The organism is Streptomyces sp. NPDC050658 (assembly GCF_044457025.1).
Taxonomy (GTDB): domain Bacteria; phylum Actinomycetota; class Actinomycetes; order Streptomycetales; family Streptomycetaceae; genus Streptomyces.
This window is the reverse complement of sequence record NZ_JBITGM010000012.1, coordinates 1-57671: the sequence shown is the minus strand read 5'-3', so window position 1 is coordinate 57671 and position 57671 is coordinate 1. Positions and strand designations below refer to the sequence as shown.

The window sequence follows — 57671 nt, the reverse complement described above, 5'->3', positions numbered from 1 at the left end:
TGCGCGAAGGACGCCAACGCGTCCTCCATGGGCGTGGTCGACGACCCTTCGCCCGAGCAAGGGGTGAGTCCAGTGCCCTAACCCGAGCGGCCGCATGTTCATCTAGTGGCCTCCTTGGACGGTTCGATAGCGAGGTGGTCCCTGACCCAACGTCGGGGCAGCATGGAATAATTCAAGCCACGTTGGGGCGCGATCCCGACCCTCTGCGCTTCCGTCGCCTCCGTCGCCGTTGCAGTCTCATCACCGCTGTTCAGGTAAGAAGAACCCTTTCTGCTCCGATCGGGGTGACGGAAGTGGAACAGGCCGCTATCCGCCGCACTGGCGTGATAGGTGCGGCTTGTAATCACTTAACGCTCCTTACGCAAATGGCATAGGGTACAACTGTCGGTGACAGTTGCAGATTGGACAGGTTGTACGTACGTGGGGGAGTGAGATGCCACGGAAGAAGAGACCGCCGGACGGCACCCTCGCTGCCCGCATCCGTAGGCGCGGGAGCCCAGGGCTGAGGGTCGGTCCCCTTGGCCGCCAGACCACAGCGTCGCGACTGACTCAAACTGGACTCCTGCTGTGCTGTGTTGCCCCTCCAGCTCTTGGCGATCAGGGAGTTGCTTGCCTGCATGGCGAGGAGTGGTGACACTAGGTGGGCTGAGGGGCGCCCAGAGCGTCGCACTGAAACGTGAGCGCGCAGACGTCTGTTGAGCAGTGAGGTATCGCTTCTCCCGCAGGGCGAAATGAGGGAAGCCAAGAAGGATCAAGAAGGAAACGGCCGCACCCACGAAGCTCTGCTTGTGCTTGACTCCGCCTTGACCCCGCGGATGTCGAAGCCGAAGTTCCGGTTGCATCTGACTCCGCCCAGCCCCCGCGGGTGTCGAAGTCGAGTTCCGGTTGCGCATCACTCCGCCCAGCCCTCGCGGATGTCGAAGCCCGGGCCGCTAAGCGTGTTCGAATGAGTTACAGGTAAATATTTTCGAATTCTCGCAGTGGCCCGTGAGTGCATTCAGTTTCCCCTCCGATGCCGTTCGTGCTTGAGGGAAGATTTAAGAATGTGTCGTCCAGGAGGATATCCTCAGTAGCCGAGCAATCCGTTTAAATATGGAGAGCGGACGTGGCGAATGAGCTGCTTCAGAGAGTAATTGATGAGGCCGGGTGCACGTATGCGGAGCTGGCGCGGGAAGTGCGCACGGTTGCCGGGGAGATGGGCAATACCCGGTTGCGGACCAACGCATCAGCCGTGGCTCATTGGGTGGCAGGCACCCGCCCGATTCGAGCTACGGCACACTGCCTGGCCGAGGCCCTTTCGCGAAAGGTGGGGCGTCCGCTGACCCTTGAGCATATTGGCCTGGATCAAGAGGGAGAGCCTGCCTTGGAGGCGGGTTCAATCACTGATGTCGTAGGTTCCCTCGTGCGACTGGGAAAGGCCGACATCGATCGTCATCCCTCGGTGACGGCCGCTCCGTACGCCGTTAACGCGGCACTTCCGGTCGGCTGGGGAGAGAGCACTGTCACAGTCGCCGCACAGAACCGTATCCTCTCCATTCCCGAGCCTGGGAACGGGCAACGGGACCACATTGAAGCGATCCGGACCACCACCGAGACGTTCGCCGACCTCGGCAGGCAGTACGATGGTCAGCACGCCCGATCCGCCGTTGTGCAGTACTTGGTTTCCGAGGCGGCTCCCTTATGCCGGGCAGGGCTGCTCGGAGAGCAGCAGAGAGAGCGGGCGCTGACGGCCACAGCCTCCCTGACGGCCCTGGCCGGCGTGAAGGCCTGCGATGGAGGCGAACAGGGTCTGGCCCAGCAGTACTTCCTCCGGGCGCTGGAGCTCACCGAGGCGGCAAACGACGATCGGCACGCAGGGTTTGCCCTCTCGATGCTGGCTCACCATGGCTTGGAGGCCGGTCGGCCGGAACACACCCTGACTTTGACCAGTGCCTCCTTGGAACGTGCCAACGGGGGCCTCGACCCCGCGACCGAATCCATGCTGCGAGCCACTCACGCCCGTGCCCTGGCCATGGCCGGAAGGCATCAGGAGTCCCTTGCCGAGGCAGCAAGGTCAACGGAGTTGGGCGCGGAGGCCGACCAGGACGAGATGCCCTACTGGGCAGCGCTCTGGGGGCCGACGGCTGCCTGCGCAAGCAGCCAGCTGGCCAAGGCCGCGATGCACCGCGGTGACCTGAGGACAGCCGAGCAACTCTTCGCACAGACGGTCGTACAGTGGCGGGACGCCGCATACCCCGCCACGCTGGCGCGCGTGAACGTGGGGTTCATACAATGCCGCCAAGGGAATCTTGAACAGGCGTGTGCCACTTGGCACCAAGTACTGGACTCGGCAGCAACGATACGGTCCCCCCGACTTGTTGGTTACGTGGTGAGCATGCGCAAGGCGCTTGGCCCCTTCAGCAGGCGTGGAGGCCGTGCGGCCCAGGAACTTGATGAACGTGCCGCGATGTGGCTGAAGAGGTGCCACCTTCAACCTGATTGAGGGGAAGGCGCAGGTCGGTGGTAAACAGCAACTTCAGCGCACAACTTTTCTCTTGTTTAGCTGGTGAAAGGGCAATAGTTAAATTCTTGGCGGAAGGCGCGAGACATTCACGTCGAAATGGTGTTCGCTCAACGCTGTTGCAAGCCATAAAACTGGACGGCCCGAACCAGGGAAAGAGCGCCAAGACATCTATCTCGGCCAGTCCCAAGGTCATCGGTCTCGCTCGGATCGTGGCACGATCAACCCCTCCGCGAGGCAGTTGATTCCTCATTTTTGGATTACACATTGTTACAGCCGCTCGTCGTCTGTCGACGAGGAGTTCCCTTGGCAGGCGCCCTCTTGAACGGCGACCAGACTTCATGGGCGGCGGCGGTTACGCACAGTATCCAAACTCCAGCACCTGCTGCCGGTTCGCACGCTCAGAGCGGGAAAGGCCCAGCCCGTACTCAGACCCTTTTCGCTGAGCAGGTTTGAGCCGTCGCCACCAGCACATGGTGGTTGACCGGATAGAGAGCTGGGGCAGGTTGGGCGCCGCGTGCTGTGATGTGTCGCGCACCAACCGAACGCCCCGTAGCCCATTCCGGCAATGGAGGACGATTTTGATGCGCCACAAATTTAAGACCGCAGCCGTGATTGCGGCCATGGTGACGGCGACAGGTTTGATGTCATCTACCGCCGCAGAGGCGGTGTCCGGCACTGGTTCGGCTCCGGCAGAATCACCCATCGTGGGCTCCGCGAAGGCACCCCAGAACGGCGGGTCTTCATACTGCTACGGCGGCTGGAACTACAGCCCCTGGTGGGGTAAGACGGCGGGGAGTTCCTGCTGGAATCCCGCCTACGTCAAGGGCTGGATCGACGACACCTACCGGGACGGGTACTGCGTACAGATGCGCTTCGACTGGTACCGGCACGGCAGCTGGGTCGGCACCAAGTACTCACCCCGCGTCTGCGATCGCCAGCAAGCCAGACACTTCCAGCTCAACTCCCCCGATCCACATGCCGACTGGGTGAACTGGCAGTTCTATCGCGTCTGACCCACGCGGCACAGACAGCTTGGGCTGTGGGCAAACCCCTCTCTCGCCCGCAGTCCAAGCGCTGTTGCTGACGCACCACGGCTGAGGCCGGCGGATTCCTGTCTCATCCTCACGGCAACGCCCGGCGATGCGCGGGCTACAGCGATTCCTCGGCCTCGCGGCTTGCCGCCTGCGCGGAATCATGCGGACACGGCAATGACCATCGGCTTCCCACGGACGGACGATCCCCCCGTCGGGCACCTGGCAGACGCTCAACTACACAGCAGAGAAGGGGAAACCGTTCTCATCGTGCCTGTGTAGAGGCGGACGCGGAATCGGTCCGCTGCGTTGCCACGGCGAACATGTACGGCTGAGAAGCCGGGAGGGCCTCGCTCAAAGCGCGCCCGCATCGTTGTTGCCGGTCACTCTCCGCCCCCTCGCGAGCCCTTACCGACCGGCGCCGCGCCCTGAGGAGCGCCACGGCCGGACGACGGCCGGCGGCATCAGCGTCCATCGGCATGGCGACCGGACCGCGTTCCGGGAACGGATCAGCCGTCGGACCCCGCTGAAGGACCGAGGTCAACGTGCCCCCAGTCCCGAGGGCGGTGATCCTTAAGGGCCGGACAGGCATGCGTTCGTGTGATGCCTTCAATCGCCTGAATACGTGCCACGATCTGACCGAGGAGCTCGACACTCGTCGCCTCAGCCGTGACGATCACGTCGTACGGACCGGTCACGTCATCGGCTCTGACGACTCCCTGAACCGCAGCGATCTCGGCTGCCATCGCGGCGGCCTTTCCGATCTCAGTCTGGACCAGAACATACGTACGCACCATCAGTAGACCCTCCGGCCAAGAGACCTCAACTGTTGATTAATGGCGAGTGTGCATGGGCCGAGAAGTTAAACATGTAGGTTCTTCTCGGCTCCGCGTCTATTTGTGCTGTTTCTTTTGGATGATTTCGATGATGAGGGTGGCAGTATCAGCGTGACTGGCCCGCCCCGACGGAAATGAGGTCGGCCTTCGAAGGCAGCCCGTCGGTGCTATGACCGTGCGCTTCACGGGCCGGACGAGGTCACCGGTGCTGTCGGCATGCCCACCCATCACGGCCTGTGTACACGACTGGAACCCCACCATCCATGCTCCGACACGCCTTCAGGGCCCTCAAGGGTGAAGGTTGGAGTGGGCCCGTCGGCTATCAGTGGAACCCAGAATCGCCGTCCATTATTTTTCCAGGGGAAAAGTTGCCTTTGCAGGGCAGGCTGCCGAGTGTGTCTCCTATGGGAAGGGTAGCCAGTCCTGGGTATTTGGCGGATGGGCTACATATGGCAGCGACTGCGGCCTCTTCAAGCTGAAGTGGGGCTTCCCTGAGGGGCCGGACGATTTTGCCGATTGAACAGAACTTCCCTTTTCGGCCGGTTATATGTGGGACTACTCTTATGACCCTGACACGTGGGAAAATCATGGACCGGAGTGGGCCACGAGCTTTTGGAAGCAGGGTACTCGGGTCTGATCGACGTCCGGCCGGTCGTGCGGCGACATCATGTCGGTCCGGCACGTTCCCACGGCGGCCCGTGCCGGCTCTGCGAGGCCACCACTGGCCGACGAGCCGACCGGCCCCGGTGATGACGTTCGTTCCCGTACAGGTGGCCAGGACCGCATCGGCAGCCGCTGGCTGCGCCGAAAGGGTTGGGACGGTAGTGCAAGTGCCCCGCACCGCAAGCGGCAGAGTGACGCCCACCTGGCCCAGGCAGTGAGGGCGCAGGGAATCAACGAAGCGTGAGCAGCCGAGGTTTGTCCATGTGCGGCCCAGGCGGACGTGTGGGACGTGGCGCTGCGGCAGAGGGGAGCCCGCAGCGCAGTCTCCGAATGCGGAGAAGAGGAGCGCCGCTGCCGTCAGTCACGGTCGATCGTGACGGCCCTTGTGCGTGCGGCGGTGTTCTGGCCCGCAGGTGCACAGAGCAAAGCCCCTGGCATTGCGCCGGGGGCTTCTCGCTTGATCAGTGGGCAGCTTCGAACGCTTCTCGAACGCTTGACGGGACACGGCCACGATCGTTGACCTCGTACCCGTTTTCCTTGGCCCAGCTGCGCATATCAGCAGTGCTGGGTCCACCCGCAGGGGCTGTGCGCGCCTTCCGGGCTCCCTTGACACGACCTGTCTTACGGCCCTTGTCGATGAAAGGACTCAGCGCCTCGTAGAGCTGGTCGTAGCTTTCCGGCGCGAGATCGATTTCGTACCCCACCCCGTCCAGCGTGAACGTGTGAGTATGGGCCTCCGCGGATTCCTTACCCGTGAGGTCGTCAGTGTAGATGGTGATAGTTTTCTGGGCCATGGCCGGATCATACTCCATATTCCGGGGGCGTCCATACCGAGTTCCTGGAACCCGTGCTCGAAAGGTAACAGCGATGCCGCATTTCCGCAATGAGTCATCGCGGTTGATGACCGAAAGGCCGATGCCCGCGAGGGGAGGGAACGATTCGGCCGCGTGTGTCGGCAGGTACCGAGCGTGATCGATTTGCGCACCTCCGAGGGATGGATCGCCTCGCAATTCGGATACAAAGGGATCTTCTTCCCCTCGATGAAATTGGTCGTGTCCACTCGGAACGGCACCGTGTGGCAGTTCGCAGCAACCAGTGCCACCTCAGCAAAACACCGCCAACGAACCCGACCTGTCTTCACAAGCAACGACTGAAACCCGGCAAATCCCGCCCCATCGACAATGCCAACACCCGGCAACGATCTCCCCAGCGGGCGGCGCGCCTGGGCCACCTCCGGCTTCGAGGTCAGCGGGTGTCACTCCAGACGGCACATACCCCATCAGTGACCGCATCATTCGGCGGAGAGTCCACTCAGCTCGGTGATCGCTACTTCAGAACGTCGCTGAGCGGCATCCAGCGGGAGTCGAGCTCGGCGAAGCAAGCGTGTTCTACGCTTTCGGCGCCGTGGCGGATCGAGAGCGGGAACCTGGCGGGGCGAGGCACTCGGTCGGACGGCGCCGACTCGAGTTCCTAAGGGAGCGTGAAAAATGTCAGTGCCGCGGCTCTTCGTACTCCGCATGATGAACGACGGCCTCTTCACGATCGCGAGCCGACACGTCGTTGACTGCTCTAGCTGCGGCCCGTGCATTTACCTCTTGCTGAGTCATCTCGCGGACCGTCTGAAAATACAGCGTCAACGCCGACTCTAATTCCGTCGTCATTATCATTGCCTTTCCGTGTCTTCGGCAACGAATCATTCCGTCCTGGGTGATCAGGTGCTTTACGGAGCGGAAGAGGGGTCCACCGCTTCGCTCACGGATATGCGGGCACCTTGTGAAAATGAAGTAGCCACATGTTGCGCCATGGTTGGGCGCCGGGGGCACTTCCTGCCCGGTCTACACCGTGAATGGTGTCTGTGTGAGGTGATCACGTGACACGTTGGCGTCTACGGGCTTGACGGAACGGGCGGTGCGGGTTTGGGCGGGCCCGTTCGATGGCCCTTCACCGGCTTGGCGTAGGCGTTCGGGTGGGGCGAGCCGCTCGGAAGATCGACGGCATGCCCCGCGGGGAGGGGGACTTTGCCACGCGGCCTGCGTGACGAAGCGGCATGCTGCGGCCAGACCGATTCCCAGGTCGTGCGACTCGCCGCGGTGCTCTCCTTTTCGGATGCCAGCCCGTAGCCCGTTCTAAGTCACTTGAGACACCGCCCCCCTCGCCTGAGGGGGGCGGTGTTCGTCATCGGGGGAGGGGTCGTGGTGCGGCTTCGAACGCCGCAAGGGCCGGCCGACTGTGACCCGCTGTTTCAACCGGTGCATCCGCCTCGCCGTACGAGGTGCGACGCCTCGCCGTACGGGGTGAGAAACGTGATGTCCTGCACGACAAACGGAATTCCTCGAAATTCCTCGGAACGCTTCTTCGCTGTCAATGGGCAATCTTGTTAACGTCAGATCTTTCCGGACGTGATGACGTGCGACGCCTACAACGTTCCGGTGGCTTTCCTCCAAGCCGATCGCGACGAGGGGCGAGATCACTTGCTTGGGGTTCTTTGGGGTCTGTCCCTCGCCGCCGTGGTTGTGTCAGGGGCCGGGAGCAGCCGTGCCCCGCCCGAGAACGGGCGGGGCACAGTTCACAGCTGCTCCAGCAAGCGATTTCCGGGCCGTCGAAGGCCTCACGCTGAGCGCTACGCGGATTGAATGGTCAGTGTGACCGTTCCGCTGTCGCTGGTCAGCCCTTGAGGGCTGTTGCAGGCGTTCTCGAGCACTTGGAGATTGGGCGCGATGCTGATGCGTTGGACGCTGCCACCGAGGTACTTGCCTTCCACCACAGTGCCTGTGGTCGTGGTGACGAGCGTACCCAGAACGTCGGCGGCCGTACTGCTCCATGTGTACCGGCTGGTTTCTCCGGTGTTCCAGGTGACGGTGGTTTCTCCTGTGACGGTGGATCCGAGTAGATCCACACAAGATGCCGAGGGCAACTGCGCATCGGTCAGGCTCGACGTGCCTGATTTCACCGCGCCACCGCCCAAGCACAGTCCGCCGGGCTGGCCGTAGGTGCTGGAAGTGTCGTAGGTGACAGGCTGCGGGTCATAGGTCAGCCCGGGGTCGTATGTGGTCGAGTACGAGCCGGTGCAGTTCAGGAGTGTGACGGCCGCTGCCGGTGAGGCCTGGAGGAGGCAGGCCGAGAGGGCGATACCGATGGTGACGAGAAGGGACCAGGCTTTGCGGCTTCTTCCGTGCCCGCGGAAGGAATCACGTATCTCGCTTCTGCTCTTCATGATCACAACTCCGATCTGTGAATACCTCTGAGTTCCTTGCAGGGGTCGAGTGAAGAGCTCGGCTCTCGTGTGTGTCGTGCGATCTGGATGAATCAGCTTTCTGGTACGCGCTTCGAGGCGATCCGCTGACGCCATCCCATCCGAATGCCGAGTGGCCCTTCAGCGTTTATCGGGATCTTCATGGAAGGTAGGGCGCGCACAAGGGCGCGCGAGTCGTTCAACGGGCGGTTTGCGCTCTGAGGCGACCCTGGTTCACGGCGATTCCCTGGGGCCGCAGGGTTGACACGAGTGTCTGGTATGTGACTTTCGGAAGGTCATCCTCCGGTATGACCGATGAGGTCCAGATACCTCTCAGGGCTGGCTGTGAACGGGACCGTGGTTCGACCTTGGCTGTCTCCGTGGTCGGGACGATTGAAGGGTTCCTCTTTGTGCCCTTTCGATCAGGAGGCCCCGTCTTGTTGCTACATATCCCTTTGTCGGCCGCCGGGTTGCTTGCGCCGTCGAGTTCCGGTGCCGACGTCCTGGGACTTCTCCCCAACTCCGCGCGTGAGCCGGGCCAGACGGTCGTGATGGTCCCCCACGCCCCGGCCGCCGCCCTTGACCGGATGAAGCGATCCGAGTCCACGGGCAGGACCAGCTGACCCGCCCCCCTCGCCAGCCATCGGACCGAAACCCCAGGAGCAACAGCACCATGTTCCGCACCGCCTTGCGCAACGTCCTCGCGCACAAGGCCAGGCTGCTGATGACCGTCCTCGCCGTGATGCTCGGTGTCGCATTCGTCTCCGGCACTCTGGTCTTCACCGACACGATCGGTGAAGCCTTCAAGCGGAGTTCGGCCAAGAGCTTCGACAACGTCTCAGTCGCTGTACGCCCCGATGAATCCGCCGCCGACCACTCCCTTCCCGAGAAGGGGAAGAAGGCGCAGCCGGACCCCGAACTCACCGACGCGTTATTGAAGAAGGTCAAGGCTCTGCCCGGCGCCGAGGCAGCGACCGGGGTGCTCTCCGGCTCCGTCCATCTCGCCGACAAACAGGGCAAGCAGGTCGGCCAGTCGTGGGGCAGCACTGGTGGAAACTACTTCCCCACCACCCAGGGGGGTGCGGATACGCGCTACGACTTCACCGGTGGCCGCGCGCCCAAGACGTCCGGCGAGATCGCCCTCGACAGCAAGACCGCCGAGCGCACCGGCTACAGGACCGGCGACACCGCCCGCGTGGCCACCAATGGCCCGGTGACGAGGCAGAAGATCACCGGCACCTTCGACACCGATGACGGCGAGGTCGCGGCCGGCGGCACGCTCATCCTCTTCGACAACGCCACCGCCCAGAAGGTCCTGGGCACGCCGGGCGAGTACGACGAGATCACCGTCAAGGCAGCGCCCCACACTTCCGACGCCGCGCTCAAGAACGAGGTCGAAAAGATCCTGCCGAAGGGCACCGAGGCCGCCACCGGCAAGGTTCTCGCGGCGGAGCAGGCCGCTCAGATCACCGAAGAGAACGAGGACCTGACTCAGGTGCTGCTCTGCTTCGCGGGCCTCGCACTGTTCGTCGGCACCTTCCTCATCGCCAACACCTTCGCCATGCTGGTCGCCCAGCGCAGCAAGGAGGTCGCGCTGCTGCGCGCCATCGGTGCCTTTCGCGGTCAGGTGACGCGCTCCGTGCTGCTGGAGGCGGTCATCATCGGCCTGGCAGCATCGGTGAGCGGCTTCCTGGTCGGCCTTGGCATCGCGGCCGGAATGCGGGCGGTGATGGGCAGCGCCTCGATCCCCGACGGCCCTCTCGTCGTCGCCCCCAGCACGGGGATCTACGCGCTGCTGGTCGGCGTCGGCGTGACCGTGCTCGCCGCCTGGCTGCCCGGCCGCCGCTCTGCGAAGATCCCACCGGTCACCGCGATGAACAGCGTGCACGCCACGCCGACCACCCGCAGCCTGGTCGTACGCAACAGCATCGGTTCGTTCCTCGTGGCCGGCGGAGCCGCGGGGGTGTTCGCCACGACCGGCATGAAACTCGGTGACGCCATGTACCCGATGGGGCTGAGCACCGCCGTGTTGACCATCGGTGTCTTCATGCTGACCCCGCTGCTGGCCCGTCCGGTCATCGCAGCCGCCGCCCCTCTGCTCGACCGCTTCAGCGTCATCGGAAGGCTGGCCCGTCGCAACGCGCTGCGCAACCCGCGCCGGACGGCCGCCACCGCCTCTGCCCTGATGATCGGTCTTGCCCTCATCACCTCGATGACCGTCGTCGCCAACTCCGTGGAGGGCGCGAGCGAGGACAGGTCGGTTGCCGCGCTCAAGTCCGACTACGTCATCAGCATGGCCAACGGAAGCAAGCTCTCCCCAGATGTGCGCATGAAGCTGGACGAGCTGCCGGAGGTGACGGCCTCAAGTCCGCGGCGCCTGACGGATGTCAGTGTCAACGACACACGCACACCCGCACTGCTCTCCGGGTTCGACATGAAGAGCATCGGCGAACTACTCAACGTGCACTTGAAGACCGGCTCTATGAGCAACCTGACGACCACAGACGCCCTGGTTGACTCGGATACCGCCGCCAGGGCCGGCCTCAAGACCGGGGACACCTTCGCGGTGAATTTCCAGGACGGTAAAGCTGAGAAGCTGACCGTCGCCGGAGTGTATGAAGGCAATCCTGGCAACAAGATGCTCATCGACGGCGGCATTCGCGTCTCAACCTCCGTGGTGGACAAGCACCTTGACGCGGTGAAAGACGATCTGGTGCTGGTGAAGACAGCGGGGGGCCCGAGCAGCAAGGCCGCCGATGCCATCGTCAAAGCCATCGGCGGGAACCCGGGCATCGAGGTCCTCGACAAGGCGGCCGTCAGTGACAAGTACAGTCTGGAGCTCAACATGCTGCTGAACGTGCTGTACGGGCTGCTGGCGATGGCCCTGCTGATCGCGGTGCTCGGCGTGGTGAACACCCTGGCCATGTCGGTCTTCGAACGCAGGCATGAGATCGGAATGCTGCGGGCGATCGGTCTCACCCGGGCCAAGACCAAGGAGATGGTGCGTCTTGAGTCGATCGTCATATCCCTCTTCGGAGCGGTGCTCGGCATCGGTCTCGGCATCTGCCTCGCCTGGGCGATCGGAACGTGCATCGCCAACAGCCTGACGGACTACGTCATGACGATCCCGTACGCCCGCATCGCTCTCTTCTTGCTGTCCGCCGGAGTGATCGGCGTGCTGGCGGCTGTGTGGCCCGCACGCCATGCCGGCAAGCTCAACGCCTTGGAAGCCATCAAGACGGAATAGGGACGGAATAGGTGGGACACCGTCCACCTGACGGGGTCCGGTCGGCAGCCCATGCTGCCGACCGGACCCGTGGCGTGTCAGCCCGCCGGGAGCCAACCTCTGTATTGCGCCCGGCGTTTCACATAGGCACAAACATGCAGCGTGTTCCACGCAATCGCCCCTGCTCACTGCTTCCGTTGGTCGCGTGATGGCGATTAGCTACTTCGGACGAGGTGTAGGACCTGTGAGCACAGGGTGCAGGGCAGGCAAATCGGTTGCTCTTGCTTTCTTCCGAGCTGCCCTGTGGGGAATGGGCAAAGATTTGGCGCTGGCCCTGCCGACGGACTGCCGATACTACGCCTGAGTTTTTCAGGGAGCGCCCGCGTACATCCGGTCCCTCCTCTGATCCAACGTCACCAGTCCCGTCATCAAGACAGGCTGCCTTCTCCAGGAGTCCGAAGTGTCATTGCGCAACGGAGTCAACGAGTACGAGCGATATGTACGGATCCCCGAACTGCTGGATCTGCAGCACCCCCGGAGCAGCGCGCTCGAGGAAGAGGTCCGCGCGTCCGAGCTGTTTTTCATCGTGGTGCATCAGTCGGCTGAAGTTCTGCTGCGGCAGGTCATCGACGATCTCAGGGCCGTGGCCAAGACGCCTGGAGAGTGGGGTGCCGTGGAGGCCAGATTGCTCCGCGCCGTCGCCTTGGTGGGCCTCCTGCGCAAACACCTCGACGTGCTGGATCATCTGCCACGCGAGCATTTCCTGGCGTTCAGGGAGCAGTTGGGCACGGCCAGCGCCAGCGGGTCGTCGCAGTTCGCGGAGGTGTTCGCCCTGCTTGGGGTCGACGGCCGGCCATGCGTGCTGCGGCAGGCCTTGAACGGAGCGGGCACCGCGATCCCGGAACACGTCACGAAGGCGCTTGACGCCCTGGTGCTGGAGGCGGGGGGCTGGCAGGCAGACCATGTGGCTCTTGTGAAGCGGATGATCGGGGAGTTGTTGCCGGGCACGGCCGGGACCGAGGGAGTTGCGTGGCTGCGTTCACGCATTTTGCCGCCTCCGGACGAAGCAGTACCGGCGCAGGGGCTCTGCGTACACGCGAGGACCGCATGAGCACCGTCCGACGGTCGGTGGCGGACGTGACCGCCGCGGTCGCGGCCGGGCGCTCCACCGTCGAACAACAGGTCCGGCAGGCTGTCCGGGCGCATTCCTCGCTGGATTTGCGTGCCTTCACCCAGGTGGATGTCCCCACGGCGCTGGCCACAGCGGAGCAGGCGGACCGGCGGGCCGCAGATGGAGAGCTGCCGCTGCGGGGCGTGGTGCTGGCGGTGAAGGACAACATCGACGTCCGCGGGTTCGACACGACAGCGGGAACCCCGGCCCTGCGGACGAACCGGCCCACGGCCGATGCCCCGGCCGTACGGGCCCTGCGAGAGGCGGGGGCGACCATCCTGGCCAAGAGCAACATGCACGAACTCGCCTACGGTGCGACCAGCGACAACGCCGTATACGGGCGAGTGCGCCATCCGCTGCGGCCAGGACTGATCGTAGGCGGGAGCAGCGGGGGATCGGCGGCCGCGGTCGCCGCGGGCATGGCCACGGCCGCGCTGGGTACGGAGACGGGCTGCTCCGTGCGGGTGCCGGCCGCGCTGTGCGGGCTGGTGGGGTTCCGGCCGACTGTGGGCGCCTACCCGGCCGGAGGCGTCGTGCCCGTCTCCTGGACGCGGGACACCATCGGTGTGCTGGCCCACAGTGTCGACGACGTCCGAGTCCTGGACGCCGTCATCCGCTCCGCCCCTCCGCCGCCGGACCCAGAGCCCACGGCACTGAGCGGCCTGCGGCTCGGCTCTCCTCGTCGTCCCTTCCGGCAGGGCATGACGGCCAAGCTGCTGGCCATGTTCGAGGGTCGGCTCGCCACGCTGGAGGAGGCCGGGGCCCAGATCGTGGAAAGCGACCTGCCCGAGGGCGTGGACGAGGCGGTGGCCGCGAGCGGACTGCCGATCGCCCTGTACGAAACCCCCCACGGAGTGGACCGCTACCTGGAAACCCACGGTCTTCCCCTGCGGTTCGATGAGGTCGCCGCGCAGGTGGCCAGCCCCGACGTCGCACGTCTGCTGCGTCCACTGGCCAACGGCGGCGTGACGCGGGCGCAGTACGAAGCCGCGCTCGGACAGCGCGCACGACTCGACCGGCTGATGCGCGACTTCCTCGCGGCCCATCAGCTCGACGGTCTCATCGTGCCCACTGCCCCGGTGACCGCACCTCGGCTGCTGGCAGACGGTCACGTCGACATCGACGGCACTCCCACCCCTGCCTTCCCGCTCCTGGTCCGCAACGCCGACGCCTCCAGCATCGTGGGCTGGCCCGCGATCAGCCTCCCCGCCGGTGCGGACGACCAGGGGCTGCCCTTCGGCATCGACCTCCAGTTCCCGTCGAGTGCCGACCGAGCCCTCCTGGACGCCGCCCACGCCGTTGAGCAGGTGTGGCGCGGACGGCGAGGGCGGTAACGAGCCCAATACAGCCCGCAGGGGTCCTGACCTCGGCGGGGGAGAAGGACACGCAGCCATGCACAGCCTGACAGACATCATCGGAGAGCCGATCCTGCCGAACCCCTACGACGACGCCACCCTCCTGCGGCGGCATGCGGCCGCGGGGCACGACCCAACTGACGTGATCTACCTCAGTCTCGGCGAAACCTGGAGCCAGGCGGCACCCGGCCTGCGCGACATCCTCGCCTCGGGCCTGCCCGCGCACAGCCACGGCTACATCCTCAGTCCCTACGGCCTGCCGTCACTCCACCGCGAACTGCGCACGTACATCACGGCGGACCACCACCTCGCCCCCGTCGCCGAGTTGGGCGTCGACTACGAAGTGGCGGTCTCCCAGAACAGCACCCGCAACGCCATGTTCCACTTCGGCCGACTGCTGAACGAGACAGAACGCGCCGCCCGCGGCGACGGAGGCATCGTCGTCTGCTCGACCCCTGGCTGGGACTACTCAGGTGTCTACACCGCCCTCGGCTACACCATGCGCCACTTCAGCCTCCTGCCCGAACAGCACTACCAGCCCAATCCCTACGAGGTTGACAAAGTCCTGCACCAAGCCCGACGGGAGACGACCGGGCCCGTCCTGCTGGCCGTCAACGCCCAGCACAACCCCACCGGCGCCAACTGGGATCCGCACACCGTACGTTCCATGATCCGCTCGGCCCTCGGCACAGGAGCCGACCTCCTCATCGACGACGCCTATTACGCGGTGCACGACCCCGATGTCCGCCCCACGAACAGTCTGCGCGTCCTGCTGGAAGAGCTCCGCCCCATGCCGCCCGGCCGGCGCCCCCATTGGCTGGCGGTCCGTTCGCTGGGGAAACAGTTCCACTGCAACGGGTGGGGCATCGGCGCCCTGACCGCGGCCCCCGGCACCGTGACACAGCTCCTGGGCAACCTGCTGCCGCAGTACACCTATGTGTCGGCCGTACCGCTCCAGGAAGCGATGGCACGCTGGCTCCAGTCGCCTTCCAGCGACCTCTATCTCGCCGGGCAGCGCGCCGAGTACGCCGCGAAACGCGCGGAGATGGCCCACCGGCTCACCCACGACTTCGGCTACCCGGACACGGCGTTCTTCCCCGGGCAGTGCGGCCCCTATCTCCTGATGCGAACCCCGCCCTGGTACGACGCCGCAGTGTCCGGCGCCACGGCGTCCGGCGGCACGGTGGACTACCGGCAGCACTGTCTGGCGCAGGCCGGAGTCCTCGTCGGCGAGGCCCACATGACCACCCCTGGTCATGCCCTCAACGACTCCCAGGGCTACCTCCGCCTCTACCTCGGCCCGCCCCAACAGTCCCTTACCGAGGCCCTCGACAGGATGCAGGGCGCAGGACTGACCTGGCACCCGTCTCCCGCCCGCGCACCCCGCATCGCCTGACGGGTGTGCCAACTCCCCTACCGACGCCACACTATGGAGAGACCATGACTGACGACGCGGCGACCCGCCTGGAACGCGGGCGGGCCATGATGCACAGCATCTCCCCCCAAGTAGGCGATTCCATGATGGACAGCCTGCGCGCCGTCGCCCCCGATTTCGAGAATCTGCTGCTCGGATTCGCGTTCGCCGACATCTGGTCACGGCCCGTTCTCCCCCCGCGTGAACGCGCACTGATCCGCCTGGGCGCCCTGGCCGCTCTCGGCGCCCCGGCCTCCGCCACCCGTGCCAACATCGACTCCGCCCTCCACATCGGCCTGACACCCCAGGAAGTGTCGGAGGCGTTTCTGCAGACGCTTCCGTACGTCGGCTTCCCCCATGTCATCACCGCCCTGGAAACCCTCACGCGCCTCCTGGAGACCGGGCCCCTGCCAGACCCGCTAGAGCCCGGCAGGGAAGAGCCCGGCAGAGCGCGAACCGCTGACTGACGCCCCCTCAGGAAGTTTCCGACTGGGGCGGGTCATTGCGCAGACCTGGCCACGTGGCGGGACTGAGGGGGAGGACATTGCCGGCGTCGGCGGTTCTCGTCAGGTCGCCGAGGCAGCGTGGGTCGAACTCGGCGAAGTAGTGACCTCGGAAGAGGTAGGCAACCGTGCCGTCGGCGGTGGTGACAGCACAGTCGATGCCGCGCCGGAAGGACCGGGGGAGCCAGGGAAGCACCTCCGCGATGGAGGTGGCCTTGCCTTCACCGGGGCGGGCCGGATCGTAGGCATAGACCTGGTCATCCGAGAAGAGATAGGCGAGGCTTCGGGGCGCATGGGTGGCGACCCGAGTGACGGCTGCGTCGATTCGGGTGAAGGGGGTGATGTCAGAAACCCGTCCCGGGGCAGCCGCCTCATCGTCTTCAGCGCTGTAGACCAAGTACTTGTTGTACTGGAATAAATACATCTCACTCCGGCCGAAGACGCAGATGCTGTCCAGGCCGCAGCGCCAGTAGTGGGGAAGGGAAGGCAGCAGCGCACTGGTCCGGCCCCGGCCCTGCGCACGGCCGCCTTCGCGGGTCCCGCCGGGGCCCCATGCGAACTTGGTGTACTCGGCGCCGGACAGGAAGTACGCGGCCTCCGTGTCCCCGGCTTGAGGGGCGAGGCAGAACGCCGCGCCGAAAAGACCGTTGTCCGTCAATCTCCTGTACCACCTCGGGAGTTCTCTTTCTTGCGGTTGGATTCGCCCTTGTCAGGCGATGTTGTCCGCGCAGGTGACGCCGTTGAGAGTGAAGATGTTCGGCGCCTCATAACTGGTGCGGTAGCGGCCCAGGAGGGTGATTCTCTGGGCGGTGGCGCCCGGGGCGATGGTGGGGGCGTACGACGTGTTGGTGGCTCGCACGTTCTGCCCGGATGTCTCGACGCGTGCGCCGATGCCCATGAAGAGGGACTGGTCGCCCCTGAAGGCGAACCGCAAGGTCCAGCCGTTGATCGGCGTAGAGCCGATGTTGGTGATCTCGGCGCGGGCGGTGTACCCGCGATAGGGCGGATTGCCCACCTTCTGCGTGTAGTTGACCCGGCAGGTAGCGGTCACGCTCCAGGTGAAGTTCGCCGAGCCGGAGGAGCCGGTGGTGTCCGTGGCGGTGACGGCGACCGTCGACTCGCCGATCTCGGTGGGGGAGCCGGAGATCACCCCGGTGTCCGGGTCGATGGACAGGCCGGCGGGGAGACCGGTGGCGGAGTAGGTGAGGTCCTGGTCGGGGGCGGAGTCCGACGCCTCGATCTGCAGGTTGACCGGTGTACCCGCCGCGGAACTCTGGTTGCCTGGGTCGGAGACAGTCACCGTGTTGCCGGTGGCGATGTCGAAGATGTGCATGGTGGCCTTGCCGTGCTCCGGCGGGCCGCTGTCGGGCAGGGTGACGGATTCGACTGTCCTGTCCGGGTCGAGGTCGACAGTCTGTGAGTAGATGTATGTGTTGACGTACTCCTGGCTGCTGCCCGGCCTATTTCGGTAGGCGGAGTTGACGGCCACGGTGCCGCTGGGACTCTGCCAGTCGGGGGCTTCGAACGCGAAGTTCTGGGTGGTGTCGTCGGTGTAGTCGACTGTTACGTTTTCGGTTCTCGATCCCCAACCGGCTGACAGCAGGAACCCCAACTTCGTGGCGCCCTCGGCGTCGGGCAGAATGATCGTCTGGCCTTGGGGCACGAGGTTGTCCCGCTTGGCGGCGCCGCTTGAGTCCTGGCCATATTCCGGGAAGGTGAATCGGATGCCTGACGAGACAATGGGCGCCCCGGGGGTGGCCTTGTTGACGGCGGCATCGGCCAACGCACTCGCCGAGTAGCTGTTGTAGTCGCCGTCGAAGTTGCCCGCCGAAGTGTCGTCGTCCGGCGTGACGCCGACATTGTTGTAGCAGTTTTCCAGCTGGTCAGGTGTCGACGTACAGGCGGCTTCCGTCGCGGTCGCCGGTGCTTGCGTGGAGAGTGCGGCGCTGCCGGCGATTACCAGCGTGGCAAGGGCGAGTCGTCCTAATCGGGTCACGTTCCGAAGGCGTGGTCCGGCAGCCGCTCTGCGTTGTCTCCGGTCTGCCTCGCATTTACGCATACTCATGTGTTGGCTACTCCTTCTGACAGTGGACGCCCACTGCTTCAATTACTAAGGGTGTCAGATTAGCAACTCAGGGTGACCATCTGTGGGCTTGCTTCTCTGGGGATCTGCGTGGCCGCCAAACGCGCGTACGGACGCCCCGGAATACGGCGGGCCTGCCGACCTACCGGGCGACTCGTTGATACACCGGACGGCAGCCTTGCGATCGCCCCGCACTTCCGGCGGGCGGGGCCGAGGGAGCGTCGACGCGTGTATGGAAGGCGGTCGCCGGATGACCGACGCCCCGCTGGTGCTCATCGAGCCGTATGCCCACCGGCCCGGCGGGCACCACCAGCACACCCTGGTCGCGCTCGCCGCCGCCCGGCCGGGCAGTTTGGTCATCGCCCCCTATGGTGCCGCTGACCTGCCCGCGTTACGGAAGGCGGGAGCCCGCGTGATCACAGGATCGGTGGGGCGCGGCGCCGGTCGGCTGCTGACCCTGGCGCGGGCGGCATCGGCTGGATCGGCCATCGGTGGGCGGGCGTTGTCGTCGCTCCGCCGGCCGAGATGTCTGCGGCGCCTTCTGGACCAGGTCACGCTTCTCGAGCGGTGGCTGACCGAAGCCGCGTGCCTGCGAACGGCCGCGCAGCTGGAGCGGGACCCGGGGGCCGTGGTGGTGCTCAGCGCGAGCGAAGCGCTGCACGGCGCGGCCGCGCTGCTCGGAGGCCAGGCTCACCTGCGCTTCATCCACGACAGGGTCATGGCCGAAGGCGTGGCCCTTCGGCTCCTTGGCTGGTCGGCTCGCCGTGGTGAGCGCCAGGTGCTCGCGCTGTACCCGACCGCTTCCGTACGCGATCAGATGGCCCCGGCCTTTCGATGTCTGACCGGTGTGGTGCGGTGCTTCGCCGTGGACGACGGGAATCGCCTCACCGATGCCGAGCGGAACACCGGTCGTGCCGCCTTCGCCATTCCTGACGGGGCCGTAGCGCTGTGTCTGGCCGGCACATGGGGTCCGCACGACGACATCGACACGGTCAGCGCCGCGCTCGAGGGCGTACGCCGACCACTGCACCTGGTGGTGTGCGGCGCATTGACGCGAGAGGAGGTCCTGGCCCGGTGGGGGGAGCTACCAGGACTGCGCGTCCACACGGTTCCGCCCTCGGCCGGCCCATATGTGCTGCGGCTCGTCCATGCTGCCGCCGACGCGGCCCTGGTGGCCCGACGCCTCGGGGCGGGCGAGGAGTCGGGGGCGGTCATGGATGCCGTACGCCTCGGCGTCCCTCTTCTGGTGTCCGAGCACGACCCGGAGCTGAGTGCCCGTCTCGGGGGACACCCGTGGGCTTGGCTCTTCCCGGCCGGCGATGCGGACGGGCTCACCGCGGTCCTGGACCGGCTGGCCGAGGGGTTACCGGAACGGCCGGGGAACCGGGCACCGGTCCATCTGGGCATGGCCACGGCCGTCGAACAGGCTGACTTCGTCATCAGGATCTACGCCCAACTCCTGTCGGGGGAGCGTGGTTGACCGCCGCATCATCCCTCGCTCGAACCGCTGCGCCGATTCACGAACACGCAAAGTTGCGACGTGTGCAACGCGTTGGTCGCCTGGCTCCCTTTCCTGAGACCGGCCACGGGTATTCCATTGGAGGCCCGTACCCCGCCTCTCGGCTCAAGGATCGGTAAGCGGCTAAGAAGCAAGGGGCATTGGGGGCCGGATGCTGGACGCCATGTGGTCATCCCGATGTGTTTGCGCGTGGTCCATTGAAGGACCATTGCGCACCACTACGGGCTATTAAGGGCTATTCCTGGGTGATGCCGCCTTTCCTGAATCTTTCGCCATGGGGCCTGCGCAGCTCCGCGCTCGACTGAATTCCCGCTGATTACGCCCGGCTATGTCCAGGCTGCCGAGACATGGAGTGTGTCATGAGTCATATCGCTGTCGAATCCGATGCTGCGGTACATCAAGTTGCCGATTCCACCGGTGTGTTCGCCGTCCGGCGGGAGGCCGAGGTGGACCTGCCGACCGCCTTCGGTCGTTTCACCGCCTACGGCTACCGCTCCGCGGACAACGTGGAGCACGTCGCACTCGTCTTCGGCGCCGTGGGCGACGGCGAGAACCTGCTCGTCCGGATCCACTCCGAGTGCCTGACCGGCGAGGTCTTCCACTCGCTGCGCTGCGACTGCGGCCCTCAGCTCCAGGAGGCCATGCGGCGCATAGCGGAGGCTGGGCGCGGGATCGTGGTCTACCTGCGCGGCCACGAAGGCCGTGGCATCGGCCTGACGGCCAAGCTGCGTGCCTACGAGCTCCAAGATCGCGGACGCGACACCGTCGACGCCAATCTGGATCTGGGCCTGCCGGCCGACGCCCGTGACTACACGGCGGGCTGCCACATCCTCGCTGACCTCGGCGTCCGCAGCCTACGGCTGATGACCAACAATCCTGAGAAGGTCTCCGCTCTCTCCGGTCAGGGACTGTCCGTGCTGGGCCGGGAAGCGATGCCGGTCGAGGCATGCGAGCACAACGTGCGGTACCTGCGTACGAAGCAGGACCGCATGGGTCATGACCTGCTGTGGCTCGCCCCCCTCGCCGGGGGCGCCGATGAACAGAGCACAGGCATCCGGCACCTCGACGAATACCGCGTCTCCGGAGGCTGAGACCGATTCGATGACCTTGCCCGCGCCTTCCGTCCAAGGCGACGAACTCACGGAGCCCTGGCAGCAGGTCGTGGCGCCCACGGTCTCACGGAGGCGGATCGCCGTATGGCAACCAATTGCTCACCCACGTATCCGGGTTCGGCAGGGCCCGGCGCGGGCGGAGACGCCTCGGTGCCGGCTGCCCGGATCCCCCGTTCACTGTCCGTCCTGGTCGGGGCCGTCAGTCTCGGCGCGGTCCTGGCCATGCTCGATGCGACCATCGTTGCGGTCGGAATCGGGGCGATGGGGCGAGGGCTGAACGCATCGCTGACCACCATCCAGTGGGTGACGACGAGTTACATGCTCGCGTTCGCGATGGTCATGCCCCTGCTCGGTTGGGCGGTAGGTCGATTCGGGGCACGGCGGACGTGGCTGACGTCGCTGACGGTGTTCGTGGTCGGTTCCGCACTCTGCGCGCTTGCCTGGTCAGCCGGATCACTGATCGCTTTCCGCGTGGTGCAGGGGCTGGGCGGTGGGTTGTTGCTGCCGCTGTCGCAGACCATCCTGGCGCGGGCCGCCGGACCGCAACTGCGGGGACGGGTGCTGGGCCTGGCGGCAGTGCCGGCCATGCTGGCCCCGGTATTCGGCCCGGTGGCCGGGGGAGTGATCATCGACAACCTCGACTGGCCGTGGCTCTTCTACGTCAACCTCCCGTTAGGGGTGATCGCCCTGGTGCTGGCCATGAGGTTGCTCCCCCGGGACGAGGCAGTGTCACGCGCACCCCTGGACGTACTCGCGCTCATCCTGCTGTCACCCGGCCTTGCGGTGCTCACCCTTGGCTTCATGCAGGTCGGCGCCACTGGCAGTCTCTCCTCATTCGGCGCCCGGGTGGAGATCGCGGTCGGCGGGCTGATGCTCGTGGCCTTCGTCGTGCACGCGCTGCGGCGGCGCACTGCGCCGCTGGTCGACCTGCGCTTGTTCCGCCGGTCCGGCCTGGCCGCGTCGGCGGTCGCCTCGTTCCTGTTGGCCGCCTCGCTGTTCGGCTCGATGCTCCTCCTCCCGCTCTACCACCAACTGCTGCTCGGCCAGGACGCGATGACGGCCGGCCTCTCGCTGGTCCCGCAGGGCCTCGGGGCACTCCTGGCCGTGTCGTACGCAGGCAGGCTGACCGACCGCTACGGGGCAGGGAAGGTGGTGCCCGCCGGCGTGGTGCTGGTTCTTGTGGGCACGCTGCCGTACGCGTTCGCGGGCGCGGGCATGTCCCCGTACTGCTCGGCGGCGGGGTTGCTGGTGCGTGGTATCGGGCTCGGCGCGTCGTTCACGCCGGCCCTCGTGGCCGCGTACCACGGCCTGGGCAAGGAGCAGATTGCCGGAGCGACCAGCATCGTCAACATCGCTCAGCGCGTGGGTGGTTCGGTCGGCACGGCTCTGCTTTCCGTGGTGTTGCATCGACGGCTGGAGCAGAGCGTGGGTCCGGACGCGGTACTGAACCCGATGCGTGCCGGACGCAGCGCCGCGGCCCAGCAGCTGGTGCCGGTCTTCGGTACGGCGTTCTGGTGGATGCTGGGCTTCAGTGCCCTTGCCCTGCTGCCCGCCCTGGTTCTGCCCCGGCGCTCTGCCGAGTGACGTCACGGCGTCACGGCGTTCGGCGGGAAGCCTTGGGCTCACGGGCCGGGCGCCCCAGGGCGCCCGGCCCTCCCCCCTCAGGCCACATGCGTACCCATTCGCCGCCCAACTCACCGTCGATACACATCAACGGGACACATTGCGGCCCACATAGCGAAACTGGCACAGGTGTTCCCTCTAGAACGGAAGTGTCTCCTCACCGGAGAAATACACCGACACGAACTCCTCGTCGGTGTCACGGACAATGCCCAGTGGATGAATGGAACGCTCCTGGCCATTGGGCAGCCGAAGCCGTATGCCGTCCTGCATGTCCAAGTCCAGCACCAGCCGTGATGGAACGCGGTGCAGCACTCCGCCCCACTCGCGCAGCCTGCTGGGATGGAAATCTCCTAAGTGTGCTTCGACGGCGACCTGTTCCTCACCGACTAACAGCAGGACACCGTCGCCAACGTCACGCCTCTCCATGTGCCCAGCATGCACGTGTTCACGCCCAGTCCTGCGAGGCCAGGAGCGCTGCGCCGGCCCACACTGCGAGCCACGTCAGCACGGGGAGAGGAATGGCAACAACCGTTGCGGTGCAGCCCAATACCCCAAGCGAGACCCATGCCGAGGCACACCACGAGCACGTGACCAGGTCCGCGAGCCACTGCGGAGACCAGCGCGCTCGATGCACGGGCACGTCTTGAGCGGGTCCCGCCCAGCCACCGGCCAGTTTGTGTCGCACCCAGAGCAGCGGCGGGAACTGATCCTTGACCACCAGCCGCGTGAGCCGGTACGCGGCGAGGATCATCACGAGCAGGAGCATTGCTGTGTTCATGTCTCACGAACCCTTCTCACACCCGGCCGTGTTCGGTCAGGGACGGCTTCGGCCGACGTCGACGCCAGGTGCCGGCGAAGGAGGGGGCGGCGGAGGCTTCTGTTTACGACAGCCACACATTGATCTCACCTCTTTCGACCCTGCGGTACGGGCTGATCGCCAGCGGGCAGGGGAGTCGAGTCGTGCGCTTGGTGCCTGTTGATATGTCGGCCGTCTTCCTCTCCCCCTCCCACTGATCATTTGCAGTTGGGAGCCGGTGAAGCAGCAGAGAGTGAGGATGGCGGAGCGGTCGGTGACGTACGAGGGTTGAATGCGCATAAAGAGGGGTATGCGAGGAGGCATCGAGATGCCCACGCGGGGCCTCTGTCCTGATTGGCGCCAATTGTTCCGAAGCTGGATTCGCCAGCTGGATTCGTCTGCCGTGCTCCACTGCCTCGGTCGAGGCTCTTGGACCTCAGAAATAACTCGTCCTGAATTCCAGAAAGGAAATGCCGTGTACCTGAGATTAGCTCGCCGCATAGCAATTGTCGGCGCTACCCTGCTCGCTGTGCTGGTGCCTCTCAGCTCGACCAGCCATGCTTCCGCGTCCGAAGAAGCCACACTGGTCACCTGCCTCGGCACTGAGACTGCTACACACGATCCGGGACTGAAACCGCAACCTCAGATGATTCACGCACGGGTCGAAACCACATACCCGACGTGCAGCGACGGTGGCACAGCCACCAGCACGGTGGACGGCACACTGGAGGCCTCTTGCCTCGACCTGCGCATCGCGCAGCTGCCGGAGGTAGTGAACTGGTCGGACGGAACCAGCACACACATCCAGTACGACACCGTCGCCATCAGCACCACGGGCCTTGTCACCGTGGTTGTCGCCGACGGCGAAGCAGTGGCGGGCAAGTACGAAGGCGCGTCGGTCAACAGGGTCGTCGCCATTGCCGACAACGCGCTGCTGGCATGCCTGAGCCCGCAAGGCGTAACGAGCATGAGCGGCAGTTCCAACCTCGTTCTGTCCGGCTGAACTGTTCCGCACGGTCGCGCACTCTGACGACGGTGGCGCGGCCCGGAATTTGACTGCCCGTTGAGCACGGACCGAATGCCGAGCGCCCCGCCCCCTGTTTCTGGGGGCGGGGCGCTCGGTGCTGCGGCAAGGCTGCGGATGGACGGGCCTGGCCAGGGTCGGGACTGGCAGTTCAGACCAGTGCTACTTGCGTGGGGGCTTGTTCTGCTTTCCGGCTAATTGGTCCTTGATTTTCTTCTGGACGGTATCGATCTGGCGGGAGTACTTTCCTTTGGTCTTGCCGTCGACGAAGTCGCCCGCCTTGTCGATTCCCTGTCCGGCCAGTGCCTTGCGGTCCTTGAGAACCTGCTTCAGCTTGTCCATGGCTGACATGGCCATCACCTCTCTGTGTCGCGTTCCGTCCAGGCTCACATCGCGGGACACGGTTCGCATCCGGTGATCAGCCTTCCGCGAGGCAAGTTGCTCGGGCTGTCTGCGTTCTCCGGTATCTCGTCACTCCCAGGGCATGGATCACTGGAAGGAGCAGCCAGGGTTGGGGGCGTCTTCGGACAAGGGTTTCCCGATCGGATTGACGTACGTCACGTCAAGGACGACCGGCGTGGTGCCGCGATTCTGTCCGATGTGTATGTACCCGCTGCCGCTCTCTTCCGTGATGTGGCCCCCGGCCTGGTAGACGCCATCAGCCTGGCAGGCTGAGTTGAAGTGACTCAGGGTGCCTTCCTTGACGGTTCCTGAAACCTGGCCGTCGTGGTAGTGCCAACCGGTGCTTCCCCCGGGCTGGATCGTGATCTCTGCCCGCACGATTTCCCGTGTCGGTGAGATTTCCTTCGAGATGATGGTGGCCGTGACACCGTGGGACGGCGTCGCTTGTGCGGTGCCAGTTGTCAGGGCGAGGCCCGCGAGGATGGCTGTGGCGAGTCCGGCAAAGCTTTTGCTGTTCATCAGTACTTCCATTGGTGAAAGGAGGTGGTCCGTTTTCCGGGGTGTCGAGCGTATGCGCCTGCCTTCTGTGACTGTGCTCTAGAACTGGCACGGCATAAGATCGTGAATCTTGAGGTGCGGTTGCGGACGAATGCCCAAGAATGGGCAAAGTCGGTCACGATGGGCTGGAGATGGCCATAGCGGGGCGCTCCACGATCGCCGGCAGCAACGGAGTCAGGCCGGGAAGTCCCTTCTAGCGACTGCCCGGACGCCGCTTGCTTCGAGGTCCGTCGGCACTGTAAGCCCCCGCTGAGGGCCTGCCCGGTGCACCTCGATCCCGCGCTCCTGATGGCGGGCGGAGTGCTGTGGCCGCCACGCATCATCCTGATCGGCTGAGGCAGTACCCGCATAGGCAATTCACAAATGCGCAAAGTGGCCCGCTCTGCCCGGCATTGGAAAGGCCGGAGTTCTATGCGGCAAGGTTCCGGAGCGCTGTACTGGCGGCACCAGCCTTTTCGCATCGGATGCTTTCCGTCGTTGTCGCGGGGTATCCAGTCGACGCTGAAAAGAGGCAAGGGATGAAGATCCCGGAATCTACGGCGCAGACGATACGTTCCACCGTCGAACGGTACGGACTTCTCGAGGCGGGGCAGCGTGTGGCAGTCGCCTTCTCTGGAGGCAAGGATTCCATTGGTCTCTCGCTATGTCTGCGCGAGCTCGGATATGAGGTGTACCCCGTATCCATTGACATGGGGTACGAAGAGGGGTGGGGGCAGCGGATCGTCCGTTTAGGAAAGTCGATCAATCTTGACGTCCACGTCGTTGAAGTCCGCAGCGCTGCCGCAGGATTGATCCCCGGACCGGAGTACAAGAAGATCCAGCTTCGGCTGGAGGTTCTGAACACCATCAGTGCGGACAAGCCCGGAAAACTCACGCCCTGCACGCACTGTTATAACTCAAAGGTGATCGCTCTTGATAATGCGGTGCGAGCCGCGGATTGCTCGCAGGTCGCCTTCGCGCACCATCTCACGGATTCCTGTGCGTCTTTGTTGAAGGAAAGTCTGCTACGGATCGACCGTCATAGTCGTGGTCATACTCGCTATGACAGGGCCAATTTTGAGATGCTGATCGACGATCTGACGAAGGAAGCAGTCGAATTTTCTGGAAAGCCGGGGCCGGTCCTCGCGCAGATCGAACAGCTGGTTCAGTCCGGCCAAGTGGACACGGACGAGCCGCCACGGCAGCCGTTGCGCACCGACCGTGCGGGTGTGGAGATCGTGCGTCCTCTTTTCAGCGTCTGGGAAGAGGAACTGACTCGCCTGACCAGTGCCGCCGGCGTGACTCCCGAGGGGTCAGGTTGTGGTCATGGTGCAACCCTGAACACGCAGACACCCAGAGAAATGGTGCACCATCGAATCTTGCGCGATGCGTCACCGAATTTTCGTGATTTCCTCGCCGGGCTCGTGGAATCCAGCTTGACCAGTGAGGGGCATGCACCGCGCAGGGCGCGGTACCGGCGTGTCGAAGACCTGGGCGAGGAATACAGGACGGCACCGCCGGTCAGCGACAAGCTGTGAACAGCTCCGAGTACGAGACATTCTGTGACAGCTGCCGCGGTAAGAAAGCTGTGTAGGAGGGACGGTCCGATGCCCGACTCAGGAAAAAGGCTCAATGGTGAACTCCGGAATGCTAGGAAAACCATGGCATCCTCACTCGGCGACCTCGTGGAACGTAATCACCACGTGTTTCCGGGATTTCAAGACGCTTACCTGTGCCACCTTGAGTCGCTGAGGACGCGTGGAATCGAAGTGAGCGGTTCTCGGGGCACGTCCAGCCTGGAGCACCTGTCGCAGGTTTTCCGCATCGCCAACCCGCGTCGAAGGCTGATCACCTGCCCTGCCCGCAAGGCGAATCTCGCCTTCTGTTTCGGCGAAGTGCTCTGGTATCTGGCCGGTCGCGACGACAGGGAAACCCTGGAGTATTACGCGCCGTCGATAGGCAGGTTCTACTACACGCCGTCCAGAGCAGAGGGAGCAGCCGGGACGGCGCTGGTCGGTACGGGCTACGGACCGAGCATCTTCGGGCCTGTAAAAGGCGTCTCCAGCCAGTGGGACGGCGTCGTCGCGGCGCTGCGGGAAGACATGGGGAGCAAGCGCGCGTTCATTGTGATCGCGAGGCCGGAAGAGGACCGCTCCCTGGCCAACCCAGACGTCTCGTGCACCATGGCCCTGCAGTTTCTGCTGCGACCGGACGGTCTGCACATGGTCACGTATATGCGCGCCGTTGATGCCTATTTCGGCTGCGTCACGGATGTGTTCAGCTTCACCTTCCTTCAGGAACTTCTGGCCCGACAACTGGGGGTTCCGCTGGGCACGTACACACATTTCATCGGCTCCCACCACTTGTTTGGCAAGGATTATCGGCGTGCAGATGTGCTGCTGTCACAGCGTAATCTCGCCGTTGAGATCAGCGATCGCATGCCTGCCATGCCGACCGGGGACAACTGGGCCTATGTGCACGAGGTGATGCAGATCGAGGAACAGTTGCGCACCAACCGGCTCAGGCTGGGTTCAACCAGTCTGTCAGGCTTGGGACTTCCGCTTTTCTGGACACACGTGGTGGCGGTTCTGGAGCTATACCGGCAGACACGATTCGGGATGACAGGAAGCGTCCGCGAACTATCAGAAATGCTGCCCAACAATTACCGGGTCATGATGTACAACCGCTTCCCGGCTCTGCGGCATTGATATCCATAAACCCTGGCCGGATCAATTGATATGCCGTCGGAGCGATGGCTGTCGCTCATTGGAACGGGGGAGTGTCATGAGGACTGTTTTCGTTGGAGGCCCGTTCAAGGCCCTCATCGATTCCGATACCGGGGTCATCCCCGAGAGGAGCAGAGCCCGGTTCCTGACGATCATCGAATTTTTTGAGGGGAAGGGCTGGGCGGTGCTCAGCGGCCACCGAGAGGAGGAGTGGGGAGCGACTGTCGCGACCTCCGACGTGTGCACCGGGCGGGACTGGCGCTGGATGCATCAGTGCGACTTGTTTGTCGCCTTCCCCGGGGATCCGGTGTCGCCGGGAACGCACGTCGAGTTGGGATGGGCCAGCGCACTGGGACGGCCCGTCATCGTGGTGACCGACCCCGGGCAGCGCGTCGCTGACCTGGTCCTGGGGCTTGGCGAGGTGACCGACGTCCAGTACCTGGAGTGGTGTGAGCCGACCGTGCTGAAAGACCTGGCCAAACTGGTGGATGCGGCGCCGGTCGTTGAACGGGGCAGTTCGTGACGGCAGAGGGCGACCGCACTCACACCTTTGTCACCATCGGTTCCTCGGATTCCAGCGGTGGCGCGGGGGTCGCCGCCGACATCAAGGCGTTCACTTCGGTCGGAGCCCACGCGGCGTACGTGCTCACCGCCGTCACCGCGCAGAACACGGTGGCCGTGCGGGCGTATCACCCGCTTCCCCTGTGGCTCGTGGAGGCACAACTCGACTCCATTGCCGAGGACATGGAGATCGACGCGATGAAGGTGGGCGTGGTCGGGGACGACGCCCTCGCGGCGCTCCTGGCCCGCCGCCTGCCGGATTTCGCGGCCCAGGGTGTGCCCATCGTCGTGGACCCGGTCATGGTCACCGCGGGCGGCATGGAGCTGGGCGGGAGCGGGGGAGCCGTCCAGATTCTGCGGGAGTCGCTGCTCGCCACCGCCACCGTGGTGACACCCAATCTGAGCGAGGCCCGGGTCATCACCGCGTCCACCGGCCGTAGCTCACCCCAGGAACTCGCTGAGGGCATCGTCGCTCTGGGCGCCCAAGCAGTGGTGCTCACCGATGCCTTTGCGCCTGACAGTGCCATGGACTGGCTGCAAATCGGAGCAAAAGGGACTCCGATCGGAGGAGGGTCGCGCTCGTCCTCAAGAACCGATCATGGTGCGGGATGCATGCACTCCGCCCTCGTGGCCGCGTGTCTCGGCCAAGGCTTTTCCGTGGAGCAGGCAGCGGACGAAGCCCATCGCAGGGTGTATGCCGCGATCATGAGCAGTTCTACAACGGTGGGGCAGGGCCACCACCCTGTCGCCATCTCCCTGGTGCCGAACACCGCATCGTCCAGGTCCAGCCTCCCTCACCCCACTTCATCCCGGACATCGGGCCCGGCATGAGGACCGAGGTGGTCGTCATCGGCGCGGGAGTGGTCGGACTCTCCCTCGCCCTGGGGTTACGCCTCGCGGGACGTCAGGTGACGGTGCTCGAAGGCGAAGCCTGCGGCGCCGGGGCATCCGGCCGGGCCCAGGGGCAGTTGGTCATGCCTTTCGACGAGAGAGTGCGCCCGCTGTTCGACAGCAGCGTCGAGGAGTACCGGATGCTGCACGCCGGGGCCGGCCGGGCGGACGACTTCGAAGCGGGGCAGATCGGGCACCTCGTTCTGACCCGGGACCCGGAGGCCGACCTGTCCGCCTCGCACCCCGACGCCGCGCAGCTCCTGGACCAGGAGACGGTGCGCACCCTCGAGCCCGAGGTGACGTCGAGCGTCATGTCAGCCGCCTGGTATCCCCGGGCCTGGCGCGTCAACCCCCGCGTGGTCACCGCCCTTTACGCCAACGCATGCCGGGCAGCAGGCGTCAATCTCCTGGAACAGCACTACGTCGCAGCGCTGGACCGCAGAGGCTACGTATGGCGAATCCTGACCAGCCGTGGGCAGACCGAGGCACCCACCGTCGTGATCGCCGCGGGAGCCGGCTCCGCCGACCTGGCCGCCCAAGCGGGCGTAAGGCTGCTCCTCCATGGCGTGGGCGGCACGGTGCTGCGCACGGTCCCCACCATGCTCACGCTGCGGCACATCTTGTCCGAAGCCACCAGCGGTACGGACGCCACGTGGACAACCCCCTCCGTCAGCCCAGGAATTCCGCCCCGTGTCGACCACGTCAGGTTCATGGCGCACACCACCGGCACGGGACAGATCGTCCTCGGCAGCTCCTGGAGCCCTCCCGACATCCGCGAGCCCGCACCGATCAGGCCCATGCTGGAACACGCAGTGCGCATGGTGCCCGCGATGGGAGGCATCCCCATCGCGGCCCGCTCCCATGGATTCAGACCCTGTACGCCCGACGGCCTGCCCTACATCGGCCAGATCGCCGAAGGGCTGTTCACGTGTTGCGGACACGGCGGGGCCGGCTTCATCGCGGGTCCCGGTTCCACGATCCTGCTGGTCCAACTCATGCTGGGAATACCGACGTTCATCGATCCCACTCCCTTTGACCCCCACCGCTAGCACGGGGAGGACAAGCCATGCACGACATCCTTGACGAGTTCCGCGCCTTCGCGGCCCCCGTGTGGACGCTCTACGAACGGCATCCATGGATCGAGGCGCTGGCCGAGGGCACCCTGACCACGGCCCAGTTCGTGCGCTTCCAGATCGAGGACCGTGCCCACGTCGTCGACTACAACCGGGTCCTGGCCCTGGGCATCGCGCGGGCGGGCCCGGCGGAGCCATGGGCCGACACCGCCGCGGCCATCCTCAGCGGACAATCGACCGGCCAGGAACTCGCAGAGAAGGAGGCACTCATCGCGGAACTCGGCGGTACCAGCGATCAGGTGCCCGACCGTTGGTCCTGCTCACCGGCGCGCGAGGGCTACGTCAACCATCTCGTGCGTACGGCCCACGAGGGCGACCTGCTCGACATCGCCACGGCGCTCTACCCCTGTTCGCTCTTCACCCAAGTCATCGGCGCCCGGCTGCGCGACGTCGACGTACCGGGTCCCGAACCTTTCGGTCGCTGGGCAGCCGTCTATACCCGAAGCACACGCACGCAGATGTGCAGCCAGCACGCGCGCGTCATCGTCGAGGCGGCCGGCTCCATCGCCCCCGCCCGTCGCGCCGTACTCGCCCGGATCTATCGACGCAGTCTCGAACACCAAGTCCGCGTGTTCGACGCGGCGTTCACCGGCGAAGACGGGTGGCCCGGAAGCGAGAGGCCGCTCGATCAGAAACCATGCACGTCGGCGCGGCACTCGACGGGCTGATCCCAGAAACGCCAAGACGATCATCGACGGACGGACATCGCGATGCCTCACCCCGAGTCCCTCGTTTACGGCGACGACCTCGCCGCGGTCTACGACCGCATCCCCGCGATCGGAGATCCCGGCGACACCGACGCCTGCGTAACGTTCCTCGGTTCGCTGGCCGGCGCCGGGCCCGTCCTGGAACTCGCCGTCGGAACCGGCCGCGTCGCTCTGCCGCTGGTCGAGCGGGGATTCGACGTGACAGGCGTAGACGCCTCCATGGCCATGGTGAGGATGCTCAGAGCCAAGCCGGGTGGATCGTCGGTCACGGTCGTACTCAGCGATCTGGCGAAGTTCACCACCACCGGCACCTTCCCACTCGCCTTCATCGTCTTCGACTCGATCGCCTTGCTCACCACTCAGGAAGAACAGATCCAGTGCTTCCGGCGAACCGCGGACGCGCTCGCCGCCGGCGGCCTCTTCGCCGTCCACGCCTACGTACCCCGGGCAGGCGGTCACTCGGACAGCATGAGGACTCTCTCGGTCCAGGACGGTCGCATCGTCGTTCAAGCCAGCCGGCACGACCCCACCGAGCAGCGGCTCCACTCGTCCTTCATCGTCTTCGAGAACGGCAAGGTGTCCCTTCACTCCCTGCCACTGCGCTACCTCTACCCCTCGGAGATGGACCTGATGGCCCGTCTGGCAGGCCTCCGCCTGCACCAGCGATGGGGTGGATGGCAGCACGAGCCCTTCACCTGCGACAGCAGTCAGTACGTATCGCTGTACGTGAAGGAAGGGGTGCCCGCGAAGGAAGGCGGGTCCGTGAAGGAAGGCTGGGGGACAACGGTGTGAACGATGTGCCGCCCGAACTGCTGATCAGGAACGCCCGTACCACGTCATCGTCCGAACTCGTTGACGTCGCCGTCCGGGCCGGCCGCTTCATCACGGTCGGCGGGAACCCGCCGCAGTTGACGCCGAGCACCCGCGTCATCGATGTCGGCGGCCGACTCGTCTGCCCTCCCTTCACCGACGCACACATGCATCTCGACTCCGCGTTGACGTGCGGCCGGCCACGGCACAATCGCTCCGGAGATCTTCAGGAAGGAATCGAGATCTGGGCCGAGCGCCGGGCCACCCTCACCGAGAACGAGGTCCACGCCAACGGGTCGCTCGTCATGAACTGGATGGCCGCTCACGGTATCGGGCACCTGCGTTGCCATGTCGACGTCTCGGACCCTGATTTCATCGCTCTGCGTGCGCTGATGCGCCTGCGGGAACAGAGCCGCGACGTATGCACGATCGAGCTGGTCGCGTTCCCCCAGGACGGTGTGTTCACCCACCGGGACGGAAAGCGGATTCTGACGCGTGCCGTCGAACTCGGCTGCGACGCCGTGGGCGGGGCCCCTCACCTCGAAAACAGCCGGGACGACGGCCTGGCCGCCGTCCGCCACGCCTTCGACCTCGCTCAAGAGCACGGCATCGCCGTGGACCTGCACTGCGACGAGACCGACGATCCACACAGCCGCCAGTTGGAAATCATCATCGCCGAGACGGAGAAGCGTGACTGGGGCGGCAGAGTCTGCGCCAGCCACTGCACCGCCATGGCGGCCTATCATCCCGGCTACCGCGGTCAGCTGGCCCGAAGGGCCGCTGCCATCGGCGTCGGTCTCACCTTGAGCCCCATGGTCAACGCGCTCCTGCAGGGTCACCATGACTCCAACCCCCGCCGCGGTCTTGCCCCGCTCAAAGAGCTCCAGGCGGCCGGGGTCTGTCTTGGCATCGGTCACGACTCGATCCTGGACCCATGGTGTTCCTTGGGATCCGGCAACATGCTCCAGCTGCTGCAGACCACCGCCGTATTGGCGCACATGGCCACCCCGGACGAGCTGACCACACTCCTGGAAATCGCCACGCGCTCGGCGGCCACACTCGTCAGAACTCCCGGGTACGGCATCCGGCCCGGCAACCCGGCCAGCTTCGTCATCCTGGACAGCCCTACCGCTCAGGAGGCCGTCCGACTCGCCCGCGCTCCCCGGTACGTCTTCAGGAACGGAACCGAGACCTACAGAACCGAACCGCAGATGACCACGCTGAAGGCGGTGACGCCGGGCGCACCACCTGTTCGTTTCGAGGACCCGTCGCACACGCTCGGCGCGCTCGTCGACTCGGCAGATGGTCGGGGCGGGTCCACCTGACAACTTGGTATGTGTCGCGGTTTCCGGACCCCGTGTCATCGATGGGCGAGTGCAGGGAGGTTGGCAGTGATGAAGAGTTCTCCGGCGGTCCTCTTCGACCAGACGGAAGGCGATGCCGACCCTCGTGCTCGCAGTCCACTGGTACGGGACGGCTGGAAGCCTGGGCTCTTGGCCCTGGATGTCGACGGAACGTTGGTGGCGGCTGGGGGACAGATCAGCGACCGGGTCCGGAACGGTGTTCTTGAAGCGCGTCGGCAAGGCGCGACCGTTGTGATGACCACAGGGCGTTCTCTGCCGGAGGCATCGATGGTCCTGGATTCCTTGGGGATGGATACCGGTTACCTGATATGCAGCAATGGATCTGTTACGGCGGAATATCCATCGCTGCGTGTTATCTCTGAGTTCACGTTTTCCGCCCGGAGCGTGGTCGAACTGCTTCTGGCCGAGCTGCCCACGGCACTGATCGCGGCTGACGACCCGAGATCAGGCGGCTATGTGGTGTCGGGGCTCTTCCCGGAGGGTGAGCTATTGGTGGCGCAGCGCGTGGCCCCGCTCCGGGATCTGTTGAGCGCACCCGTGTGCCGAGTCATCGTGCGGGATCCGCACAGATCTGCCGACGACTTCCTCCGCATCTTGCGGGGCCGGATGCTGGACGGTGTCTCTTACGCGGTGGGGTACACGGGGTGGCTGGATCTGACACCGCGAGGCGTCACCAAGGCGTCGGCTCTGTCCGCACTGGCGTCCACCCTCGCCCTGGGCAGCCGGGACTGCCTGGCCATCGGGGATGGCCGGAACGACAAGGAGATGCTCGCTTGGGCGGGGCGTGGGGTCGCGATGGGGCAGGCCCCTGACGAGGTGAAGGATGCGGCGGATGCGGTCATCGGGCCGGTGACGAAAGACGGCGTTGCTCAGGAGCTGGCGCTGTGGTTCTCAGACGGCTGAGTGTGAACTGAACCTCTGGGACAGAAACAACACGGCTGAGGGGCTGGATCCAGCCGCGCTCGGCGGCGATGTCGCGAGGACCCGCCGAGTGAAGGATGTTGAGGCTGTTTCACACGAATCCACGTGGGGCGCCGTGCTCCTGGTAGGTGGCGTTGAGCAGATTGAGGTAGCCGCTCCAGGAGAGGCTGCGGTGTCTGAATCTCGATCCTCGGACAGGGGCATATGCCAGCAGAACGGGCGGGATTTCACCGCCGGAGCGCACTCGCTCGGGTCGCGTACGGGAAGTGAGGGCGTGGCATCGGCTGCCGATTCTCCCCGGTAACGCGCCCGAAGGCCGGTAACCCATGGTCCATGTGCCGTGGACCATGGCCGGTTCCCGGTCTTGTCGCATCAAGCCACCCATGGCACGGTGCCACTTGCGAAGGCACAAACTCTGCGGTGTCGGTCCGGCAATCTGCAGTCGGGGTGTCAGTCCAGCACCGCTACCTCATCATCCGGTGCCCGCACTGGTGAGGCTGTGACAAGGGACAGGTGGATCTCCGGCGCACGCAACGCACGTTTGCAAGAAATCATGTCGGCAGCTGAATTGAAGCCCGCGACGGGTACACCCGGTACTCGCGCAATGACCCGAGCACGGGCTGCCGCTGGCTTGCGATGGCATCACCCTGCGAGGCACTGACAATGCTTCCAATTCGCACCACTGCCTTGGAACAGGCTTGCGGCCAGCGAGCGTCCCATGACTTTCCTCTCGGCTGGCAGCTGGCGGTGCGGTCGAGGAGGGGACGAGCTTGTCCCGAGAGAACACACACCTCGTGACATTGACGCTGGCGGCCGGGCTGAACCCGACGCAGCTGGCACGTGCCCTGCGCTCGCTCGCCGCTGAACAGGGCCTGTCCCTGTCGTGCGACCCCACCACGGTGCGGCGCTGGCTGGCCGGCACTCAACCCAGGCCACCCGCCCCCGCCCTGCTTCTGGAGTGCCTGTCCCGCCGCCTCGGCCGCCCGGTCTCCGCCAAGGAAGCCGGCCTCACCCACACCCCGGCCGTGGCCGTGGATCCCGCGTGGGAGGCAGATCCCTTGCGCAATCTGGCTCGGCTCACCGGGTTCGAGCTCGACCCAGCCCGCCAGTCGCTGCTGGGAGCGAACGGTTTCAGCCTTGCCGCGACAGTGGTGCCCGATCAGATCACATTCACTCCTGCACCAGTGCAGCCTGCATCGGAAGGACCTCTGCCCGCGCCACCCCTGCCGGCCGTGACAGATGGGTGGCACGGCATGGCACAGGTGTTTCATGCGGCGGCCGAGCAGTATGGCGGGGAGCTGGTCAGGGCAGCCCTGGCCGCGTTCCTCGCACACCGCGTCATCCCCGTCCTGCACTCCCAGGTACACGATCGCAACCGTCAAGCCGTACTGTCGGCAGCCGCTCAACTCACGCTGCTGTTGGGCAACATGAGCGTGGACTGCGGCCACGACAGAACCGCCCAGCATTACCACCGCATCGCCGCCCGGCTCGCCGCCGACGCCGGCGATCCCGCCACCCTTGCCATCGCCCTGCGCACCATGGCAACGCACGCCTACCAGCTGGGCCACCACACGCCGGCCGTACTGCGTCTGAGCGAACAGGCCGTCACTCACGCCCACGCCGCCCCCTCCGCGGTCCAGGCCTACGCACAGGCTCACTACGCGGTGCTGCTGTCCTACTACGACCGGAGCGCCGCCTTGAGCACCCTCGCGAGCGCCGAACGCCTCCACGCCCGAGCCGACGCCGCTCCCGGCCCCTTCACCGCGTACCCCGTCGGCGCTCTGTACTACCAACGGGCTCAGGCACTCAGCATCCTCGGCGATCAGCCCGGCTCCATGAATGCCCTGAACACCTCCTTGCGGCTCCGTACGGCGGCCGAATACCGTGCCGCGGGCCTCACCCGCGCCAAACTCGCCGAAATCCATTTCAGTATCGGCCACCTCGAACAGGCCCTGGCCCACTGGCAGGCCTTTCTCAACGCCTATCCAGTCATCGGCCCCGCCCGTGCCACGCGTCACCTGCAGACCATGCGAAGGCAGCTACGACATTACCCGGGCCACCAGGCCGCCAGCCAGCTGCTGGCGCAGGCGAACCTACTCGGCTGAAGGCGTAAGCAGCCCCCTGCCGTAAGGCCGTAAGTCGGTAAGTCGATATACCTGCTAAGAGTGCTGAACCCTCAGGTCATGGTCGGTGTAAAGCCGGAGGAACGGCACACCGAGTGTTCGCGCGGCGTCGGGGTTCCTGCAGTCGACCACAGCCGCCACCGCGACCACGTACGCGCCCGCCGCTTGCGCGGCGTCGACGGCTGCTCTGGCCGAGCGGCCGGTGTCGCAGACGTCGTCGACGACCACTACCCGCCGACGCGCCAGATCGGGGCCTTCGATCAGGCGTCTGTGGCCGTACGGTTTGGGGCGTTCGCGGACGACGAACGCGTCCAGGCCGCGGCCCCGGTCGCGGGCGACGTGTGCCATGGCGCAGGAGAGGGCCACAGCACCCAGTGCGGGACCACCGACGGCTTCGTAGTCCAGGTGCTCGGTCAGATCAAGCATCGCGTCGGCCAGCGGCCCCGCCCACTGACCGGACAGGGTGACCGTGCGGAGGTCGACGTTGTAGCTGCTCCGTAGACCAGTGGCGCTGAGGAAGTTCCCATAGAACACGCAGTGGTATCTGATGTGGGAGAGCAGCGGGTCTGTCATCGTGCCGTCCTCTCTGGCGGTCCCCCCCCGGCCGCGCGGGCCCAGAAGCGGCGGAGGCCGAACTGGCCGCCGTCCGGAAGAGGATCCGCGTACGGGAGAGGGAATCCGGCGCTGCGCACGGTGGCCCCTCGGACGCCCGCCGAGCCCCGCGACGGCGGCGGGAGCAGCCTCCACCATAGGCGCGTGTCGCCTGCGGCAGCGATCCATCGGGCCGACCGGGTTCCGGCTTCGCCGACAGCAGGGCACGCGCCCCTGGTTCCGTCTCCCCAGGAGGATGACCGGACCTTCAATGAAGTGATGTCCAGGACCGTCACCGAGCGACTCGGCGGCGTTGGCGCAATCAGCTGATCCGGACGGCCCCCTTACCACCGGCACTGCCGGGGGAGCCACCGGTCCCAATGCCCTCGGGCACGCATGCGCCGCCGGGGGTAGCACCATTGCCCAGATCGACGAAAGCGTCGGTCGGCGCCACGCTCAGCCCTTGACTGCCCCCGCCCCCGCCGCCTCCGCCGCCGATGTATCCGCCGCCGCCTCCGCCGCCGGCACTCGCGCAGCCAAGGCCGTTGCCGCCCTGCAGAGCGCCATAGCCACCGCCGCCCCCTCCGCCTCCGCCACCGCCGGCACCACCGTTGCCTGCCCCGCCGCCCGCAGCGCAGCTGCCGGCGCCGGCACCAGCACCTCCGTTGCCGAAGTTGCCGGTACCTCCACCACCGCTTCCACCAGTGCCGTCGGCCCCACCGTCAGCGCCACCGGCGCCGCCATTCAGAACCCCTCCTCCACCCCCAGTGCCGCCGGTACCGCCGGTACTACCGGCGCCACCCCCTGAGCCACCCTGCCCTCCACCATCGCTCCCCTGACCGTTGGCATTGCCTCCGGTGCCACCCATGGTGCTGTTCTCTCCGGTGCCTCCCCCGCCACCGGCACCGCCACCCCCACCTGCGACGAGGACGAAGTCTCCTCCGGACTTGTAGTACGTACAGTCACCAGGGGCTCCGACATGAAAGGGGACTTGCGCGTTCCCTGTGACCGAAAGAACGTGCCTGATGTAGCCACCAGCACCACCGGTACCACCAGGACCACCAGAACCCCCGTTACCGCCACCACACCCTCCGGGGCCCCAGAGTTCGAGGGTGATGCTGTCCACGCCCTCGGGGACGGTGTAGGTCTGGTCGCCGGAGTCGGTGAAGAGGAAGATGGTCGGGGTTTCGGTGCTGAGGGTGAAGGGGCACCAGGCGTTGGTGCCCGCGCCGAAGGAGCCGTTGTCCTGGGACTGGCCGTTCTGCTCGCTGTCTGTCGTCAGGATTTGGGTGGTGGCCCAGAAGGGGGTTCCGGCGGTGGTGAGTGCGGTGGCGAGTTGGCTGGGCAGTCCGTCGAGTTTCCAGGCGGTGTTGATGGCGACCGGTGGGTTCTGGTCCTGGTCGTAGGTGTCGGCGTCGACGGAGACGCAGTTGGTGGTGTCGTGGTCGAAGAACCAGATCTTGCCGGAGCCGCCGTCCTTGGGTGAATAGAGTGCGGCCCGGATCCGGTTGAAGGCGAAGGCGGGGTTGTTGTCGGAGCTGCCGAACACCTGGGCGATGGGCTGTGCGTAAGTATCCGTGCCTTTATCTTTGTACGTCGGCTGCTGGATGGACATCTTGCGTACGAGGCCGCCCTGGCACAGGTAGACCACCTCCGGGTTGTCCAGGCAGAGTGCGGCGTCCAGGGGCCGGCTGCCGTCCAGGCTCGCACCACCGCTGGCGGTGAACGGGTCGACGTTGAAGAGGTCCGTGAGCGTGCCCGACTCTGCCGGGGCGTCGCCCCACCAGGGTTTGCCTTTGGACGGGTCCCAGGCGTACCGGTCGTAGGTGTGCTGGCCGTTCGCCTTGTACAGGCCGAAGAGGCTGGCTTCCACCGTTTGGACGTCCTGACCCCACGGAATATGCGCGGGTGCGGAGAAGACTGCGTCATACGCTTGCATCGCAAGGTGCCCTTTCGAGGTATGTGAACGTCCTGACAGCCAGGACCCCGCCCAGTCGTATGTCGCTGCCACACGTCCATCCCCTCGCCATCGCAGGAGAAGCCCGGCCCGGCACGGAGGGATCCGGATCTCTGCCTCCCTCGGCGCTGCGAGACCTGGCAGGGGACGCACCCGGGGCTGCCCGAAGGCGATGAGTACCAAGGCCGACCGGTCCGCCACGAAACGTCTCACCCGCTCCGGCGAGTGGTTCCTCGAAACCCGCATGGCCTACGGCCGTTGGTCAAGTGGCGGAGTCTCACGGAGACCGCCGAGGAGGGCCTGAGCTTGTTCCCGCGGGACACCGAGGCCCGGCAGAGGCCCTCTTCTTCCGCCGTGTGCGTGCGACGACCCCGTACGCAGCCGAGGCCAAGTACACCCCCGGAGCAGTTGTGACGATCACCCGCTATCGCAAGAAACCCATCGAGGTCGACACCATCCGGTGGACCGGCGACAACGCCATGGAAGTCGCCGCCTTCACCGGGTCCGAGAACTTCATGACCTTCGACGCCGAGCAGTGCGCCGAGGATCCTGAGGCGACCGCTGCCGTCTACGACGAGCAGCACTGGACCTGGGTGCTCGTCTACACCGGCCAGCACATCGTGCGCGGCGTGCGCGGCGAGTTATATCCCCTCGCGGTGGACGCCTTAACCGAGGCGTACGAGGCCGCGGACCATACGCAGAGCCCACCGAGCTGCGCCCACTGTCAGCCTGTGACACCGGACGACATCACAGTCATCGCCGGGTTGGCCCGAGGCCACGCACTCGGTCGAATCTGTGAGGACCTCAGCAAGTCACCACGCGCCACACGCCGCCGACTCCGCCAACTCGCCGACCGGCTCGGCCTCACCGGGCACCCACGACCCCAACTCGTTGACTATGCCTACCGGAACGGGCACCTCGACGGCCTCGCCCCCGAACCGCGGCCGCCCATCGACGAGCTGCCGGGCCGGCTCGCACAAACCCTCGACGCGCTCGCGCGCGGGCTCACCATCGATGAGACAGCGCGAGAGATGGGCATCAGTCCCGACACCGCCAGGGCCCACCGCCGGCGCCTGTATACCCTGCTGGAGGCGCGAACACGTACCCATGCGGTCGCCCTTGGCTGGCAACTCGGGCTCCTCGGCCGCGCCCCCTCGCCCCATGCGAGGCGGGCTCCCAGATGATCGGCGACATCATCCAGGTCGCCGGCCTCGTCGCCCTCTGCTCCACCGCCTGGGTCGCCGCGCTCGGCGCGGTGCTCGCCCTCGGCGTGGCCCTCACTGTCGCCGGGACCATCCACGCCCGTCGCAGGAGCGGCACATGGCCGCTGCCGCCGAGCAGCTCTGTCTCGCCTGGCGACCCGACTGGCCAGACGCCTGCCTCGTTGATGACGAGCCGCACTTCCCACCAGGCCTCCGCGGCCGATGCTTCCCCACCAGCGACCAGATCGACAATGTTCGAGACACCGGGAGATACCTATGAGCAGACTCGCCCGTGGCCTGTGCAGCCTCCATGCGGGGCTCTTCGTGCTGCTCGCGTTCTGCGCCGTGCAGCAGTTCCGACATGGCGAGGCGTGGGCCGGGTCTGTCTTCGCCGCCGCCTCGGTCGTCCCCTTGCTCGCCGTCGCCCGTGAGGCCGAACTTGCCGACGAGCAGCGGGCCATCGCTGTCACAGCCGAGCGCAAGGCTCGGCGCCGCGAGTGGACCGATGAGGACGCCGCCGCCCTCGCACGCCTCGAACTCGCCGTCGCTTGCTGCGAACGGTGGTGGACATCCACCGGCCAGAGCCACGAGACCACCTGTCCGCAGAGCGGTCAGCGGCGCGCCGCATGAGCGAGTACCAGGCTGCTGCCGGGTGAGTCGCCGGCCTCCTCCCGCCCTCTGCCGGGAGGCGCGTACGGGCTTACGCCAAAAACTCCATTGCAAACAACGAACCATTCACTCGAATGGGCTAACGAGTGAGGGGTGTCGAGAGCGGGCAAAAGTGCCGTCGGCTGCGGGGAGCGAAGGCATTCTATCAATGGGCGATCGCACGTTGTGTGAATTTCTCGCCTTGCGCCGGAGGCGAGAGCGGAGCGCGATGGATGTCAGTCAGCGTGCGCCATTCCGTGGCATCCCCTGCCCGTCGCGCGCCGACCGAGGGAGTGATGAACCGTGACGCAGCGTGATGGAGGCTTAAGTAACCCCGATGCGCTCAAGGGCTTAACGGCCTATGACCGGAACGGTGACAAAATCGGCGGCGTCGAGCGGGTCTATATCGACGCTGCCAGCGGTCGTCCTGGATGGGTGACGGTCAGGACCGGCCTTTTCGGAACGAAGGAGAGCTTCGTGCCACTCGACGGGGCGCGGCGCGAGCAGGACTCTTTGCACGTGACGGTCACCAAAGAGGCCGTGAAGGAGGCGCCGGCGCCGGACGCCGGTCAACGCCTTGAGGCCGACCAGGAACAACAGCTCTACTCTCACTACGGATTGGGCAGCCCCGGCAGTACCACTCGTGGCGTGGCCGACTTCGACACAGCGTCGGCGTCGGCCGGCAGCACCAGGACTGCTGACGACCAGATTGTGACGGGAACCGGAGATATCGGTGGCGCGGCTGGTGTGGGGCAGGGAATCGAGGCACGGGAATTCGCCACGCGCAGTGGAGCTGTTGACGACAACGAGCGCCACGAGATGGTGTGTTGCGAGGAGCGTCTCCACGTGGGCACCAGGGAAGAGGAAGTCGGCCACGCCCGACTGAGGAAAGTGGTTGTCACCGAAGACGTGACCAGGACCGTGCCCCTCTACCACGAGGAAGTCCGCGTCGTACATGAGCCCATCCTGGAAGGAGAGAACATTCGCGCAGACTTCGGCGACGCCCAGACGGAAGTGACCTTGCACGCCGAGAGGCCGGTCATCCACAAGGAAGCCGTGGCGGTCGAACGCGTGCGTCTGGAGGTCGACAAGGTCACCGAAACTCAAGAGGTCTCTGACACCATCCGCAGGGAGCAGGTCGAGTTCGACGACGTCAAGTCGGACTACGGCGGCACAGGCGACTCCTGGCGTGAACGGAAGCGGGGCCCACGCCACTGACGTGGCGGCCCGCTGTTGTATGTCTCGAGCACCCGAGGGCAGGCCCGCCTCGGGTGCTCGTCTGGGGAGGGCAGACGGTGGCTCTACGGGGTGTCCTTCCCTCTCTTGCCCGGCGGCCTGCTGTGCTTGTCCTCGAACCCTGCGAAGGCTGCTTCCTGTCGCCACTGAACGGTGGCTTTGGGGCTGTGGCTCAGAAGCTCGGCACATGCCGGTGTCGGGGGCGCCTCGCCAGGGCGGTCGGACGCGCAGGCAGGGGCCGGCCGATAGCCGTTCCGGTGAGGAGCCTCTCGCCAGAGGCTGGCTCCGGGGAGGAAGGCGTATTCAAGCGAAGCACGGGCCAGGTCTTTGAGTTCTGGATAGCTCAGGCTGTAGGTCTGGGCGGCGTACTGGTATTCGTGGCTGATGTCGGTTCGGGAGATCCCGGGGTCGTCGGTGGCGAGGACGACGGGGACGCCGAAGATGCGGTAGGTGGTGAAGGGGTGGTCGGCGCCTGCGACGCCGAGGATCTGCTTGTTGCTGGTGAACGGCACCTCAACTGCAATACCCCGCTCGGACATGGTCGTGGCCAGCTCCCACCAGGAGTCCTCTTCGCGCAAGTCGACCCCGTGGCCGATGCGCTCGGCTCTTCCCGTGGTCACCGCGTCATTGATGTGGAAGGTGAGGTCTTCCGATTTCACCAGGCCCGGGACGAGTTCTCCCGCGTGCAGGGTGATGTGGGCCCGCGGGTAGATGTCATGCAGATAGTCGAGCATGCGCATCTGAGTGCGGTAGTTGCGCAGCGCGTTCTCTCCGTCCTCGGGCTGTACGAGGTTGACCGCGACGAACCGTTTATCGTCCAGCGACAGACGCATCCCGAGGACCATCTGTGTGAAGACACGCTGCAGTGCGCTGCCGCGCGACACCTGAGAGATCCACCGAACCGGCAACTGACAGCCCGCATCCGGGCGGGGAGTGCCGCAGTGCGCGGTGGACCGGAATTCTGACTCCGCCGCGTCTGCCTCACGGCGTGCTTCGGCCACGAGGCGGTTCATCTTGCCGTCAGCGGTCAGTTTCGCGTGCATCTTCGCGAAGTCGGGGTCGTAGCCCACCGAATCGGCGAGTTCCTTGGCTGCCTCGGAGGCGGGGGTAATCATCGTTTCCAGATAGAACTGGTGCTGCTTTGCGGCGGTGTTGGCTACATCGGCGAGCAGCACACCCCGGTGCCGCCCCGCCACCGCGCCAAACTTCGCGAAGGCGTCGAAGAAATGGTCATGAGCCGACTGGCCGGGCGGAAAGTCCTGCATGGACCAGGCCTTGACCAGTGCCAGCTCGAAAGCAGCATCCGTGCGCGCGTCGGCCGCAGGGCGGCTCCCCGGCTTGCACGGCGGTTCATAGGCTGTCATCGAGTCCGTTTCGATGCACATGCCGTCCTGGCCCGCGAGCTTGATCAACAGCTCGGTGGATGCCGCGCCGTTCAGATGGTTGTGCAGATCGCCTCCCTTCGGAAGCTCGTGGAAGAACGCACGCAGTTGGTCCGGCTGGTCCTGGATGGAGCTCAAGTAGGCGGAGACGCGCTGGTCGACCGACAGACGATCCCTTCCGCCCAGCGCGGGAACGTCGAGCCGCTGGCCAGGCAAGATGAAGTCAGGGTCGTCGAAGCGGCCTCCGTCGGGCTGGACTCTGCCCTTGTTCGCCGCATAGATACGTGGCCACTTGGTCGGGTCACCGTACACACGTTCCGCGATCAGCCAGAGGCTGTCGCCCATTACGACGGTCACCCGGTCCGGCCCGTCGCCGTTGGCGTCACGCGCAGCCGAGCCGGGGGGACGGGCGTCGACCGACTGCCGCCAGGGGCCCTGGCCGGCCGCCGTACCGGAAGGTCCGGTCACCGGAACCGAAGCGGACGAAGCGGTGGTAGCGGACGCGAGCAGTATGGTGCCCCCGGCCAGAAGCGACGTAAGACAGCGCACACCGCCTCGCCCCCGTATACGGAAGGCGGAGCTGCCGCGCGGCGCCGCCACGAGCCCTGATAATCGGCGGGACGCGAGGCCACACCAGGTGGCCCAAAAGAGGCCCGGCGCGGGCCAGATGAAGCCGCCGAGGCCGCCACAGGATTCGGCACGGCCCGTGACCGCGCCTGCCGGTTCGACGGCACCAGCGCTGTTCGCGCCTTTGTGCGGGACGGTGTCCGACATTTTGCGTTCCTTCCATAGGTTCGGGTTACGGCACCCGCGAGGGTGGGCTGCGGGCAGCCGATCGGCCCGTCCCCTGGTCACGTATGACCAGTCCTATGTCGCTTGCGCCTTTCCTTCACTCGCTGCCCAACGGCCCCCGCCAATAGCAGGGAACGGGAGGCTGCGACTACGGCGCGCGCCCGAGGGGCAGTGCATCGACACAAGAGGCCCCGGGCCCGGCGCCCGGGACCTCTCACGTGTACGCACTCGGCAGGAACGCGAACCCTCCTGCTGTGGTGCGGCGCGCCCGCGGAAGACGGGCTACCAGGTAACCCTCACGCCGCCGCCACCGGCACCACTGTTGGCGCTGCCGCCGACGGCCACGCCCGGCGGCACGGTCGAAGGACCAGGCGTGTCGGACCCGGTGTCGACCACGACGTTCCCGGAACTGGCGGGGGGCTTGCACCGGCCTTGGTTACCGCCACCGCCACCGCCACCAGCGCTGGGGCCGCCGCCGATGCTGCCGCCGCCACCCCCGTGGCCATATCCACCGTCACCGCTGCCGCCGCTGCCCCCTCCACCGCCTCCGCCGCCGTCGCCACCCACGCCTTCTTCGAAGTCTGATCCCTGGCCGCCACTACCGCCGCCGCCGTTGTGTCCACCGATGCCACCGTTGTCACCGCCGCCGGCGTCACCGCCGCCACCAGTGGCATCGCCGCCTCCGCCACCGTTGCCGCCTCCGCCGCCTCCCCCGCCGTCACCGTTGCCGCCATTGCCTGTGCCGCCGCTGCCACCACCGACGCCCGCTTGGGTTCCGCCGCCGCCCCCACCGCCGCCGCCCCCTCCGCCCGCAGCGATCAGGGTGGCGCTGCCGCTTGCGGGGTACTGGGTATGGTCGCCCGCACCGCCCACATGGAATGTGACGGGCTGGCCCGCTGTGAGATTGTCGATGGTGCTTCTGAGGTAGGCGCCGGCCCCGCCGGTACCGCCTGCCCCGCCAGGCCCCCCGTCCGTTCCATAATTGCCGGTGCCACCGCTGCTGCCGCTTCCTCCTCCGGGTCCCCAGAGTTCGAGGGTGATGCTGTCCACGCCCTCGGGGACGGTGAAGGTCTGGTCGCCGGTGTCGGTGATGAGGGCCATGGCCGGGGTTTCGGTGCTGAGGGTGAAGGGGCACCAGGCGTTGGTGCCCGCGCCGAAGGAGCCGTTGTCCTGGGACTGGCCGTTTTGTTCGCTCTTTGTCGTCAGGATTTGGGTGGTGGCCCAGAAGGGGGTTCCGGCGGTGGTGAGTGCGGTGGCGAGTTGGCTGGGCAGTCCGTCGAGTTTCCAGGCGGTGTTGATGGCGACCGGTGGGTTCTGGTCCTGGTCGTAGGTGTCGGCGTCGACGGAGACGCAGTTGGTGGTGTCGTGGTCGAAGAACCAGATCTTGGCGGAGTTGCCGCCTTTGGGTGAGTAGAGGGCCGACCTGATCCGGTCGAAGGCGAAGGGCGGGTTGTTCTCGGAGCTGCCGAAGACCTGGGCGATGGGCTGCGCGTAGGTGTCGGTGTCGCGGACCTTGAACGTTGCGCTCTTGACGGACATCTTGCGGACGAGGCCGCCCTGGAACAGATAGATCTCGGCCGGGTTGTCCAGGCAGAGTGCGGCGTCCAGGGGCTGGCTGCCGTCCAGGCTCGTCCCGCCGCTGGCGGTGAACGGGTCGACGTTGAAGAGGTCGGTCAGCGTGCCCGACTCTGCGGGTGCGTCATCCCACCAGGGTTTGCCTTTGGACGGGTCCCAGGCGTACCGGTCGTAGGTGTGCTGGCCGTTCGCCTTGTACAGGCCGAAGAGGCTGGCTTCCACCGTTTGGACGTCCTGACCCCACGGAATATGCGCGGGAGCGGAAAATACTGCGTCGTATGTACGCATCGCAAGGTGTCCCTTCCGTGACACTTGGATGTCCTGACAGCCAGGACCCGCTATGTCATACGTCGCCGACACATGTCCGCCCCTCGGATCCGCGCTGGGTATCTCCTGGATTAGGCGACGGAATGGGGATCTCCGCTTAGCCCTGGGGCGAAAGGGAGGGGGGCGGTGTCCACCGTCTGCAGTAGCACCGCCCCTGGTCGGCGAGGACGATTACCCCTTGGCTTTTTCAATGCACCCAGCAGCGAGGCCAGTTGACGCCATCCGTGCAAGTGCCTCATCACCACGTGATTCTGATGCCGCCGTTGCCACCGCCGTTCCCGTCCGCGTTCCCAGCGGAGCCTCCCGTGCCGCCCGCAGCGGTTCCGGCAGGCGGGTTACCGGCCGGCGTGGTGCCGCTGCCGCCGTTGTAGTAAGTGCTGTTCGTGTCGCGCAGGTAGCTCCAGCCCTGACTACCGCCGCCACCACTAATTGCCCCGCCGCCGCCCCCACCAGCGCCGTTGCCTCCCCAGCCGTTGCCGCCTGCTCCGCCACCACCGGCACCGGCACCATTGCCGGCGAAGCCCTTTCCGCCTGCTGGGCCACCGCCTGCTCCGCCCAAGTCGCCGGCCTTGCCACCCAGGGAGCCGCCGCCACTACCACCCCAGCCGGAACAGACACCACCGTCTGCTCCCCCAGGGCCTGCTCCGCCTCCGCCTGCGCCATCGGTGGTGCTCTGGCCAGCAGCGTTCCAGCCGTTGCCTCCTGCTCCGCCGTCACCAGTGGCAGAGAAGTCGCCGCCGTTGCCACCGCGTGTGTTGTCACCGCCGCGCCCACCACTCGGAGGCGAAGGGAAGGAGTCGTCGCCGTTACCGCCGGGCGCGCCACCTTGAAGATGCGGATTGTCGGCGCCTTTGTACCCGGGACCTGCCCCGCCGTCGCCGCCGTTGGTGTCCAGTCCCGCGCCGCCGCCGTGGCCGCCTCCGGCCGCCGCGAGGATCACGTCCCCGGTCGCGGGATACCGAGTGTGGTCGCCTGATGCTCCGACGTGGAAGGCGAGTGATTGCCCCGGACTGACCGAGATGGTGTCTCTCAGGTAGGCGCCGGCACCGCCATTGCCGCCGCTGTTGTTGTCGCCGCCGCCTCCTCCGCCTCCGGGACCCCAGAGTTCGAGGGTGAGTGTTGTGACGCCGGTGGGGACGGTGAGGTTCTGGTCGCCGGGATCGGTGAAGAGGGACATGGCCGGGGTTTCGGTGCTCAGAGTGAAGGGGCACCAGTCGCTGCCTGCGCTTAAGTAGCCCTTGTCCTGGGACTGGCCGTTCTGGTCGCTGTTCGTTTTCAGGATTTGGGTGGTGGCCCAGAAGGGGGTTCCGGCGGTGGTGAGTGCGGTGGTGAGCCCGGTGGGCAGTCCGTCGAGTTTCCATTCGGTGTTGATGGCGGCCGGGTTGTTGCCGCTCTGGTCGTAGGTGTCGGCGTCTACGGAGACGCAGTTGGTGCTGTTGTGGTCGAAGAACCAGATCTTGGCGGAGTTGCCGCCTTTGGGTGAGTAGAGGGCCGACCTGATCCGGTCGAAGGCGAAGGGCGGGTTGTTCTCGGAGCTGCCGAAGACCTGGGCGATGGGCTGCGCGTAGGTGTCGGTGTCGCGGACCTTGAACGTTGCGCCCTTGACGGACATCTTGCGGACGAGGCCGCCCTGGAACAGATAGATCGCCTCTGGATTGTCCAGGCAGAGTGCGGCGTCCAGGGGCTGGCTGCCGTCCAGGCTCGTGCCGCCTTCAGCGGTGAACGGGTCAGCGTTGAAGAGGTCGATGAGCGTGCCCGAATCCTTGGGAGCATCACCCCACCACGGCTTGCCCGCGGACGGATCCCAGAGGTACCGGTCGTAGGTGTGCTGGCCGTTCGCCGCCTTGTACAGGCCGAACAGGCTGGGCCCCACCGTTTGAACGTCGTTGCCCCACGGCATATGTGCGGGGGCGGAGAAGACTGCGTCATACGCTTGCATCGCACGGTGCCCCTTTCATGACACGTGGAGGTCCTGACAGTCAGGACCCCGCCGAGTCATATGTCGTCGCCATACGTCTTTACCCTCGGACCCGATTAGACCTGTTCCGGGTGGCAAGACGAATACAGCTCTCCCATTGGCCCCAGGGCCAATGGGGAACGCTGTCGGCGGTGGCTTCCATCAGCTGGTTTTTTTGGCGAGTGTGCCGGCGCCGAGTGGATACCACGCAGTGCGGTAGGTGCCGTTCTTGTCGGTCCAGGCGATATTGACGGTGCTGTTTTGGGGGACGGGGAGCAGGATTCTATTGCCCGTGAAGGCGCTGGGAGGTTCGGCGTGGTGTGCGGTGGAGCTCTTGATTTTGTAGGTTCTTGCTGTTCCGCCATTAGGCGGCGTTATTTGCACGACGACTGCGGAATCCGCACCTTGGGCGGTGGCGAGGAGCAGTCCGTCGGTGGTGCTCGTGTGGATGCCAGTGGTGGTGACGAGATGAGGGCTCTTGAGAATGCTGGTGGTGTAGTCGACCGTGAGGTTGTGGAGGTCGACGTCGCTGTTCTGGACGGTGACGAGTGCGGTCTGCGTATGGGTACTTGAGGGCTGGTGGTTCTTGTCGAAGAGAGTGAGGGTGAGGGTAAAGAGGGTGGTATGAGCGAGCGTGAGGTTATTTGCCGTAAGGTCGTTGTTCGGTCCGTGTCCCGTGTAGCGACCAGTGCCGTTGTTGTTGAGGGCCGTGATGTCGAGTGCACCGTCGAGTTGGTCGTAATTTATGGTGAGGGTGTAGTAAGGCTGTCCGTCGACTTGTGTTTGAGAGATGCCGACGGGGTTGCATACCCAGCTGAGAGCGAGGAGCTCCCCTTGCTTGACGATTATTTCTTCTCGGGGATCAGGAGCGAAGCTGTCGAATTCGGTTCCCGGCTGAGTCTTGGCAAGGGGAATGGGAGGTAACTGGACGCCGGGGTCGTTGATGTCTGCATTGGGGAATTCGGTAACGGTGATGACGGTTTGCGTGAGGTCGTCTGAGTTGAGTTTGTCGTTGACGGTGACCAGGACGTCGACGTCGAGTTTTCCGTGAGCTTTGAGAATTCCACCCTTATGAGGGAGGAGTTGAATGATGGGCTTTCCGGTGGTGTCGGCCCCAACGTTGAAGTCCCAGCCGGCCCCCGTCTTCGGGGTGACTGTGGCGCTCTTGAGGTCTTGTACGGTGCAGAGATTTTCCGCCGTGTCGCCGGGATTGAGGTCGATGTTGATTCCGTAACAGGTGATGGACGAGTCTGTATCGTTATGGAAAGAGAAGCGGAGTGTGACACTTTCGCCCGCCTGAATGGGGTCGGGATTGGTGGAGAAGTCTGTGAGGGGGATAGGGGGCTTTGTGTCGTCTAGGATCTTCATAATGTTTCCTCCGGTGGTGTCTCTTTACGTGGTGAGGTTCATTGTGCCGAGAGAGTGCCATGTGCACTGGTGCTGGGTGGCCCCACCGGGGAGACTGTAGGAGATCGTGGTGCCTTTCCTGATGGGCAGAGTGAAATTCTGGTTGTCCGCCGTGTTCTTGTCCGTACTGACGGTGGATTTGATGGCGAAAGATATTTGGTCGCCATCTGGCGGGGTGACTTTCGCGTTGAGCGCGCCGTGGTAGACGGATGCGAAGAGGAATCCGTCGGTGGGGGCGGTGTAGGTGGTGCTCACGTCCAGGTCGGTCGGCTGGGTGACGAGCATTTGGGCGGAGCCCTGGACGCTGACGTGGCCGACTTCGAGGTCGCCGCTGGTGACGACGGTGGCGGTGGTCAGGTCCGTATAGAGGGGGTCGGTGCTGCTGTCGGGCTGGTAAGTGGCCGTCAGATGGAATCCGACACCGAGGCCGTTGAGGGGCTGAGTGGGGACGGAGAAGTACGCGAGCTGCTTGTTGAGGGGGTCGGGCGTCGCGTACTGCTGGAGAGTGGTGTCGTCCACGGTGACGGATTGCGTGTCGGTGCCGCTGTAAAGGTTGTAGGTGAGGGTGTAGCTGAAAAGTGAACTGCCGCCGTTGATGGGGCCGTGCCAGCGCAGGTGGGTGGTCTGGCCCTGGGGCACGGTGAGGGCATCGGGGTAGAAGTCCTCGACGATCTGGTCCTGTGGCCACGCGGCCTCGATCTGGGGGCCCATGGCGGGGACATGAGGAGCGAGACGGGCGAAATCGTCCGTGTCGTCGGTGAGATTTCCGACGCCGAGGGGATGCCAGGTCAGGGTGTAGTCCTGAGCGGGGATACCGAACTGCACGGTGCTGTTCTTGTTGACGGGGATGGAGAAGTTCTGGTTGTAGGCGCCTTGGTTGTCATGAGTGGACTGGGGAAGGACGAGGTGGAAGGTTGAAGGCATGCTGAGGTGTCCGCCCAAACCGCCGCTGGGCGGGGCTATCTGAACCCAGAGTTGGCCGGTGCTGCCGCTGATGGAGCCGGTGAGTATGCCGTCAGTGGGCGCGATGTACTGCGTATCGTTGGAGAACCCTTGCTGGGTCGGCGTGAGAATCTGTGCCACGCCGGTCAGGCTGTTGATGTTGCCCGCTTCGAGGTCTCCGCGATGGACGAAGCTCGCCGTTGTCAGGTCCTTCACTTCCTGGTCGCCCAAGGACTTGTAGACGGCTTCGAGTTGGTAGCCGACCACGAGACCGTCGAGCGGCTCGGTGGGGTAGACGAAGTCACGGACGGTGTTGTTCGCGGTTTCCGGAGTGACGTACTGGGCGAGTTCCGCATTGCTCAGATGAATCGATTGGGGGTTCTCACCGCCGGTGTTGTAGGTGAGGGAGTACTCGATGAGAGGGTTCTTGGAGCAGGTCCAGTGCAGGGTGTCGTTGTGGTCTCTCTCCAGTGACGTGTTGTCGGCGTAGAAGTTCTTGAACACACCGTCGTCACCGGTCGGCCAGAACCGCACCGGTAGCTGTAACGGCCTCTGGCCGGTGGTGTGGGCCTGGTCGGTGAGGTGCAGTACGGAGGCGCCGCCGGATTCCGGCGGGCGGATGCCGCTGAGGGTCAGGGTGAACCGCTCGCCGGGTGCGACGCTGCGACGTACCGGGTCGGCGCGGTAGACGCCCGGGCCTGCGTCGCTGACGCTCCAGCCCTTGCTCGCGGTCACTTCGAGTGATGCGGGGCTGGTGGTGAGGGCGTTGGCACCGGGCGTCGCGGTCAAGGGGAACGCGAAGGTGATGCCGGTGCACGCGATGGCGGCGGTGGTGGGGTTGGTGACCTGCAGGCTGAGCGTGGCTTCCCCTCGCCGGGTGCTGGAACTACTGGTGTGCACGCGGTAACGCAGTCCGCTCGTGCTGGTGAGAGTGGTCATGATTCGTGCTCCGGGTGGGTCTCGGTCGTGGGCGCGTCAGCGGGCTGCTTCGCGTTGCGTGGCGTGTGCTGGTCTCCCTCTCCGGTGGGCGGTGCCTCGCCCAGGGCAGCGGCCAGCGTGAGATAGCCGGTGCGGGCCACAGGGCTCTCCTGGTCGAAGTGGGCCAGGGTGTCGGGGGGCGTGAGGGGGTAGTGGTCCCACGCCAGCGCCGCTTCCTTGCCTCCGCCGCCGCTGGGGTGGACCTCGGACCAGTCCCAGGTACCGGTCCAGTTCTCCGGGCGGGGCATGACGACGGCGGTCACCTCGTCGTTCTCGCCCGCGCTGGTGGGCACGGGCCGGGTCCCCGCCAGAATCGGGCCCATCCGGCAGGGGATCTGCAGGCGGGACAGGGGAGTTCGGACATCTTCCTCCGGCAGCCGCAGCGTGACGGTGGGAAGGATGTCGGTGACCGCGTTGATCTCGGCCCAGGGGTGGACCACCATCGTCACGTAGGCGACGACCGGGTCCGAGGGGTCCGTGGCGTGCTTGTTGGGGTTCTCCGGCATGGGCGCGAGGTTGACCGGCAGAGCGAGGTCTTGCGCGGTGATCTTCTGCGCGTAGCCGCTGTCCTGACCGTCCGCGGTGCGGAACACGCCGTAGTCGGTGGGCTTGTCGGTCTGCACGCGGCCGTTGGAGGTCGCGTGCGTGAAGTAGCCGATCAGGCCGTCGGTGGTTTCCATGACACCGTTGCCGTTCCGGTGCTGACCGCCAAGCCGGATGTTCCAGTTCCAGGCGTTCTTCAGGTAGTCGGGCGTGGGGAAGTCCAGCACCGGATAGGGCGGCTGCGTGCTGCCCCAGCTGGGGTCGGTGATGGCAAGGGTGGCGCTTTCCAGCGTCAGACGTGCCCGGAGCAGAGCGACTGGTGTGCCGACCAGTGGGGCGACCATGCTGCTGCTGTTCCCGACGGGCGGAGCGGTGAGGGAGCTGTCTCCGATGGCTCCGACCAGGGAGTCGAACGCCGCGGTCTTTCCGTTGCGCAGGCCGGTGAGGAAGCCGAACAGTTCAGGGCAGGCCTTCGCGAAGTCACCGGTCGAGTCGGTCGGGTCATCCTGGTACGGGTAGTACGGAAGGGTGGCCCAGTCGATCGCCTCGGATTCGGTCGATCCGTCGGTGCCGATGCCCTTACGGCCCTCCATGATCTGGGCGCCGTCCGCGTCGTGGACCAGCAGGGAACCGGTGAGCTGGTTCACCAGGAGCCATCCCACGACGGGGGACGGGGCCGGATGGCTCGCGGTGGCCACGACCGGCGGGTCGTTGACGACTGCACCCGAGACGCTGGGGGAGGTGTTCGCGGAGACGAAGTCGAACCGCAGGCGGCTCGGCTCGGCGATCCGCGGCCCGACCTGTACATAGATCGGCTCGGGCCCGTACTCGGCGTTCACGAGGATCGGCTGTCCGCTGCCGGGATCGACGCTGGGCTTGAGGGTGTCGGCGATCCAGGTCTTCTGTGCGGAGGGCTCCAGGGCGTTGCCGTGCCCGGGGTTGATGCAGGGGAGGTCGCGTCCCATGCTGTCGACGACATCGACGAAGGTGAACACGAACTGGCCTCCGCCCGCCGGCGTGAAGCGGATCCCCGGCAGGTGCATATGGTCGGGGTCGGGGACGGGGAAGCCGCTGTCGGGATAGTCGTAGTCGGCCAGCAGGTCACTCAGGTGCCCCGAGTCGGTGTTGTCCGACGGGTCATGCGGGTTGGGCTCGACGCCCGCGCCGCTCATCCGCTGTTCCAGATTCTGCAGAAAACCATCCATCATCTGGGAGATCGGCCCCGGGCCCATCTGGGAGGGCAGCTCCTTGAGGGCTTCGGGGACATTGTCGTAGAGGCGGAAATGGCGTTCCACGGCGCTCTTCGCCAGATCGGACGGCAGGTCGGTCAGAGCGGCCCGGCCGTAGTACGTCAGTGGTTGTACGGTGCCCGGTGTGCCTTCCTTTGCCAGTTGGTACCGGCCGCTGTTGGCATCGAAGGCCCAGTGGTATCCGGTGGTGGTGTCCATGGGGACGGGGAAATAGTCGATCCGCCATACCAGGTAGACCGGCTCCCAGGGCTGGTTCCACGCGGCGGAGAAGTAGCCGGGGCCGGTGTCCTGGCCGCCGGAGTCCTTGAAGGAATCCGAGACGCCCGTCTGCTTGTCGAGCGTGCCCAGGTCGGTGACCAGGTCGTTGTCCTGGCTGGTGCTGCCGTGCCCAGCGGCCCGCGCCAGGAGTGCGAATTCCTGGAACAGGCCGTTGAAAGCGTCCTGAACCTGGCCGGGAAGCCGGCTGCTCCAGCCGGGCACAGAGCTCGGGGGCGACTGCAGGCTGCCGTTGATCTTCATCTGGGCGACCAGTTGGTCACGGGAACGGCACCGAAGCAGGTCCGGATACTCGGGCACCTTGTCGGCGTTGACACCGTCCAGGAGAGCGACCGGGTCGTTGGGGGTGTAGAAGGGAGGAAGGGGAACCCGGGTGAGGACGCGGTGGACGCCGTTCTCGTTCTCGCAGTTGGGGTCCAGGCCGTGGGCCTTCTCAAAGGCCAGCAGGCTCGCCTGGAATGCCTCTTCCGTCGCCCCGGACGGGATCCCGTCCGTACCCGTGAGCAGGGCCGCCATCTGGTCCTGAACCGACTTCAGGCTCGCGGCGAGCGCGTTGATCTCGGCCGTGGGGTCGAAGCCCGCCGGCTTGCCCCAGGGCGTGTTGTGCGCCTGGTCGGGCATCTGGCCGAAACGCCAGACGTTGTACAGCCGGTCCTGGAGCCCCGTCTCGTTCCTGGCCAGCAGGTTGTACTGGTACTGCTTCGCATTGAGCGCGGCCAGCCAGTTCCGCTCGTTCTCCAGTTCCGTGTCCGTCGTGGCCGTGTCGCAGCCCGGCGAGTCGGTGATCATCCACGCGTAGTCCGTCTTCTGCGGCGCGAACCACGAGCTGTGCACCGTGTCGTCGAATTCCTGCGGATTCTGGTCCAGTACGGACATGCGGTCGGAAAGGAACGCCTGGAGGAGGCGGCTGACCGAATAGTTTCCGCTCACCCGGTCGGCGGCCGCGGCTTCCGATGTGTCATGTCCGACTGCCAGGTCCACCTGTTTCGCGGAATCGGGCAGGTTGTCCACCGTGCCCGCCGGCAGATCCCCTGTTTCGGTCCACGGCAGCCTCAGCGCTGTTCCGGCATACACCGACAACGCGTCCGTCGTGCTGCGGCCGGCACCCCAGCCCAGTTGCTCCAGCAGTGCGCCCAGGTCGGACGCACCGGCAAGAATGTCCTTTGTGGGGTCGGAGTACCAGCCCACCACCAGATAGTCGAGCGTTGAATTGTCGGACACACCATCAAGGTCGTCATAGAAGGAGAAGACGCCCTTGTGATAGGGCTGGAACCCGCAGAATGCCAGGTGCCCCGGTCCTAACGCAGTGAGGAAGAGAGCATCCGAATTATCCTCGCTCCACCCCTCGACCGCGAACGGCCGCCCGATGATGCCCTCCTTCACGTCGCCCTGGTTGTACTGGTCGCCGTAGTCGTCGGTGTACGGCGTCTGAACCGTAAAGGGATATGAGCAGTGATTCTCCTTCCACGGAGGGGCGTCCAGGGCGTCGCTGTCGAAGCCGGGGACGTCGGGGTCAATGAGGTTGTCGCTCTCCACGACCCATGCCTTGAAGGAAGGATCCGAGTTCCACGCACCGGTCTGGCTGGAACGAACGACTAGCCACCGGTTGGGCACCACGGGAAAGCTGTCCGCGTCCGTGCCCTGGGGTGTGCGCAGCGCGCGCGGCAGCGACCAGTGCACGTACGTGCCGGGGTCAGGGGCGGTTACCTGGTTTACGTTCGGGTACGGCTCCGGAGGCCGCCCGAGGTCGTTCGGGTCGGTGAAATCGAGTTCCCAGTGTCCGTAGCCGGCCTCACGCAAACTCGTGGTCTGGTTGACCAGATACGCCTTGACCTCGACAGGAACGATCAATGGATTATTAGTCACAATAGGCTCCGAATGGTAAGAGAGTGCCTGTCTTTACGGCTGTTTGAACGTCTGGCGGCTTGGCGACTGAATAAATTCCACCGCAAAATCGGACGACGACAGGGTGCCGGTGAGTTCACCGAGGGTCCGTAGCGCCTGGGACAAGTCCGGTACCACTTTGTGAATATCGAGAGTCCCGGCGCCGGAGCTTCCGGCGCGAAGGTAGTTCAGGAGGCCCTTGGAGTCCGTACCCTGGGCAGGGAAGGTGTCATTGTTCGCGATGATGCCCCCGGTGCTGTTGCTCGTCAGATGCCTCAGGTACAGCCAGAGGCCGTCACCTATTATCTCTGCGCCAAAATAGAGGTCCTGGTGCGGCTCGCTAAAATTCACCACATCAGGAATGTCTTCGAAAAGGCACAGAAGGAGATCGGGGGCGAGGTATTCCCGGCGCACGATTTGAACCGGGCTATTGTTCTTCTCTGCGTCGATGATCATTCCCGGCCAGTCGCTGGCAAGTCGGGAGCGCAACAGCAGCCCGGCCTTCGGCCAGGAAACCGTGTTGGCCTCGGCCCGAAGCTGAGCAAGGACCGTCTCGTGCAGCGCTTTGTCGACGTCGGACTGGGCGCCGGCGCTTGCGAACCCGTCGGCGAGCGCCGTGATCCAGGTGGAGTCGGTGTAGAAGAAGCGCACACTCTCCACGGGAAGCATCCGCTGGTCGGCCACCAGATGGTCGAACGGGATCATGTCCAGGGCGCCGAGAGAGTCGAGGACGTCCCCGACCTGCGCAGTCTCGTCCTCCAGCGCATGCGCCAGCATCTCGCGCACTTCGCTTCGCTGGACGAGAGCACGCATCTGCTCGGCACGCGACAGTGGAGCCCCGGCGTCCGCAGCGGTCACAGCGGTCGATCGCTGCGGACGCTGCCGCGTCAGACGCTGGCCAAGACCGCCTTCGACGAGAGTGTGGAGCCGGTGGGTGGCGGGCTGTGGATGGGCCAACGCCTCCGCGGTGGTCAGCGCTTCGGGGTCCAGACCGCTGATGTCCGAGGGAGTCGTCAGGCGACGGAAGATGGTGGCAGCGGTGCTCCGTGCCTTCCTCCAGAAGGCCTTCTGCGCGGTGCGTGCCTGCGCGTGGGACAAGCCCATCTGCCAGCCCGTCATCCACGCCACGGCGTAGGACAGGTCAAACACACCCCAGTCCTTGATGTAGACCAGCAGCCCGTCGGTCGTGCTAGGACTCGTGACCTCGTCCTGCGCCGCATGTGCCTGCGGGGCGCGGGCCAGAGTCGGTGGCGTCAGACCGGGGGGAAGCGGAGGCGGCGGAACGGGAGTCAGCGGCCCGCGGTACCAGGCAAATGTCTCCTCACCTTCAGCGGTGAGGTAGGAGAGCGGAACGTATCCCCACTCCAGTCGCCGCTGCACCTCGCGGGCCTCGTCGGTGCTTGCGTCGGCGGGAGGCGACAACCGCAGAGAGAGCGCGTGCGGAGCGTCCGGGCTCGGAGGCTCGCCCGGCAGCGCCAGAGCGTGGACCCGCTGAGAAAAGTGCCCGCCGTCCTCCGTCTGCGAGGAGAAGGACCATGACATCAGCGACACGAGCCGCACCGTGGGCTGACCACCCGGTACCTGCGGTCCTCCGTCCGACGTCAGACAGTCGACAAAGCCCTCCAGCGACACCAGGTGGGCGGCATAGTTTCCCGTCGTACGAGGGAAACGGTTCGCCACGACAACGCTGTACTGGCCCACGTCGGTCAACTCATCCAGCGACATCCGGGACTTCGCCAGGAGTGAGGGAGTCTCCGTCACCTCACGCACGTGCGCCAGATACGGCAGCTCATCAAACCGAGGCACGACGCCCGTGAACACCTGTGACGGTACGTCGATCGTCCGGCACGTGCTCTGCAGAACCTCCGCGATCACCGAGTCGGTCGCGATCTTCGGACCGCGGACGTTCGGGTCGTTCAGGGTCAGCAGGTCATTTACGGTGTAGCTGGTATTGACGAGGCCCTGCGCATGAGGGTCATCCGGCAGCTCACCCTCAGCGAAAATGAGCAGTGCCAGCCACGGGGTGCCCTCTGCCCCAGGTTTCAGCAGTACTTCCCACGGCAGGATGAGTCGGTTCAGGCTCACGTGGGCCAATTCGTTTTCGAATTGCCCGCTGGCTCCGTTCGGAGGGTGGCTCGCGTGCACAAAACTGGGGTCCAGGGAGAACCGGGGTCCATGAACCTGGAAGTATTGGGTGATCGTGGAGAATTGGTCGCCATTTTGATTGGAATGGCTGATGGACTGTCCGTCCTTCTGTACATCCTGATGGATGTCGATTTGGTACTTGCCATCCGTCAGAGACGGCGTGTAGGAATCGTAGAAATTAATCGTCCGTGGTGTCGCCATGATGAATTCTCCCGCCTCCGTGGGCGTTTAGACAGTGAGGGGATTGGTGGTGTAGAGGCCTTGGGTGATGCGTGTTTGGAAGCGGTTGAGCGCATCGTTGGTGTGGGGGCTG

41 protein-coding genes and 1 pseudogene are annotated in these 57671 nt (G+C 65.6%); 24 read left to right on the top strand and 18 right to left on the bottom strand.

Annotation, left to right across the window (positions count from 1 at the left end; all coding sequences use genetic code 11):
• Positions 1-1105: 1105 nt before the first annotated feature.
• Positions 1106-2482, top strand: coding sequence for a hypothetical protein (locus ACIBKX_RS32865; RefSeq protein ID WP_363276242.1), 1377 nt, complete (start codon positions 1106-1108; stop codon positions 2480-2482).
• A gap of 725 nt (positions 2483-3207) precedes the next feature.
• On the top strand, positions 3208-3516 hold the full coding sequence (locus tag ACIBKX_RS32860) for a hypothetical protein (RefSeq protein WP_363276243.1): 309 nt from the start codon (positions 3208-3210) through the stop codon (positions 3514-3516).
• A gap of 527 nt (positions 3517-4043) precedes the next feature.
• Here ACIBKX_RS32860 and ACIBKX_RS32855 read toward each other — a convergent pair.
• The 3 genes from ACIBKX_RS32855 to ACIBKX_RS32845 all read right to left on the bottom strand — a co-directional run bounded on the left by ACIBKX_RS32855 (position 4044) and on the right by ACIBKX_RS32845 (position 8247).
• Positions 4044-4331 carry an Lrp/AsnC ligand binding domain-containing protein gene (locus tag ACIBKX_RS32855; protein WP_363276244.1) on the bottom strand — a complete coding sequence of 96 codons (288 nt, stop codon included), beginning with the start codon at positions 4329-4331 and terminating at the stop codon, positions 4044-4046.
• 1163 nt (positions 4332-5494) lie between these two features.
• Positions 5495-5827, bottom strand: a complete 333-nt coding sequence (locus ACIBKX_RS32850; RefSeq protein WP_363276245.1) for an Lsr2 family protein — start codon at positions 5825-5827, stop codon at positions 5495-5497.
• 1826 nt (positions 5828-7653) lie between these two features.
• On the bottom strand, positions 7654-8247 hold the full coding sequence (locus ACIBKX_RS32845; RefSeq protein ID WP_363276246.1) for a hypothetical protein: 594 nt from the start codon (positions 8245-8247) through the stop codon (positions 7654-7656).
• Between the two features lie 691 nt (positions 8248-8938).
• Here ACIBKX_RS32845 and ACIBKX_RS32840 point away from each other — a divergent pair.
• The 5 genes from ACIBKX_RS32840 (at position 8939) to ACIBKX_RS32820 (ending at position 15898) form a co-directional block, all read left to right on the top strand.
• A complete protein-coding gene (locus ACIBKX_RS32840) occupies positions 8939-11512 on the top strand; it encodes an FtsX-like permease family protein (RefSeq protein WP_363276247.1) in 2574 nt (857 codons plus the stop codon).
• A 439-nt stretch (positions 11513-11951) separates the two neighbouring features.
• Entirely contained in the window at positions 11952-12602 is a 651-nt protein-coding gene (locus ACIBKX_RS32835; RefSeq protein WP_363276248.1) for a tryptophan 2,3-dioxygenase family protein, read from the top strand.
• Positions 12599-13996: an amidase family protein gene (locus ACIBKX_RS32830; protein ID WP_363276249.1), complete on the top strand. Its 1398-nt coding sequence runs from the start codon at positions 12599-12601 to the stop codon at positions 13994-13996. Before ACIBKX_RS32835 ends, ACIBKX_RS32830 begins: the two co-directional genes overlap by 4 nt.
• Positions 13997-14054: 58 nt before the next feature.
• Positions 14055-15413 carry a pyridoxal phosphate-dependent aminotransferase gene (locus ACIBKX_RS32825; protein ID WP_363276250.1) on the top strand — a complete coding sequence of 453 codons (1359 nt, stop codon included), beginning with the start codon at positions 14055-14057 and terminating at the stop codon, positions 15411-15413.
• Between the two features lie 44 nt (positions 15414-15457).
• Complete coding sequence (locus ACIBKX_RS32820; RefSeq protein WP_363276251.1) at positions 15458-15898, top strand: carboxymuconolactone decarboxylase family protein; 441 nt, start codon at positions 15458-15460, stop codon at positions 15896-15898.
• A gap of 7 nt (positions 15899-15905) precedes the next feature.
• On the opposite strand, the gene ACIBKX_RS32815 is transcribed toward ACIBKX_RS32820, so the two are convergent.
• Both ACIBKX_RS32815 and ACIBKX_RS32810 read right to left on the bottom strand, forming a co-directional pair.
• Positions 15906-16592 carry a hypothetical protein gene (locus ACIBKX_RS32815; RefSeq protein WP_363276252.1) on the bottom strand — a complete coding sequence of 229 codons (687 nt, stop codon included), beginning with the start codon at positions 16590-16592 and terminating at the stop codon, positions 15906-15908.
• Positions 16593-16643: 51 nt separating this feature from the next.
• The gene (locus ACIBKX_RS32810; RefSeq protein ID WP_363276253.1) at positions 16644-17930 is read right to left on the bottom strand and encodes a putative Ig domain-containing protein; all 1287 of its coding nucleotides are present in this window, start codon (positions 17928-17930) and stop codon (positions 16644-16646) included.
• A 337-nt stretch (positions 17931-18267) separates the two neighbouring features.
• On the opposite strand from ACIBKX_RS32810, the gene ACIBKX_RS32805 reads away from it, so the two are divergent.
• The 3 genes and pseudogenes from ACIBKX_RS32805 to ACIBKX_RS32795 all read left to right on the top strand — a co-directional run bounded on the left by ACIBKX_RS32805 (position 18268) and on the right by ACIBKX_RS32795 (position 22232).
• Positions 18268-19497, top strand: a complete 1230-nt coding sequence (locus ACIBKX_RS32805; RefSeq protein WP_363276254.1) for a hypothetical protein — start codon at positions 18268-18270, stop codon at positions 19495-19497.
• A 467-nt stretch (positions 19498-19964) separates the two neighbouring features.
• A pseudogene (ribA, locus tag ACIBKX_RS32800) lies at positions 19965-20627 on the top strand (GTP cyclohydrolase II); the annotation flags it as partial.
• A 105-nt stretch (positions 20628-20732) separates the two neighbouring features.
• Positions 20733-22232, top strand: coding sequence for a DHA2 family efflux MFS transporter permease subunit (locus ACIBKX_RS32795; protein ID WP_363276255.1), 1500 nt, complete (start codon positions 20733-20735; stop codon positions 22230-22232).
• 177 nt (positions 22233-22409) lie between these two features.
• On the opposite strand, the gene ACIBKX_RS32790 is transcribed toward ACIBKX_RS32795, so the two are convergent.
• A complete protein-coding gene (locus tag ACIBKX_RS32790) occupies positions 22410-22697 on the bottom strand; it encodes a hypothetical protein (protein WP_363276256.1) in 288 nt (95 codons plus the stop codon).
• 19 nt (positions 22698-22716) lie between these two features.
• Positions 22717-23049, bottom strand: a complete 333-nt coding sequence (locus ACIBKX_RS32785; protein ID WP_363276257.1) for a DUF1360 domain-containing protein — start codon at positions 23047-23049, stop codon at positions 22717-22719.
• 547 nt (positions 23050-23596) lie between these two features.
• Here ACIBKX_RS32785 and ACIBKX_RS32780 point away from each other — a divergent pair.
• Positions 23597-24070 carry a hypothetical protein gene (locus tag ACIBKX_RS32780; protein ID WP_363276258.1) on the top strand — a complete coding sequence of 158 codons (474 nt, stop codon included), beginning with the start codon at positions 23597-23599 and terminating at the stop codon, positions 24068-24070.
• A gap of 183 nt (positions 24071-24253) precedes the next feature.
• On the opposite strand, the gene ACIBKX_RS32775 is transcribed toward ACIBKX_RS32780, so the two are convergent.
• Together ACIBKX_RS32775 and ACIBKX_RS32770 are read right to left on the bottom strand one after the other, a co-directional pair.
• Positions 24254-24442: an antitoxin gene (locus ACIBKX_RS32775; protein WP_363276259.1), complete on the bottom strand. Its 189-nt coding sequence runs from the start codon at positions 24440-24442 to the stop codon at positions 24254-24256.
• 138 nt (positions 24443-24580) lie between these two features.
• Positions 24581-25012: a cupin domain-containing protein gene (locus ACIBKX_RS32770; protein ID WP_363276260.1), complete on the bottom strand. Its 432-nt coding sequence runs from the start codon at positions 25010-25012 to the stop codon at positions 24581-24583.
• Between the two features lie 557 nt (positions 25013-25569).
• On the opposite strand from ACIBKX_RS32770, the gene ACIBKX_RS32765 reads away from it, so the two are divergent.
• From ACIBKX_RS32765 to ACIBKX_RS32720, 10 genes are all read left to right on the top strand, one after another.
• On the top strand, positions 25570-26568 hold the full coding sequence (locus ACIBKX_RS32765) for a hypothetical protein (RefSeq protein WP_363276261.1): 999 nt from the start codon (positions 25570-25572) through the stop codon (positions 26566-26568).
• 123 nt (positions 26569-26691) lie between these two features.
• Complete coding sequence (locus tag ACIBKX_RS32760) at positions 26692-27738, top strand: thymidylate synthase (RefSeq protein ID WP_363276262.1); 1047 nt, start codon at positions 26692-26694, stop codon at positions 27736-27738.
• Positions 27739-27814: 76 nt separating this feature from the next.
• A complete protein-coding gene (locus tag ACIBKX_RS32755) occupies positions 27815-28279 on the top strand; it encodes a nucleoside 2-deoxyribosyltransferase (protein WP_363276263.1) in 465 nt (154 codons plus the stop codon).
• Positions 28276-29148 (top strand): bifunctional hydroxymethylpyrimidine kinase/phosphomethylpyrimidine kinase, encoded by an 873-nt coding sequence (locus ACIBKX_RS32750; RefSeq protein ID WP_363276264.1) that lies wholly within the window; start codon positions 28276-28278, stop codon positions 29146-29148. Before ACIBKX_RS32755 ends, ACIBKX_RS32750 begins: the two co-directional genes overlap by 4 nt.
• Complete coding sequence (locus ACIBKX_RS32745) at positions 29145-30257, top strand: FAD-binding oxidoreductase (RefSeq protein ID WP_363276265.1); 1113 nt, start codon at positions 29145-29147, stop codon at positions 30255-30257. Before ACIBKX_RS32750 ends, ACIBKX_RS32745 begins: the two co-directional genes overlap by 4 nt.
• A gap of 17 nt (positions 30258-30274) precedes the next feature.
• On the top strand, positions 30275-31009 hold the full coding sequence (locus tag ACIBKX_RS32740) for a hypothetical protein (protein WP_363276266.1): 735 nt from the start codon (positions 30275-30277) through the stop codon (positions 31007-31009).
• A 42-nt stretch (positions 31010-31051) separates the two neighbouring features.
• Positions 31052-31840, top strand: coding sequence for a class I SAM-dependent methyltransferase (locus ACIBKX_RS32735; protein ID WP_363276267.1), 789 nt, complete (start codon positions 31052-31054; stop codon positions 31838-31840).
• Positions 31837-33183 (top strand): amidohydrolase family protein, encoded by a 1347-nt coding sequence (locus tag ACIBKX_RS32730; protein WP_363276268.1) that lies wholly within the window; start codon positions 31837-31839, stop codon positions 33181-33183. Before ACIBKX_RS32735 ends, ACIBKX_RS32730 begins: the two co-directional genes overlap by 4 nt.
• Before the next feature lie 69 nt (positions 33184-33252).
• The gene (locus ACIBKX_RS32725) at positions 33253-34125 is read left to right on the top strand and encodes an HAD hydrolase family protein (RefSeq protein WP_363276269.1); all 873 of its coding nucleotides are present in this window, start codon (positions 33253-33255) and stop codon (positions 34123-34125) included.
• Positions 34126-34937: 812 nt separating this feature from the next.
• Positions 34938-36248 carry a hypothetical protein gene (locus tag ACIBKX_RS32720; RefSeq protein ID WP_363276270.1) on the top strand — a complete coding sequence of 437 codons (1311 nt, stop codon included), beginning with the start codon at positions 34938-34940 and terminating at the stop codon, positions 36246-36248.
• 54 nt (positions 36249-36302) lie between these two features.
• Here the strand turns inward: ACIBKX_RS32720 and ACIBKX_RS32715 are convergent, their stop codons facing one another.
• Both ACIBKX_RS32715 and ACIBKX_RS32710 read right to left on the bottom strand, forming a co-directional pair.
• Complete coding sequence (locus ACIBKX_RS32715; RefSeq protein WP_363276271.1) at positions 36303-36839, bottom strand: phosphoribosyltransferase family protein; 537 nt, start codon at positions 36837-36839, stop codon at positions 36303-36305.
• A 340-nt stretch (positions 36840-37179) separates the two neighbouring features.
• Positions 37180-38730: a hypothetical protein gene (locus tag ACIBKX_RS32710; protein ID WP_399376718.1), complete on the bottom strand. Its 1551-nt coding sequence runs from the start codon at positions 38728-38730 to the stop codon at positions 37180-37182.
• A 494-nt stretch (positions 38731-39224) separates the two neighbouring features.
• Here ACIBKX_RS32710 and ACIBKX_RS32705 point away from each other — a divergent pair, with 494 nt between their 5' ends.
• The 3 genes from ACIBKX_RS32705 to ACIBKX_RS32695 all read left to right on the top strand — a co-directional run bounded on the left by ACIBKX_RS32705 (position 39225) and on the right by ACIBKX_RS32695 (position 41882).
• Complete coding sequence (locus ACIBKX_RS32705; protein WP_363278016.1) at positions 39225-39998, top strand: LuxR C-terminal-related transcriptional regulator; 774 nt, start codon at positions 39225-39227, stop codon at positions 39996-39998.
• A 294-nt stretch (positions 39999-40292) separates the two neighbouring features.
• The gene (locus tag ACIBKX_RS32700; RefSeq protein WP_363278015.1) at positions 40293-40646 is read left to right on the top strand and encodes a hypothetical protein; all 354 of its coding nucleotides are present in this window, start codon (positions 40293-40295) and stop codon (positions 40644-40646) included.
• 321 nt (positions 40647-40967) lie between these two features.
• Complete coding sequence (locus ACIBKX_RS32695; RefSeq protein ID WP_363278014.1) at positions 40968-41882, top strand: PRC and DUF2382 domain-containing protein; 915 nt, start codon at positions 40968-40970, stop codon at positions 41880-41882.
• Positions 41883-41965: 83 nt separating this feature from the next.
• On the opposite strand, the gene ACIBKX_RS32690 is transcribed toward ACIBKX_RS32695, so the two are convergent.
• The 7 genes from ACIBKX_RS32690 to ACIBKX_RS32660 form a co-directional block, all read right to left on the bottom strand.
• Complete coding sequence (locus ACIBKX_RS32690) at positions 41966-43627, bottom strand: adenosine deaminase (RefSeq protein ID WP_399376822.1); 1662 nt, start codon at positions 43625-43627, stop codon at positions 41966-41968.
• Between the two features lie 729 nt (positions 43628-44356).
• Positions 44357-45871 (bottom strand): hypothetical protein, encoded by a 1515-nt coding sequence (locus ACIBKX_RS32685; RefSeq protein WP_399376714.1) that lies wholly within the window; start codon positions 45869-45871, stop codon positions 44357-44359.
• A 343-nt stretch (positions 45872-46214) separates the two neighbouring features.
• Entirely contained in the window at positions 46215-47849 is a 1635-nt protein-coding gene (locus tag ACIBKX_RS32680) for a hypothetical protein (protein WP_399376712.1), read from the bottom strand.
• 246 nt (positions 47850-48095) lie between these two features.
• Positions 48096-49301: a hypothetical protein gene (locus ACIBKX_RS32675; RefSeq protein WP_363277994.1), complete on the bottom strand. Its 1206-nt coding sequence runs from the start codon at positions 49299-49301 to the stop codon at positions 48096-48098.
• A 24-nt stretch (positions 49302-49325) separates the two neighbouring features.
• Complete coding sequence (locus tag ACIBKX_RS32670; protein WP_363277993.1) at positions 49326-51221, bottom strand: hypothetical protein; 1896 nt, start codon at positions 51219-51221, stop codon at positions 49326-49328.
• Entirely contained in the window at positions 51218-55180 is a 3963-nt protein-coding gene (locus tag ACIBKX_RS32665) for a hypothetical protein (protein ID WP_363277992.1), read from the bottom strand. Before ACIBKX_RS32665 ends, ACIBKX_RS32670 begins: the two co-directional genes overlap by 4 nt.
• A 48-nt stretch (positions 55181-55228) precedes the next feature.
• The gene (locus ACIBKX_RS32660; RefSeq protein ID WP_363277991.1) at positions 55229-57559 is read right to left on the bottom strand and encodes a hypothetical protein; all 2331 of its coding nucleotides are present in this window, start codon (positions 57557-57559) and stop codon (positions 55229-55231) included.
• Positions 57560-57671 lie beyond the last annotated feature (112 nt).

Coding starts and splice junctions, on each gene's coding strand:
- ACIBKX_RS32855 (WP_363276244.1), bottom strand. CDS start 4,331: ATGGTGCGTACGTATGTTCTGGTCCAGACTGAGATCGGAAAGGCCGCC.
- ACIBKX_RS32850 (WP_363276245.1), bottom strand. CDS start 5,827: ATGGCCCAGAAAACTATCACCATCTACACTGACGACCTCACGGGTAAG.
- ACIBKX_RS32845 (WP_363276246.1), bottom strand. CDS start 8,247: ATGAAGAGCAGAAGCGAGATACGTGATTCCTTCCGCGGGCACGGAAGA.
- ACIBKX_RS32840 (WP_363276247.1), top strand. CDS start 8,939: ATGTTCCGCACCGCCTTGCGCAACGTCCTCGCGCACAAGGCCAGGCTG.
- ACIBKX_RS32830 (WP_363276249.1), top strand. CDS start 12,599: ATGAGCACCGTCCGACGGTCGGTGGCGGACGTGACCGCCGCGGTCGCG.
- ACIBKX_RS32825 (WP_363276250.1), top strand. CDS start 14,055: ATGCACAGCCTGACAGACATCATCGGAGAGCCGATCCTGCCGAACCCC.
- ACIBKX_RS32820 (WP_363276251.1), top strand. CDS start 15,458: ATGACTGACGACGCGGCGACCCGCCTGGAACGCGGGCGGGCCATGATG.
- ACIBKX_RS32805 (WP_363276254.1), top strand. CDS start 18,268: ATGACCGACGCCCCGCTGGTGCTCATCGAGCCGTATGCCCACCGGCCC.
- ACIBKX_RS32795 (WP_363276255.1), top strand. CDS start 20,733: ATGGCAACCAATTGCTCACCCACGTATCCGGGTTCGGCAGGGCCCGGC.
- ACIBKX_RS32790 (WP_363276256.1), bottom strand. CDS start 22,697: ATGGAGAGGCGTGACGTTGGCGACGGTGTCCTGCTGTTAGTCGGTGAG.
- ACIBKX_RS32785 (WP_363276257.1), bottom strand. CDS start 23,049: ATGAACACAGCAATGCTCCTGCTCGTGATGATCCTCGCCGCGTACCGG.
- ACIBKX_RS32775 (WP_363276259.1), bottom strand. CDS start 24,442: ATGTCAGCCATGGACAAGCTGAAGCAGGTTCTCAAGGACCGCAAGGCA.
- ACIBKX_RS32770 (WP_363276260.1), bottom strand. CDS start 25,012: ATGAACAGCAAAAGCTTTGCCGGACTCGCCACAGCCATCCTCGCGGGC.
- ACIBKX_RS32765 (WP_363276261.1), top strand. CDS start 25,570: ATGAAGATCCCGGAATCTACGGCGCAGACGATACGTTCCACCGTCGAA.
- ACIBKX_RS32760 (WP_363276262.1), top strand. CDS start 26,692: ATGGCATCCTCACTCGGCGACCTCGTGGAACGTAATCACCACGTGTTT.
- ACIBKX_RS32755 (WP_363276263.1), top strand. CDS start 27,815: ATGAGGACTGTTTTCGTTGGAGGCCCGTTCAAGGCCCTCATCGATTCC.
- ACIBKX_RS32745 (WP_363276265.1), top strand. CDS start 29,145: ATGAGGACCGAGGTGGTCGTCATCGGCGCGGGAGTGGTCGGACTCTCC.
- ACIBKX_RS32740 (WP_363276266.1), top strand. CDS start 30,275: ATGCACGACATCCTTGACGAGTTCCGCGCCTTCGCGGCCCCCGTGTGG.
- ACIBKX_RS32735 (WP_363276267.1), top strand. CDS start 31,052: ATGCCTCACCCCGAGTCCCTCGTTTACGGCGACGACCTCGCCGCGGTC.
- ACIBKX_RS32725 (WP_363276269.1), top strand. CDS start 33,253: ATGAAGAGTTCTCCGGCGGTCCTCTTCGACCAGACGGAAGGCGATGCC.
- ACIBKX_RS32715 (WP_363276271.1), bottom strand. CDS start 36,839: ATGACAGACCCGCTGCTCTCCCACATCAGATACCACTGCGTGTTCTAT.
- ACIBKX_RS32700 (WP_363278015.1), top strand. CDS start 40,293: ATGAGCAGACTCGCCCGTGGCCTGTGCAGCCTCCATGCGGGGCTCTTC.
- ACIBKX_RS32690 (WP_399376822.1), bottom strand. CDS start 43,627: ATGGGCGACAGCCTCTGGCTGATCGCGGAACGTGTGTACGGTGACCCG.
- ACIBKX_RS32675 (WP_363277994.1), bottom strand. CDS start 49,301: ATGAAGATCCTAGACGACACAAAGCCCCCTATCCCCCTCACAGACTTC.
- ACIBKX_RS32670 (WP_363277993.1), bottom strand. CDS start 51,221: ATGACCACTCTCACCAGCACGAGCGGACTGCGTTACCGCGTGCACACC.
- ACIBKX_RS32660 (WP_363277991.1), bottom strand. CDS start 57,559: ATGGCGACACCACGGACGATTAATTTCTACGATTCCTACACGCCGTCT.